Here is a 55,584-nt window from a genome sequence, read left to right on the forward strand (position 1 = left end):
CGCGCCGGTTCTGTCGTTGCTATTCGAATATCTCCACCATCCTTAATTTGGGGGAAGATAAAGCCAGGATCCCATGTAAGGAACCAATTCTTTTCTTCTTTTTCTCCTTGTTGCACTAGTGTGGCTTCGTAATCAAAGGAAATAGGACCAGCTAAGGAGTCCATCTTCACGGTAAATGGTAAAGTTGCGGTTCCTTCTTCTATCGCTGTTTCAAGTTGCTTTTCCGATAGCTTTTTATAAGAAACTTCTACATTTTCTATTTCTAAGTCTTCATAGACTTTTTGATAACGATCTATGTATTGATCGGTTGGATAAGCTTCTTTTGACTCGGGAGTTAGCATGTCATACATACTTTTAAAGTTGTTCTCACTCCAAAGTTTTGCATAATCATCAAATCGTTCATGTGGTGTTATTTCATCCTCTGAACATCCTGCAATGAACAAAAGAGAGGTAAAAATAATAATTAAAAGACGTTTCATTTCCATCCCCCTAGTTAATGAGTTTATTTATACACTTATTATACCACCTATGTAAAATGATAAAGAACAAAAAAGTCACCTGAAATTTCTAAAGCGTATAAAGGTGCAGCGATTTAAGCCATGGATTGTACTGATAAGAAAAAAGAAGAACGGTTATTGAATTTTCCGAATCTTATGCTAGAATAATTATAGAATTTGTGAATGTGCTTATTTATACGTATTTGGCAGCTTTGTAGAATAAGTTTGATGGGAAGATAAACTAAATTTTTATTTAAAGGCCAAGAGCACCCGTGACTTCAGTCATGGGATGAATTGGCTTTCTTTTTGTGAAAATCAGTATACAAACATATGTTCTGTTTGATAGAATATATTTACAGGAGGTGATTAAACTTGGAAGAGGAAAAAGAGACCAATAAACGATATAGAACCTATCAAATTCATATTAAGAAGGGACATAAGCTGTATGCCTACTTCAACGAACTTACGTTAACTAGTAATAATTTGTACAATACGACCAATTTTTACATCAGGCAAGTCTATACCGCTTTTAAACAAGGTAACGTTCTACAACCCCTACAAAAAGAAGTGATGGATTCCATCACACTTAACATTGGAAAAATGAATGGTAAGCAGCACAAGGCATATTTAAAAAGATTAAATAATGAAATGAAAAAACCAGAAAATGAAAGAAAAGAAGTAAAAGAAAATCTTTTCACACTCCCCACCAAAGAATCTTCCTTCATTGGTTTTAACTTCCTAGATTGTTTGTTTAAGACGATTAAACAAACGGATTATAATTCTCTACCAGGACAAATCAATCAACAAGTAATAAGAAATGTTGTTCAAAACTGGAAAAGCTTCTTTACTAGTTTGAAAGATTATAAAGCGCATCCAGAAAAGTACAAGGGCAGACCTTCCATTCCAGCATATTTACCAAAGGGTGGGCGAAAAGAAATTGTTTTGTCCAATCAAATTTGTAAGATAAAGGATGGTAAATACCTACAATTTCCAAAGACAAACATACAATTAAACATTGGTAAGCTAGCACAACTAGAAGGTACCTATCAACAGGTGAGAGTCGTTCCGAAATATAATGAATTCACAGTTGAAGTGATATTTTTAATGAAAGAAACAGAAGTAATTGTTGCAAAAAAAGAATCTTGTATGGGGATTGATTTAGGATTAAACAATCTAGCTACAGTTGTGTTTAATACAGGCATTTCTCCGATTATTTTTAAAGGTGGAAAAGTGAAGTCGATTAATCAATGGTACAACAAATTACGCAGTCATTATTATGCCGTTTTACGAAACGGGAAGTCTCCAAAAGAAGGTAAGTATGATTCGAAAAGACTAATGAACTTAGACAAAAAGAGGTACCGTAAAATAAAAGATTTCTTCCATAAAGTAAGTTATAATATTGTAAAAGTTGCAAGAGAAAACGGCATTGATACGATCGTCATTGGAAAAAATAGTGATTGGAAACAAGAAATAAATACCGGCAAACGAAACAATCAACATTTCGTTCAAATTCCACATACATTGTTGATTGAACTAATTACATACAAAGCGAATGACATAGGTATTGCTGTTATGACAACAGAGGAAAGCTACACGTCCAAAGCAAGTTTTTTAGATGAAGACGATATTCCGACCTATCAAGTGGGGAATAATGAAACATATACTTTCAGTGGGAAGAGAATCAAACGTGGCCTCTATCGTTCTAAACATAATAGGTTGATAAATGCGGATGTAAATGGTGCAGCAAATATTGTAAGAAAAGTAATTCCGAATGCCTTTGCAAACGGAATAGCGGCGATGTGTTCCTCGCCTCTTGTGGTCAATGTGCACTAGCACCAACCCAGAAACCCGTGACTTGAGTCATGGGAGGTTCATGAAGAACTCCATGCTTATAAGCAAGCAAGCATTTGCTTCAAACACGCATTTATCGCAAGTGAAAAAGTACGTCAGCGTATGAGTAGCTAAGGAAGCAGGGAAAACGTAGTAGAAATGAGGAATGTTATGAAGGACATTTGGAGCAGTTGGAAAAATCCAGCGATTTTATTATTATCCATCGGTTTTTCTAGTATCGGGGATTTTATTTATTTAGTAGCAATTAACATTATCGTATACCAATTAACAGGGTCGGCAGCTGCGGTTGCAGGACTTTGGATAGTTGGTCCACTGACAAACATTGTTACAAAGTTCTGGACTGGTAGTTTTATTGATTTTCGTAGCAAGAGAAAAGTAATGATTATTACATACATAGTAAGAGCGGTGTTCATCTGCATCATTCCATTTGCGCCAAATATGGCCTTTATTTATGGAATATTGGTTGTATTAAGTGTCGCAAAAGCATTTTTCAATCCATCTTCTATGACGTATGTTACTATTCTAGTTCCAAAGGGACAAAGAAAGCGTTTTAACTCAATTCGATCTTTTACAAGTTCTGGAGCATTTATTGTTGGTCCTGCAATCGGTGGGGCGCTAATATTAATAACCTCAGTTGATACTACATTATGGATAAATGCGCTTTTCTTTCTGTTTTCTGCAATTTTATTACTCTTTCTATCTGATAAAGAAAACATTGATAAAGAAACTATTCCAACATTGTCTTTTTCTCAAGTGATTCAAGATTTTACTATAGTTCAAAAATTCATATCTCAAAATAAATATGTCACGTTTATTTATCTTGGATTTATTATGGTTATGCTTTTTTCCTTTGCTATGGATGCTCAAGAAGTTGTCTTTACCCAACAAGTTATAGGGCTTTCCGAGATGGAGTATAGCTTATTGATTAGTATAACAGGAATCGGTTCTGTGATAGGTGCCATGTTATTGTCACTTTTCTCCAATTTTTTTTCACTCAGATATATGATTGTCATTGGTGTCACCATGATGACAATAGGTTATGTAATCTACGCATTTTCATGGTCATTTGCATCAATTGTAGTTGGATTTGTAATCTTAGGCTTTTTTAATGTATTCCTTAGTGCTGGTATTACGACTTTCTACCAAAACAATGTTCCAGTAGAAATAATGGGCAGAGTAACAAGTATCTATCAATTGATACAAAGTGCTATTCAAGTAGTATTCATACTAGTAATTGGATTTGCTGCAGATCTTGTTTCATTAAGAATTACAATCATTACGTTGGCACTTGTTATGTTTATTTCATCAATAGTCTTTTCAATTTCAGTATTGAAGCCAAAGAAAATAATGTATTACGGGGAAAATCAAAATGAAATCAAAAGAATAAAAGTTTAAATTTTTAAAATTCCCCCAATAAATAGAGGGTTTCTACTGAATGGAAAATAGCTTAAGTATGAAACAGTTTAAGAAAAATAGTAGATGAGTAGGAGGAAATAATGAATAAGAGATTAAAGAAAAAAATGGGAAGCAGGCATAATTTAGTAAAACGAGCTGAACGACAAAAACAAAAAAGAAAGGGATTGAAATATATAGATTTTGCGCTTATCCCAATGGGAGAAGCAGATAAATTTAGATTCGATAAAGAGGGGGATAAACTTGATTATCCATATGCTACACACTGGTTTATCGAAATTTCTCCTAGTATACATTATTATAAGGAGCGCTATATCATTTATGTTTATCCTTGTACAAGTAAGGGCAGAAGTGATACAAATCATTTTCTTGAAATAATATATGCAGGAAATCCTGATGAGATAATCTCGATTTTCAATAAAACAGTAGATGATATGAAAAATGATAAACATATAGCTAGTTTTTGGGATACTGATTCTCCATTATTTTAATCAACTAATAGGTAGCATTAGTGTGGTGAGGTAGTTTTATAATAAAAAGTTTAAAGGAGCCTAATGTATAAGCTCCTTTTCTAATGAATAATATTGTGATTTTAGTGTATTTCTGATTGTGAATTCACCTGTGATTTTAACTTTATTTTGCTTCCATATGGGTTTTGATTTCCGATGATATTCGAGTGAATTCTGATTCTGGAACAATGTAATACCAGGTTGACCCAATAATTTGACCACTTCCTGAGATTTCCATTGTATCAATATTTGCTCTCGTACCTAGGTAGTTTTTAAATAAATTTTGGATGTTCTTCATTTGAAGGTCCGTATTTACATTGTCACCTAGGATTTCAAGAATATCTCCAACTTTTGTTATACTGGTAAAACTTGCTGCTTCATTCATTGCTGCTGTAATAACTGCACGTTGTCTATCATTACGCCCCATGTCTCCTCGTGGGTCATTTTTACGCATTCGGACGTAGGATAGCGCTTCTTTACCATTTAATTCAATTTCACCAACTGGAAAATGGATACCATCTTGTGTGAATTCCATGTCATTTGTTACTGTAACGCCTCCAAGTACATCTACACCTTGCTGGAAACCTTCCATATTGACCTTCCCATAAAAATGAACGGGTAGATCGAATGCTTCTTCAACTGTTTGAACAGATAATTCTACATCACCAAATGCATAGGCATGGTTTATTTTATCCATTCCACGACCTGGGATATTGACGTACGTATCGCGTGGGATACTTAACATTTTCATCGAGTTCGTATTTGGATTTAAGGACATAAGAATCATCGTATCGGAACGTCCTTTATCCCCGGCACGTTGGTCAACCCCTAGTAATAGAACATTTAATGATTTCTTATCTTTAAATATGTCTGTAATTTCTTTCTGGCGTTCTGGGTCTTGGTCCCTTTCTAGTGGTTCATGCATGTCTCCAACTGTGTCATGAATTTTATCCCACACATACCATGCAAATCCTCCACCAACTAGTAAAAATGCTAGGATAATTCCCCCAACCCAATATGGCCATTTTCTTTTTTTCTTTTTCTTATTCTCAACTCTTGATTCAGCCATTTTACTTCTCCTTATTTTACTAACATTTGGAAATAATTATATCGAATCCTGTCGTTTTAGTCTATCTCAAACTTGGAGACATTACTCATTATTTTTAGAAACGGGATGGGCTGTAATAATATATCGATCTGGTGCATTACCAATAAAGTTAAAAGGATAGCAAGTAGTTAGTGTTAATACTTCATCAGGTGCAGTTGGTGCAATAACCGTTCGATCGTCCGCACTTACAATAAACGTATCGACTATCTCATAAGAAAAATCCCCATAAGGCAATTGTACTGTTAGGATGTCTCCAAGCTCTAATTCACCCATGCGACGAAAAACGGTCTCACGATGGCCGGATAAAACAATTTGGTCATTTTGAAGTGGATAGCCTGTTCCTTTATAATGCCCAACCCCCATTGCTAACTCATCTGGATCTGTTCCTTCTACTATAGCAAGATCAGCGTCTAGTTTAGGGATATGTAAAAGACCAACTGTTTCTCCTGTAGCAGGATCAAAGTCATCAGGAAAAGTTGCTTCTGTTTCTTTTTCATTTTGTTCTTTTAATGAGGATTCCTCCAGTAGTGATTTAGCCTCTGCTAATGCTTTATTTTGATTATGATTTGTTTGTATGTATTCATAGATGCCAATTCCAATAAAAATCAAACCGACTAATATGATAAGAAAGGCAATTTTTTTCATTTAGGACATACTCCCTATTATTTATTTTTTTCTTACTATTCATTGTACCACATTGGAAAGTGTTTTAAGACTTGTTACGACGCTATTTTAATACATATTTTGTTCTTTATAAAGAAATAAATGTTCTTTAAAAAGTATGAAATTTTAAGGAATTAAAAGGAAATCTAAGCAAAACAGAGCAAACAATTCAAAAAAGGTAAAATTCGGCTGAATTTGGAGTTTTTCTTTCTAAGTAAAATATCCTATACTTCAAATCAAGGTTGTTCTTAATAAGGAACAAAAAACGTCTTATTAAAGAACAATAGTGTTTAACTAGTTAGATACATAAGGGAAGATAAAAAAATTCAAAATTATCTTCTTCGTACGTTTGGATCAGCGCAATCTAAACGCACATCGTTCTTTATAACGAATAATAGGGAGGAATTTGAGAATGAGTATTAAAAAGAAATTAGGTATGGGTATTGCATCAGCTGCACTAGGAATCGCATTAGTTGGTGGAGGAACATTTGCATACTTTAGCGATACAGAAGTTTCTAATAATAGTTTTGCTGCAGGTACTTTGGATTTAGCTGTAAATCCATCGGTAGTTATTGATGTTGATAACTTGAAGCCTGGAGATGTAATGGTTCGTGAGTTTGCACTAGAGAATAATGGTTCTTTAGATATTTCTTCCATTGATTTAGCTACTGCATATAATGTTGTCGATGCAAATGGTGATAATGTTGATGACTTTGGTAAGCACATTAAAGTTTTATTCTTAGAGAATGCTGATAAGACTGGTGACGGTTGGGTTATTGGGGACTATAATGATGTAATCTCAGAGACTACATTATACGATCTGCAAAATATGACTCCAGATGCAACTGAAAACTTACAGTCTTGGATCACTTGGTTACTTGGACTAAATGGTGAAGATAGTGGGATGGCTGCTGGAACTAGTGACGAAATGTACGTAGGATTTGAATTCGTTGATAATGGTGAAGATCAAAACGAATTCCAAGGCGATGCTTTAGAGCTTGAGTGGACTTTCACTGCTCATCAAACTGAAGGCGAACTTAGATAATATTTTTAATAAAAGAGGAGAACTAACCCTTCTCCTCTTATCCTTTTTTTATAAATCATACATAAATTTACAAGTCATCGATTAACTATGAAATAGTAAAGGTCAAGACGAAAACATATTCCATGGTTCTTGTAGTGACTTTCGATTGAGTGTTGATGCGGGCAAAAGAATGGGATTGTATGGGAGAAAGGTGGAGGGCCTTTTTTCGACCATAGAAAAACATTATTTTGTTTTCTTAAGATTTTGCAAGGCTGCAATTTTTAATAAAGCAAAATAAAGTCGTCTTAAAAGGAGGGAAGGCCTTTGGAAATGAGTCGCCTTCAAAAACATAAGAGACAAAAGAAAAAGAAGTTAGTACTAATGAGTAAAGTTGTTGTTGCGTTTTATCTGTTAATCTTTTCCTTTAGTTATTTAACGGGGGGAACCATTGCCTATTTTAGTAATGCAAATCAAGCTACATTAAACTTTGGTGCTGGTACATGGTTTGATGGAAGTAAACTAAAATTTGTAGGCAATAGAGGAACTAATGTTGACCAATCTTGTCCTATCGTTGAGATCTCAGCAGATTTTAAAAATGTTGGGCATAAAATGCAAGGTCCAGCAGAATATGAGATTTACTACACAGGGGAAGAAAGTAAAGGGAAAGGTGCACCAGAAAAACATGGTACTTCAATTTTTAAAGGAGAATTTAATGCTCTTGATAAGGATGAAGTAATTACTCTCTCATTTGAAGCGAAACAAGAAGGATTTTATGTATTTAAAGTTTACCAACGTGAAGGTTTTGAAGCGAAAGGAAATGAGAAAGCAGAAATCTTTAGTGACAAATTTATCATTCAATGCAAAGACGGTAGTGAAAATAACGAGAAAAATACAGAGGGTACGGAACAGGATACTAACACTAGCAACGAAGACATAGGTGAAAATTCACAGGAAAAAGAACCTGTAAATGAAGAAAAAGAAGAAGTAGGAGAATCAACTGAAGAGCCAGTTAAGTCAGATACTCCACAGCAAGATCCACCTGGGGATGACAGTAATCAATCAAATGAACAAAATGACAATGCTGCAAATGATGTGCCAGAGAACCAAGATAATACAACAGAAGAATCACTAGAAGAAGAAACAACTAATACGAACAATCAACCTGTCGAGGAAGGTGAGACAAATGAATAAAACGATTAAGAAAAGAATATTAAATATCATTAATCATGTAACGACAGTTGTCCTGTTCTTACTATTAATTAGCATGACATTCTTCGTCATTTCATCAAAAGCATCTGGTGGAGAACCTGAGGTATTTGGCTACCAGTTAAAGACGGTTCTTTCTGGTTCCATGGAGCCAGGTATTAAAACCGGTTCCATCATAGCCGTCAAACCTGGTGGAGATATGACACGCTTTAAACCAGATGATGTAATCACGTTTATGGAGGAAGATGGTAAGCTAGTAACCCACAGGGTGACTGAAGTAGTTGCCAGTGGCGAAAGTGTTATGTATCGGACAAAAGGGGATAACAACAATGCAGTGGATATTAATCCAGTACTATCTGAAAATGTAGTTGCAGAGTATGAAGGGTTTACTATACCTTATGTAGGTTATTTTATTAACTTTTCGCAGTCTAAAAATGGTGCTTTACTTCTATTAATTCCTGGTTTCCTTTTACTCGGATATGCTGGAATTACCATCTGGAGAGCCATTCGAGAAATAGACTTGCCAAAAGAAAATGCTAAGGAAGAAAAAAGTGTAGTTTAACGTAAATAGGATGTTAAATCTTGCCTGTAGAGGGGGCAATCAAATGAAACGGATTTTGTTAATTATCATATTTGGTGTGTTGTTAAGTATTATGGTTAGCCCCATAATAAGTTTTGCTGACGATTCAACAAATACGGATGATAAATACGATATTGACTTAAGTCTTTCTCCTGGAGAGGTATTGTTCAATATTGACAATATGAAGCCAGGGGACTGGGCTCCAAGAGATATTGTTATTAAGAATAATGGAAAACTTGATTTTGAATATCAAATGAGTATTAAAAATGAAGGCGCTGAAAAGCTATATAATGAACTGTTATTAGAAATTAAGGATGCAAAAACTACATTATATAATGGAAAGCTATCGGATTTCGATAAGCTTCCACCAAGATTCCTTAAGGCAGACAATAGTGAGGAATTAGAGCTTACTATTCGTTTTCCAGAACATCTTGGCAATGAATTTCAGGGACTTGGCGTAAACTTCTTATTACAATTTGTGGCTGAGGGAAGTGAAACTCCTACCAATCCGGAAGATCCAGGCGAGGATAATGAACAACCAGGTGGATCAAAAGATGATTCTGATAAAGGTAAAGGTGGAACAGATAAGGACGTTGAAAACGTTAGTGGAGTTGTAAATAATAATAGTTCAGGAGGAGGAGAACTTCCTGATACAGCTGCAAACATGTTTAATTTAATGATAATTGGTGTCTATTTACTACTTGCTGGGGCACTAATATGGATGATTTCTAAAAGAAGAAAGACCAAGGTTAGGAGAATATAATAGCGTTTTGCATTTTTTTACAATATTTATAACTTCCTCCTACAAAACTAGTTGTATTGTGACAAAACAAGACACACAATTCGTACTAGTTCTTTAGTATAATAGTTATAGAATATATTCCATCTATACAAAGGCAAACCTGTTGAAAGATGGGGACGCAAAGTTACAGATCCAAAGCTTTAGGCTTTGGATGGCTGGACTACATAGATAGTATGTAATGGGGGATGGGGAATTGAATAAAGTGAAAAATGGGCTAAAACTTGATTATGAATGGATAAAATTAATCAAGGAGGCAAAGAACCTAGGTATGACCGTTGAAGAAATCCGTCTATTTCTTGCAGAAGCGAAATGAGTTCCATACTACTTTAGTTGTAATTTTTGTACTTTATATAGAACTGCTCACCCATTTGTGATATAATTTCGCTTGAAAGAGGTGAGTCGACTTGATCGGAGAAAAAATAAAACAACTACGTAAAGAAAAGAAAATGTCTATATCTGAACTTGCTGAAAAAGCTAATGTTGCAAAATCATATTTGAGTTCAATCGAACGAAACCTCCAGTCGAATCCATCCATCCAGTTTATCGAAAAAATTAGTACCGTTCTAGGTGTTTCCGTAAACGAACTAATAAATGAAGGTGAACCATTAGAACTAGAAGATTTAGACGGTGAGTGGCTAAAGATTGTTAAAGAAGCCATGCAGTCAGGTGTAACGAAAGAAGAATTTAAAGATTTCCTTGAATTTAATAAATGGAGAAAAAATCAAAACTAAACCGTAGAATACTACGGTTTTTTATTTTGTGCTTTTTTGGTATAGTAAATTAAAACATATAAAGTACGGTGGATACATGCAGAAGAACTATTTTTATTGGCTTTTGCCAACAACATGGATGGCAATTATATTCCTTTCGTCATCTACACCATATGAAAAACAGGATATCAAACCATTTCTTTCTAGTAAACTTGATTTTTCATTTTTAGAGCCTTATTTTAGCTGGATTTCTTTTCATTATCATCATTCTGAGGTAAGCATGGATGCTCTTGGAGTGAATGGGTTCATTGAATTTTTCATTCGGAAAGGTGCTCATTTTGGGACTTTCTTTGTTTTAATGTTTCTTTTTTGTATTGCTTTCCAGAAAACAGTAAAATGGCAAGTACAAAAAATTATAGTTATCTCATTTTTATGTACAATTGCATATGCTATCTTAGATGAAATCCATCAAGGATTTACTCCAAATAGAACCCCTTATGTTGGGGATGTATTAATCGATGGCATTGGTGCTTTCACAGCGTGCTTGATTCTAATGTTCTGGATAAAAAGAAAAAAATGAAAAATGTCATAATTTGTTAATGAATTTTATGAATTTTGTGGTATGATTAGTTCTGTAATCCTATAACACTTGGTCAAGGCGGTAATGGAATGGTTGAACGCGAATTTTTTAAAAATATGATGAAAAAAGTTATTGATGATACAGAAAAAAATAAAATCCGTTCTTCGGATGAATTAATCCAAACATTAATCAAAGAATTAAATGATCAAAGAATGATTACTGAGAGTAAACGAATGATAAATTAATCAAAAGGGGGCTATATCCATATTCATGGTATAGTCCTTTTTTAGTTGCGAAACTGGACATTAGGATAAGCCATATGCTAATTTGAAAAGGTACTTAAGAAGGGAAGGAACTAGACATTGATGGAAAACAAATCACTATTAATAAAAAATGTAAACATATACTTAGAAGATGAAAAAATAAATCGAGGTAAACTTTTAATCACACAGGGAAAAATTAGTGGTATTTTTACTGAAGAGGAACAACCTACAAGCTATCCTAGCCATTTTAAGATCCTGGATGCTGAAGGATTAAATGCTGTTCCTGGGTTTATTGATGGACATATCCACGGTGCAAATGGTTCTGATGTAATGGATGGTACGGAGGAAGCTCTTGATTCAATTGCTAAGGTTCTTCCGCTTGAAGGAACAACAAGTTTTCTTGCAACAACTATTACCCAATCCAAAGAAAATATTGAACATGCACTGGTGAATGTGGCAAACTATCAATCAAAAGCAGGCTATGCTGAAATAATTGGTATTCATCTAGAAGGTCCCTTCATTGAAGCAAATAAAAAGGGCGCACAACCGTTAGAACATATACTAAAACCTGATATTGAGTTATTTGATAAATGGCAAGCACTATCTAGGAATAATATTAGGACGATTACCATGGCACCTGAGCATGATGAAGATGGTTCATTTATTCGTTATTTAGCAGAAAATAACGTTAATATTTCTGCAGGGCATACAGATATTGACTTTGCAGGGATGAAGGAAGCTGTATCGCGTGGTGTTAATCAGGTTACCCATCTATGTAATGCAATGAATGGTATTCATCATCGTGATATTGGAGTTGTTGGAGCTGCCTTCTATTTAAAAGAACTACATGCGGAGTTAATTGCGGATGGAATTCATGTTGCACCAGAGATGTTGCAGTTGATTTATGATCATATGGGTAGTGAGAGATTACTTTTAATAACAGATGCCATGCGTGCAAAATGCTTAGCAGCTGGTGTTTCTGAACTTGGAGGACAAAAGGTGCTTGTAGATGGAGATCGAGCTGTTCTTGAAGATGGCACGTTAGCCGGTAGCATTTTAAAAATGAAACAAGCTGTGAAAAATATGTTGAAGCTTGAAGAAGTTGAATTTGAAGATGTAATCAAAATGGCAAGTAGTAATCCAGCTAAACAATTAAACGTTTTTGATCGTAAAGGTAGTATTGCGGTAGGAAAAGATGCTGACATTTTATTAGTAGATAATACATTTGCAATAAAGCATACATTTTGCCGCGGTATGATGGCAGATTCCTTGAGCTAAACAGTTCTTATTTCCATGCAGGTTAATTGGTTTGTAAGACCACATGGACTGAAGTTTTACTCTATACTTTGATGATAAACATGGCGTTCCGATTAAAGGAGCACCATGTTTTATTGTATAAAGTATTGTTTTCCGGTACCAGTTTGCTAAATTATTCCTTTGTACTCTCCACTTCAATCTCCACATACTTCACTTCAATAGGTTCGATTTCAGCCTGTCCGCTTGTCAAATCAATTATCCAATCCTGAAAGGCCGTTTCCTGTCCATCTTCCACAAAAACAATACACTCTACATTCTCTAAATAATTAATGGTTTCTAGTATATGTTCAGAATTCCGTAGTTCATTTTCTAATTTTCCAAGTAATGTATATTCTATTGTGACCTTGAAACCTTTCATTAATTGTCTTTTCATGATGCCGACTGCATTTATTGCTTCAGAGGTAGAACTACCGTAGGCACGGATTAGTCCACCTGCTCCAAGTTTTATTCCACCAAAATATCGTGTTACAACAACAGCGGTATCTTTAAGATTTTGTTTTTTAAGAACTTCTAGCATCGGTACCCCAGCTGTACCACTAGGTTCACCATCATCGTTTGCTTTTTGAATTTGGTCATGCTCCCCAATAATATAAGCAGAACAGTTATGTGTAGCATCATGATATTTCTTCTTCATTTGTTGTATAAAAGCTTGTGCTTCTTCTTCTGATTCAACTCGTTTAACGGTACCAATGAACCGTGACTTTTGAATGATAATTTCATGTTCTCCACCATCTTTTTTAATGGTAAAATATTTAGATAACACTGGAATAATCCTCCTATATATCCGATTTTAGTAATATTCTAATAAAAACATGTTTAATAATAGAAAAGTTTGGGTATTAACTACTAGAGTTTAATAAATATTTATACACTTTTATAAAAATTTTCTATTAAACCCTATAAAAAAAACGTAATAGCACGTATAATTATACCATAGGTTGGTGAGTGCTGATGGCAGTGAAAACTAGGGATAAAGATTTAGACTATATCCTTGATGAAATGGTTGATGTCGTTGAAAATAGTAAGGGCGAGATTTTTCATATAAGTGAAGAGGCTCGTTCGGAGCATGAGCGTTTGCTTATGGAATTAGAGTATACAAAGCAAAAAGTTCTTGACTACATAGAGGACGGAGATAAGCTTGAGCAAAATGTTCGCTATTCTAGAAGACGTTTATCGGAAGTAAGCAAGTATTTCGACCGTTATTCTGAAGAAGAAATCCGTGAAGTTTATGAATCTACACATGAGCTTCAAACCAAGCTAGCAATGCTTCGTCAAGAGGAACGGGCATTACGCATGAAACGTGATGACTTAGAAAGAAGATTACTAAACTTAGATAATACCATTAAGCGTGCTGAGAACCTTGCAAACAAAATATCGGTAATACTCAACTACTTAACTGACGACTTTAGGCAAGTAAATGAAATGATTGCAGAAGCAAAAGAGAAACAAGAATTTGGTTTGAAAATTATTGAAGCACAAGAAGAAGAACGTAAGCGTATATCAAGAGAAATTCATGATGGACCTGCTCAAATGCTAGCGAATATTTTGCTTCGTTCAGAACTGGTGGATCGTACATTTAGAGAAGGTAGTACAGAGGATGCGTTAGCTGAGATAAAGAGTATGCGTAAAATGGTTCGCACATCACTTTACGAGGTTCGCCGCATTATTTATGATTTAAGACCAATGGCACTTGATGACTTAGGGTTAATTCCTACTATTAAAAAATATATAAATACCACATCTGAATATAGCAATATAAAAATAGAATTTACTTCTATTGGGGAAGTAAAGCGAATTAATCAAAAATATGAAATTGCCTTTTTTAGATTAGCACAAGAGGCAATCCAAAATGCTGTTAAACACGCAGAAGCTACTTTAATTACTGTTAAAATGGAAATTTGCAAGAGAAACATAAATCTAGTAATTTCCGATAATGGTAAAGGCTTCGATCCTACCATTAAAAAAGATAAATCATTTGGCTTAATGGGAATGAAAGAGCGTGTAGAGATGTTTGATGGTATAATGGAAATTAAGTCAACTATTGGATTGGGCACAAAGATAGCAATACGAGTTCCTTATGAAAGAGCTCTTCTATAATAAAACAAATAGAGATAAATGATTGTTGTCTATCATAGAGCGTAATAGGTAAATTTAAATATTGCGTATTGGGGAGGAAAAGACAATGAGTTTCGAAAAAACAGTTAGTATCGTATTAATTGATGATCACAAGTTGTTCCGTGAAGGGGTAAAACGTATTTTAGAGTTTGAACCATCGTTTGATGTTGTGGCAGAGGGTGATGATGGTAGCATGGCTGCTAAGCTTGTGAAAGATTACAACCCAGATGTTATTTTAATGGACATTAATATGCCAAACATGAATGGTGTACAAGCTACTGCTGAGTTGGTTCGTAATCATCCAAATTCAAAAGTAATCATTCTTTCTATCCATGATGATGAAAGTTATGTAACCCATGCCCTGAAAACAGGTGCACAAGGATACTTATTGAAAGAAATGGATTCGAATTCATTAATCGAAGCAATTAAAGTGGTAAGTGAAGGTGGGTCATACTTACATCCAAAAGTAACCCATAATTTAGTGCAAGAATACCGTCGATTAGCAAAAGAAACGGTAGCTGTTGGTGTCGGTTCTAGTAGAATAGAGTACCACCGCCCACTACATCTTTTAACAAAACGGGAATGCGAAGTTCTACAGCTTTTAGCAGACGGTAAGAGTAATCGTGCGGTTGCTGAATCACTGTACATCAGTGAAAAGACCGTTAAAAACCATGTTAGTAATATTCTACAAAAAATGAATGTAAACGACCGTACCCAAGCAGTTGTATCTGCAATCCGTAAAGGTTGGGTAGAAGTTTTATAATAAATAAACTAAAATGAGAATCCTCTTGTAAGTTAGGATTCTCATTTTAATATTTCTGTTTGATATTTATATTGAAGTTTTTTTGGAAGTTTATAAAAGATATGTAGGGGAATTCCGACACTTTCTTTAATAACAATCTCTTTTCCAGAACGATAATGGTTTAAGAATTCCCAGTATACTAAGAAAATATTTTGGCTACTTTCATGTATATATTCCATCCAGCCCTCAGCAATATACTCATCTTTCTGGTTAAAAATTTTAATACCAGAGAAGTTTTCTACCACCCCATCTAAGTACTCGGTATCATGTCCTTCAATACAACTTTCTGACCAATCAAATCGATATTGACTTTCAATTATTCCATAATGTGTTAAATCCTCGACTAGTTGTTTTTCTACTAAGCTTTTTATTTTCGGTCCCATACTATTAGAAGAACCATTTTCTTTATAATTTGGCTTCATATTTTCACTCCTCATATAGTTCACAAACCATTTCTGTTCTTGATAGGGAAAGCACAAGTAAAGGCATGACCTTTGTATTGTTTCAATGTTAAATAGCGGTTTTTAGAGAGAGTGTTGCTAATGGCATAATTTGTATAGACTGCGCGGTAACAATCTTCCTTGATTCTTACTTAGTGAAAGTTTGTGCGATGACATCGCTCCGGCAGAATACTTCGCTTTCCGCGGGCACGGCCTCAGCCTCCTCGCGAAAAAAACGCCGCTGCGGGGTCTTCGGACACGTGCTGTTCCCGCAGGAGTCTACGTATTCTGCCTGCGCTAGTTAGAGTTTTCTAAGTATTTATTGTTTTATCACATATTTTCAGTATAAGTGCTTTCAATCTTTTTCAATATACATCAGCGGGGGAAATACACGTAGACTCCTGTGGGAGGACAGGCCTAGGTGAGACCCCGCAACGACGAAGGAGTGAGGAGGCTCTCCAGCCGCCCACGGAAAGCGAAGTGTATTTCCCCCGCGGGTGCGTTGCTCAACCAAGGATAATTAGTTACCGCACAGTTTCCTTCAACTGTAAAAGTAACAAACATAATGAAAGCCCCAATAAAAAAACGGTAGCAGACAGGTGATCTGATACCGTCATACAAAAGATAATGGGAATAGATACTTGGAAACCTTACCCCTTTTATTTCAAAATACTGTCCGCTATGTCCATCATCTTTATAGCTTGTTTTAACGTACTAAATGTTGGAACCTCTTTAAAGTTATTTTGATTGTGATTTAAGGAATGGGCAACTTCAACTTGTACACCAGAAATTGCTGTAGTTATTCCTAATACTTTTAGTAACGAAATGACTTGCCAAAGTTCATTGGCTACAAAAATATCCATTATGGGAATACCGGATAAGTCAATAAATAAATATTCAACCTGCGAATCCACGACTTTTTCAGGTAATGTCTCATAAATTTGCTTCATTCTAGTAGTATCTACATTTCCTTGTAAAGGTAATATTGCAACTTTATCAGAAATAGGTATAATTGGTGTACTTAGTTCATCAATTAATTCCTGTTGACTTGATAGGCGTTGATTCATTAAAGTATAGTGCATTTCTGAAAATCTTGTCGTTATTGTGTTAAAAACTTTGCTGAATTTGGTATGCCAGCGAATGATATTGGCTTTAGAAATATGTGCATCGTTTTCCATAATAAAGGATACAACACGTTTAAAGAAAATATCTTTGGCATTGTTAAGAGCATGAATGACTTCAAAAGTGGGTGTATCTGACTTCACCCTACTTTCTGATACAATATGTACCCACTCTTCAACATATTGCTCTAGAGTATGTTTCTTATTAAGTAAAGCACTGATCACGGTTTTGTTGGTTAGTGTATTTTGTGCTCGAAGCATTTGTTCCACTTTCTGTTTCGTATCCGCAGAGTATATTGAACCTGCCTCTATTGTTCTAGTTTCTAGCCATTCCTCGGTAATGGAGGATATTTTCCCCATTAAGTAATCATGAAGTTGCTTGTCTAATGTATTCATCTGATAACCTCGATTACTATAAAAATATTAATTTTTGTGTTAATTTATCCTATAATAACACAATAGAAGAGAAAGAGTGGAGAAATATTATATAAAATTTATACCTATTCATATCATGGTGCATTTTCTAGCACATTCATGTAAAATATAAGAAGCAAACAAGGATTTACATTGATAAAAAATAATTAAGGGGAGGAAGCTTGGCATGAAGGTTGCTGTAATGAGTGACAGCACAGCGTATATCCCAGAAGATATGCGAAAGGCATATGGGATACATATGATTCCGTTAAGCGTAAACTTTGGGGATGAGACGTATCAAGAAGATGTTGATATTACAACAGAGGAGTTCTATCAGAAGATTAAAGAAATGAAAGAACTACCTACTACATCACAGCCAGCAATTGGACTTTTTACTGAAAAGTTAGAAGAGCTAAGTAAGGAATATGATGCAGTAATTTCCATTCACCTATCAAGTGGTATTAGCGGAACATACCAAGCAGCAGTAAGTGCTGGTGATATGGTAGAAGGCATAGAAATGTATGCTTTTGATTCAGAAATCAGTTGTATGGCTCAAGGGTTTTACGCACTTGAAGCTGCAGAAATGGCTAAAGAAAATAAAACAGCTGAAGAAATCATAGATAGACTTAATGAAATGAAAGAGACGATGAATGGATACTTTGTAGTGGATGACCTAACAAACCTCCAACGTGGTGGTAGATTAAGTAGTGCACAAGCACTTATGGGTAGCTTGCTACAAGTAAAACCGATTCTACATTTTGTTGATAGAGTAATTGTTCCATTTGAAAAAATTCGTACCCGTAAAAAAGCAATTAACCGTGTGATGGGAATGGTTGAGGAAGATGCCAAAGCAGGTAAAGTTGCTAGGGTTGTATTTATTCATGCTAACCATGAGGAACATGCACTAAGTTTACGAGATGAGTTTAATGAAAAATACCCTAACGTAGAAACAATGATTAGTTATTTTGGTCCGGTTATCGGAACCCATGTTGGGGAAGGCGCAGTAGGATTTTGTTGGTATTATAAATAAGCATAAATAAGCAATCATTTTATTTTTTTATAGTAGGACTGCCAGGGACAACTGGCAGTCAAAATTACAGAAGAAGGAAAGTTTATAAACTTTCCACATATATAGAAAGTGAGTGAGTAAATGACCTCCTTATTAAAAACCCCTCAAGAGTCTCCCTCTCAAGAGCATCGTCCATACATTGGAAAAATACTACTCCAAAAAGAACTACCCTTAGAGTTATCTACACATTTTACGAAAATCCCTTCTATCAAAAGAAAGCTTTTATATAATGAATGTCAACGATGTGGAAATCAAAAACGATTCTTATTTGGGATAATTCCATGTGCAAAATGTCATCAGACACATTTATATTGTAGAAACTGTATTGAGATGGGACGAGTCTTGGAATGTGAATCCTTATTTTGTTGGACTGGTGAAGCTCCCAAGTGGACATGTTATGATGCACCATTAAGTTGGCGAGGAACTCTAACTAGTGCTCAGCAAACTGCCTCTAATAAACTAGTTGAAGTAATAAATGAAGGAAAAAAGGAATTTTTAATTTGGGCTGTTTGACTAGCCAACCATGAAAACGGAAAAGAGGACATTAAAATGCCCATACAATTTCAATGTCCTCTCCGTTAATCATTATTTGATTGATAAGTTTTTGAACGGCTGCTTGTTTTGTGTTAAAGTCTGCATCCTTTAGATTAATAACTAGATCATGTATCTCTTCCGCTGATATTCCTTTTTCAGCGGTTTCTTCTTTTTGACGTTGAATTAAACTTTCTTTCTCTGCATTAAGGATGTCTACCTGTTTGTCAAGGGTTTCTATTTCAAACTTACCTGAAGCATATAAACCTAAAATACGTTCAATCTTTTCATTAATTTTGTTTAGTTGAGCTTTATAATTTATTTTTGGCTTTGCATCTTCTTCATTTACTTTACCAACGGTCAAAAATTGCAGTTCTTCTATAATTATCTTCTCTAACTTTTTTCCATTCCAAGTTTTATTCATGCATTTTTCCGGATACTCCGATGGAAATCTTCTAGCTCTACAGATGTAGTAACGATATTTGCCATGTTTCTTGCTATTAGTAGTATAAGTCATATAGGGTTCGCCACAACAAGAGCATGTGATTAATCCAGACAATAAGCTCTCTTTTGCTTTATGTGCATTGTGTCCCTTATGTCTTTCCAGTAATGTCTGGACTCGATTAAACTGTTCCTCGGTTATGATTGGTTCATGAACTCCTTTATAATTTTCTCCTGCAAAGCTCACGTAACCGATATACAGTTTATTGGACAATATGTCTCGGTACCTTCTAAAACGCCACACAGGGTATCCTAGGAGCTTTAATTCGTTTTGAACTTTTGTAATGGAGTGGTATTGCTCGTAGAGGGCAAAAGTTTTCTGTATGTGGTCTTTTTCATCTGATTTAATAATAAGTTTTCCTTCTTCTCGTTTATATCCAGCGGGGTCATAATCTCCTCCCATTGCTGCATAACCTTCCTGGGCTCTCTTAATATGGCCATTCCGCATTCTTTCAGCAATGTTTTCTCTTTCTAATTGGGCAAATACGGAAAGGATCCCTATCATTGCTCTTCCAAAAGGGGATGAAGTATCAAGTGTTTCGGTGATAGAAACAAACTCCACTTCATTTTTCAAGAAATTATCTTCAATCAATTCCATTGTGTCTCGCTGAGACCTTGATAAACGATCCAACTTATATACGATTACAACATCAAAGTTTCTTATCTCTCTTAGCATTCGTTGCAATTCTGGTCTGTCCATATTAGATCCACTATACCCGCCATCTATGTAAAAATCGTGTATATCCCAACCTTTTGACTTACAATAGGCTTCTAAACGCTCCTTCTGAGTTGGGATACTGTAGTTCTCTATTTGTTCTTTAGTAGATACACGAATATATAGCGCTGCTTTCAATTAGTATCCCTCCCTTAATATTGTTTAAAAGCTCCGATAACTTTTCCGATAATATTTACTTCTGTATTTTCTAAGTTTATTGCTTCTGGATAAAAGGATTCATCATTACTCATAGGTATAAGTGTAAGTATGTTATCTTTTCTATTTATTTTCTTTACAGTAGCCTCATCACCGTTTACAAGGACGGCTGCTATTTCTCCGTTTTCTACCTGTACTCCTCTTTCAACAAGTACGAAACTACCGTTTGTGAATTCCCTATTCATGCTTTCGCCCTTAATTTCAAGATAGAAAACATTTCTATTTTGTAGTTTCATCATAGGTGGAGCTGGAGCGTAACCTAAAATATTTTGTTGGGCCAGTATTGGTTCTCCAGCTGCAATTGTTCCGAGTATAGGAATCTGCAAAAGATGATTAGCTTTAAATTCTACTTCATAAGTTTTGCCGTTCTCCCGTACAATCATGTCCGGCTCATTACCAAAAACCCTATCAATATCAACTTGGTATACTTCAGATAGTTTCTGAATCATATCCAAGCCTGGTTTCCTTTTTTCATTCTCATAATTGCTATAAGTTTGTTTCGTCACCCCAAGCTTTTTTGCAACATCTTCTTGAGTCCATCCCTCTAAATCTCTTAACTCTTTTAATTTTTTACCATACATTATTCTCGTCCTCCCCTTTGACATCTATAATAAGGATACTTTTGACTATTGTCAACAGAAAGGCGACAAAATAGGACAAATTAATCATAAATTAGTTGTTTTAAATGTAAATTTATAGTTGACATCAGCACAGCGTTGATTTATATTTAAGTCAACGGATAGGCGACAACCTATTATAATAAGAATATTTGATAGAAAGTTGAGGTGTTCATGATTGAATGAATCTTTAGTGTCTCAAAGGAAAGAAAAAGGATTAACGCAACAAGAAATGGCTGATGAAGTCGGTGTATCCCGCCAGTACTATAATGATATTGAAAATGGTAAGCGACAGCCTTCCGTTACTATTGCAAAGAAGATTGGTGAAGTCCTAGAAGTTGAGTGGACCATTTTTTTTACAAACTAAGTCAACGATACGTTGACTATAGTCAAAAAATAGGGGTGAAGCGGATGACTAAACAAGAGAAGAAGGAACAGCTTTTTAAAGAAATGGTTGCAGATCTGCTGAAAGAGAAGAAAGATGACTCTAAAAATAACAAGCATTGAATTAGACGGGCATCAGATTCCAGTTCCTTCGGGATTAAGCGAGATATTATCCAACGGAAATGGTTGGGAAAAAAAGCAAAAAGAATTACACGTTGGTTATTCCCGGGAAGTGGTGAAACGGGATGGGAAACTAATTACAGTTTTGAGGAAGAGGTGAAACAAATTGAATGGCTCATTGAAAATTTTTAAGGCTCGTTACGAAAGAATTATGAAAATGGATCCTGCCAAAAGAATAGCTCCAGCTGAAAGACTTATGAAGGATATGGAAGAAGTATTCGAGATTCCTTTTAGTGTTAATCCGAAATGGGAAAAGGAAAATCCAGAGGTGATTGCTCTGTATGAAAAAGTAAATTTAGAGGCGATTTAGGTGATTGATTTGGAAATTAATTAAAGTGAGGTGAATAAAATGAATCCAATTACAAAGGTATTTGAGGGGCATCAATTAAGAATTATTGAAAGAAATAACGAACCTTGGTTTGTTGCTAAGGATGTTTGCAATATTCTCGGGATATTAAATCCAACTGATACCTTAAAAAGATTAGAAGAAAATGAACGGGCTAGATTCAATCTAGGTCGTCAAGGTGCAGCAAATATCGTAAATGAATCCGGGTTATATGAACTTATTTTTGCCAGTAGAAAAGCAGAAGCAAAGGAATTCAAAAATTGGATCAAACGTGATGTTCTTCCTTCAATAAGAAAACACAGTGCATACATAACACCTGAGAAGATTGAAGAAGTGCTTTTAAATCCTGATACATTGATTCAACTTGCAACCCGTCTTAAAGAAGAACAGCAAAAGAGGAGACGAGCTGAGCAACTCATCGAACATCAAAAACCAAAAGTGTTATTTGCTGAAGCTGTTGAAACTTCAAGTTCTTCTGTATTGATTGGTGAACTATCGAAGATACTTAGACAAAATGGTGTAGATATTGGTCAAAATAGGCTTTTTGAATGGCTTAGAAAAAATGGTTACCTAATTCGCCAACATGGTGAATCTTATAATCTACCAACTCAACGAAGTATGGACCAAGGATTATTCGAAATTAAAAAGCGCACCATTAACAATCCTAATGGTTCAATACGCACAACTAGAACTCCAAAGGTTACTGGAAAAGGGCAAATATATTTTGTGCAAAAGTTTCTTGAGGAAAGTGAGGTAGTTTCATGAAGCAACTATTCTTACCAGAACACCAAGATAAAGCAGATAAAGAATTAGATTGTTACGGTTACTTGTTAATAAACTCAATCGGATTATTTTCACATGCGGATTTTGAAAAGGCAGCTGCATATCACGAAAACATTGCTAGATCATTAAAAGAATTAGGGCGCATGAAGGAAGTTAAAGAAAAGCACGATAGGGATTGGCTTAAATACAAGCAAATCGAAGGAGAGCAGCAACAAAAGAAACTTCTCTTTCATATGCAGGTGAATATTTATGAGTAAGAAGTTTGTTGAATTTTATAGGGAAGCAACTAATCCGAATGGCTTTGTTTTTCCAGTAGCGTGGTTAATTGTAGCGATAGTAGTAATTTTTAATATTTGAAAAGGAGTGAATTTTAGTTGTATAAATCAATAACGCTTACTAAGTTTGAAAAACGGGATTATTGTCAGTTGGGAGAATACCAAATAGAACCAATAAAAAAGGAAGTTGAACATATCGTAAATAAACTAAATGAAGGGATGAAAAAAGGAAAAGATTTTTTCGGAATATATATGCAAAGCTATGACAATAGATTAGATGGAATTAGAAGTATATGTTCAATGATTGGGATTCGTTTAGTGATTGATTATGAAGAAGAACAGCAAAAAAGGGCAAAAAAATAACTCACGCGGCAACGTGAGCAATAAAACATCTAACTATAGTTTACTTTAATTTCCTCGATATAACAAGTAAAACAGGGAGGAAAACCATGAATCAAACTATGATTTATGACTACCTGGGATTTGAAACTGATCCAATGTATTTAAAGCTTAAACAACTCAAAAAAGGGCAAAGAACTAGCCTAGGTAGTCTTACCATTTTATTAAATAATTCAGGCCTATACGAGGTCGTTACAGATGATTTACATGATGCATTCATCAACATTAAGGAATGCTATAAGTTTTTAAAAAATGTATTTGGAGATAACCAATGCTAGTACCATATAAAGTTTTGCTTCCTAAACGCATATTCAAGAAAGCAAAAAGCGAACAAGAGGTACAAGCTCTTACTAAAGAGTATATGCAGCGTTATCCCCATTATTCCTTAATTGACATAGAAAATGGTTTTGCGATTTGTGAAAGAAACAATTCATTACAGGAGGGTAATCATGGCAAAGTATAGAATGGTTCACACGGAGTTTTGGGACGATCCTAAGGTAGTAGAGGAAATGACACCAGAGGACAAGTTGTTTTTCCTTTATCTCCTTACAAATGCTAATACTACTCAAATTGGTATTTATCAGATTACAAAAAAGCAAATGGCATTTGATACAGGATATTCGATTGAGAGCATCAATTCACTTCTAGACCGATTTATTAATCATCACAGCATTATTCGGTATAACCCAGACACTAGAGAAATTGCCATAAAAAATTGGGGTAAATACAACCTTAATCGAGGTGGAAAACCCGTTATTGATTGCGTTCGTTCTGAGTTGAAAGACGTGAAAGATGAATCGTTTATCCAATTTGTCGGAAGCCACATTGAACGAAATGAAATTAAAGAAATTTACGATACGTACCACGACTCGCCCACGACAAGGGGACAAAAAGAAAAAGAAAAAGAAAAAGAAAAAGAAAAAAAAGACTATACGGCAAAAATCAAAGATTTATTGCCGGTCTTTTCCCAAATCAATAATTTTAATCAATTAAGCAAAAAATATTGGGATGTTATCAGAGAAACTAGAAAAACAGGTAAGGTATCTGAAAGTGTTATTTACAGCACCATGGTTAAATGGCAAAAATACAATCCCTTTGTTATCGAATATGCTCTAAAAGCACATATCGATTTACATCGTGGCAAAAAAGAAGAGTACACAATCGGAATAATGCGCAATACGAGCAAGGATGAAGCAAAAGAAAGGTTAAATCTAAATAACATGATACCTTTCAGACCAAAGAAAGCTTCTGGAGATGTTGATTGGGAAAACCTGTAAGGAGGGAGTTATGAATGGATCGCAAACAAGTAATTGAATTATTCAAGTTGCTTAAAAGTGTATACCCTTCATTCGAAGTTTCAACTCCTAAGGTCGATAGTTGGACAAGACTTATGAGAAAGATGGATTTTGTGCGAGTGATGGAAAAAGCTGAACAACATTCACTAGAAAACAAGTTCCCACCAACTATTGCCGAGATTGCTGCATATGCACCCGAAAAGAATGAACATCTTGAAAAAATGCGCCAATGGGAAATTGAAGCAGCACAAGTACCCGAATCTACTAAACTACAATTTCGGGAACAAATGATAAAACTCATTCAGGAGAAAAGCAAATGATTCATCATTTGGAGGCAGAGCAGGCAGTTATAGGAACGGTATTACTAGAAGGGGCACTTTTTCAAAATCTAACACTTGAAGCAAAACACTTTTACAGTATCAAACACCAAAAGATATTCGACTCTATGAGAATTGTATCAGAAAAACAACAGGAAATTAACGTAGTTACTGTTGTAACGGTGTTAGAAAAAGATGTAGATGAAATCGGCGGAGTTTCTTACTTATCACAATTAGCTGGATCAGTTCCAAGCACAGAAGGATTAAAGGATTATGAAAGTGCAGTATTTGAGGCATATCGAAATAGAGAAACTAGTAAACTAGCAATTCAATATTCAGAGAACCCTAGTGATGAATCATTGCACAAGTTACTCACTCAACTAGAAAAAGTGAAGGACATTGGAATTTTTAATCAAGAAAAGACAACAAAAGATATCTTGTTAGACATCGCAGAAAAGATGGCATTGCCTCCGGAAGAGTCTAAAAGAGGATTTCAAACAGGTTATACCGACTTCGACAATATGACTGGTGGATTACAACCAACGGACTTGATTATCATCGCAGCTAGACCATCGGTGGGAAAAACAGCATTCGCATTAAATATTGCTTCTGGTCATTGTGAAAATGGCGGAACATCGCACATATTTAGCTTAGAAATGGGTGCTGAACAACTACTCCAACGCATCATATCAGCAGAAGCAAATGTTGATGGTCAAAAGTGGCGAACTATGAATTTTTCAAATGAGGATTATTCTAATTCCATGAATGCAATTGGAATTATCTCTAATTGGAATTTACACACCTATGAAGAAGAAAGGTCCATTAACCAAATTAAGGCATCTATTCGAAAAGCTGTTCAAAATGCTCCAGATGAACGCCACCTTGTGATTATCGATTACTTGCAGCTAATCACATCTACGGGACGTTATGAGCGCAGAGACTTAGAGGTTGGATCCATGACAAGGGATTTAAAACTTCTAGCAAAAGAACTAAACACACCAATTGTTTTACTTTCCCAATTATCCAGAGGGGTAGAACAACGCCAAGATAAACGCCCAATGATGTCTGACCTAAGAGAATCTGGAAACATTGAACAAGATGCAGATGTAGTTGGGTTTTTATATCGAGATGATTACTACAACAAAGAATCAGAAAAGCAAAACATTATTGAAATTATTCTTTCCAAACAACGTAATGGTCCTACCGGAACTGTAGAATTAGCGTTTCTGAAAGAATACGGGAAGTTTGTAAATCTAGCTAGATGGTATGACGGAGATGGCACGAAGGGATAGTAAGAACATTTGCTTATAGGAGGGGTAAAGGTGGAAAAAGTACCAGTAATGGTTTTTCAAAACAAAGAAAATAAAGACCGTTATCTAGCAAACGGACCAGATAACGGAGATTGGTCAGACGAAAATCTTGATGTGCTGTCAGAAGATATTGAATGCGCAATGATGTTTTGGAGAAATGACCGTCAAAAGCCTACAGATGAGGATTTAGAAGAGTTAAAACAAGAGAGTATTAATCACAAGAAAAATATGATTGCAAGATTTGGTGATAGCGCTGTAATAAGCTTCGATGTTGAAGAATGGCTGAAACACTATACTCCAGTGAATATTGAAATCACGAAAGAACAGTTTAATAAAGCTAGGGAACTAGATTGAAAACAATCCGCCTAAAACGCAAAATAGAGCGATTTTATACAGACGGAATTACGTTAGTATTTGCTTTGTATGAAGATGTTGATGGTTTTATTCATTTTAAAAATTGCTTTGCAGATACAGAAAAAGAGCAATTAGTAGAATCACAATTTCATAAAGAATATCGGGAAGTGGAGGGGTAAAGGTGACTGAACAGGAGAGGTTGGAAGATATTAGACACCAAACAATGATTGATAATCATGGAGTACACCCAGGGGCGCATTTATCTAAGGTGGATTGGGATTATTTAATCCAACAAGCAGAAGAAAAGGTTATTTTAGAACAAAAAGTGAAGGATTTGGAAGAACAATTTTCATTCTCGGAAAAGTTTGTAGATAAGAAATACCAAAGACTAGAAGAAGAAAAGATACAGATGGAAGAACGTATCGAAAAATTGGAAGAAGAGTTGTATGAATTGAATGAATCAGCAATCGAAATACAAAATGACTTTTTAGATACGAATGGTGAGAAAAATAGTTTGTTGGAAGAAAATCAACGCTACAAACAGGCTTTGGAATCTATTAAAAAACCTACTTCGGAAAATGATTCGACTTATGCTCTTAGCCGAATTGCACTGAGAGCCCTAAAAGGTGATTCCAATGCCTAGAACATTCACCAAAAATGAGCGGTACCGTCCAGTGGTCACGATTAAGAAATTAAAAGGAAAGCTTCCAACCGTGCTTGAAGTTAGCGGAAGAAGGTATGTGTTAGAGCCAGAAGGAAAACGTAGGTGATACCAGTGGCAAATCACTTACCTAAAATGCAAAAAGAGTGGGCGGTATATGCCGGGGACGAGTTCTTGTTTATCGGCACTACTAAAGAATGCGCTGAACGTCTAGGGGTTTCGATTAATACCGTTCGATTTTACGGAACCCCGGCGCATCTTAGAAGAGTGGAGAAACAGAAGAAGACGGATGCTATTGTTCTGGTGGATTTGGGGATTGAGGGTGAGTGAATGAATCGTGAGGAAATGAAAGAAATAATGCTTAATACGTTTTACGAATCATCTTATCAACACTACATCGAAAAGGGTTGGTTAGTGCCTGGAGACTTCGATTCTTTTAAAAACTCAGTCTACCGAATGCACAAAGACTCAGCTAGATCCTTTAGCTATAACAATAAATTATTATCGGTTGACTTTGCTGCTGGAAGTGGTTGCAAGGTTGGTTGTCCAACTGATGAAAAACAAATAACTGTCTATTTTGAAAGCGATGGTAAGTATGCGTTTGAAAAGTTTACTTTTGCTGATTTTGTTAAATCAATGTGGAAACGATTGAACGGAAAAGAAGAACAGTTAAGTCTTTTTTGAACCAAAATGCGACACAAAGAAGGTGGAATTTTTGAATAATCAATGTAATGAATGTGGGTATCAGTATAACAAAGATTACGAGGTTAAATGCCCATTATGCAAGAACCAAAATGCGACATAAAAAGGTAGGTGAAGTAATTGAATATTTTAGAACAAAAAATTGTCACCACAAGGAAAGACCATCATTGTTTTGGTTGTGCAAGAAAAGTATTTAAAGGCTCTAAAATGCAAGCCATAACAACTGTTGATGGTGGAGATATATCAAGAAATTATTGGTGTGCTACTTGCCAAGAATACTGGAGTAGATATATGCAAGATGGTGACTTAATAGGTTACGGAGAACTTAAAAGCGAAGATAGTGAACGTTGGGAAGCATTAAGAAACGAATTAGAAATTGATTTTAGCTAATGTCGCATTCCGGAGAAACAATTGAGACAAAATGCGAAGTAAGGGAGAGAAACAAATGTATTCAATTTATACAAACTATGAAACCAAGGATTTACATGATTTTATGAAAAATGGTGAAGTAGCAAATACGACATATCTTGGAGAGTTAAATAAACGCCCAGATATTTACGACAAATTGAATTTTAATGGAAAAACTTACGTTGCAAGTGTGATTAATGATGAAAAGAAAATAGCTTTTGTTGAGGAAACAAAGGTATTAGAAGAAGGAACAAAGTTTGAATATGAGACAGATGCAATTTGTCCGTATTGTGGCTCTGAACAATCGGATAGTTGGGAACTATCTGGTGATGATGGAGAGGAAAAAGAAACAGAATGTGGTAGTTGTGGTGAGGAATTTAAGTATATTAGAAGCATCGAGGTAACTTACTCAACTTATCAAAAGTAACGCGCAGTTCGGAGATAATCTGTTTTGAGAAAAACTATGCAGTAGGAGGGTGGTAATAATGGTTTCTCATAAGTGTGTCATGTGTAAAAAGGAAATTAACGTTGATTACTTTAAAGATTATGAATTTGATGATGATGGGGAAATGTGGTGTGCTTCTTGTTTTGAACAAGAATCAGACACTGGAGAAGTTTATTGAGAGAAAATGCGTAGTAAGGAAAGGAGAACGAAAATGAATCTAGAGTTAGTGAAAAGTTTTATGAAAATTGTTCAAACTCATTCGCCAAATTGTTTTATCAACCACAATTTTGAAATAATTATCGAACCTAGAAACAACATTTATTTCAGACTGGAAGATGTGGAAACTGAAACGGAACTAAAATGCAAAGTACTTGCGTGGCTATCAAGACCAAGTTGCAAAGGGGTTAGTAACTATTGGCAAAAGCGAATTAGAGCCATTGTAAATGACTTTCTAGAAAAAGATTTTAGTTGGGAAGAAATGATGGAGATATACACTTACTTAGGAAATGATTGCAACAGACAAAAGACTATTAAGTTCATTGAATCTAATTATGATTTTAATGTTCTTACCGCATAGTTCGGATAAAAAGCGAAGGAGGGAATGAAAATGAAAGTATTTCGATTAAACGAATACGATTGGATTTACGCAGAAAGCGAAGAACAAGCTCTTGAGTGGTACTTGGAGCAAACAGGCTTAGACAAAGAAGAAGCATATGATGACCATTACTTTGAAGAAATTGACCCTAACGTTGGAACGACATTAGTTCATATTGACGATCTAACACTTAAAGAGCTGCAAATGACTCAAGAAATGATTAGGCAAGGAAATAATCTGTTGGCTAGAAAAACATATGCCCAGGTAATCGAAAGTGAAAATCTTACAGCACCTTGCATTATTGCTTCAACAGAATATTAGGGGGGTAAATCTATGAATCTACAATATTTATTTGAAATACAAGCTGGATTAGATGCACATATCGAAGAAGAACATCCTAGACAAGAGGGTGAGGATAGACTCGCTAAGAAAATTCTTGCTTTACAAGTGGAATTAGGCGAGTTAGCGAATGAGTGGCGAGGGTTTAAGTTTTGGAAGGTTAATCAACAACCGGTTACATTTAGGCAATGTGACCGTTGTAATGGATTAGGGTGGTATTACATTCCGGTGAAAAACACTAATCAACATTTAGGTGATAAAGCCACTTGTGATTGTGTAGAAAACCCAAGTAACCCACTCCTTGAAGAATACGTGGATTGCTTACACTTTATATTGAGTATTGGGTTGGAATTGGGTATAAGAGAAATTCCGTTTAGAAAAATCTCTCGAACAGATTTGGTTTTTGTATTTAGTGAGTTATTCGAGATAGCTAGCAAATTAAGAAATGTCCACACAAGAAGAAGTGAATATCAGTGGTTGATTAGTGAGTTCGTTAAATTAGGCGAAATGTTAGACTTCACATGGGAACAAATCGAACAAGCATATCTTGAGAAAAATAAGGTGAATCATGAACGGCAGGTGAATGGATATTGAAAACACTCGAATCTATAGACCAGAGCTTACGCGAAACAGAAGTAGAAGCAAGGAAAAACTATTTGATTCGACAACTTAGATTTCTCGGTTTAGAACTTTCCATAGATGGTAGAATGCTAGAAGATTTGTCCTTGTATACGTTGGAATGGATGCATGTGGAAGAAAAGAATAAGGCTGCAAAAGCATTTGGAGATGTACATAATGAATAAAAAACACTTAGAAGACTCCATACATGTATTTCAAGTTATTGCCAAAGAACAAGAGGAAAAGGGTATTGTCAAATACGGCAAGCCATTGGATCCACTAGATGATTATGACTGGTTAGATATGGCTGCAGAAGAATTAGTGGATGGCTTTAAATATTTAGTCGCTGAGAAAAAGAATCGTCAACACATTGTGAATCGTATTCGTGAATTAATCATGTTACAAGAATCTGGATGGATTAAAGAAGAGATTAATAGTCTCTTAGATATGTTAGAGGGAGGGACCAAGAAATGAAACAATGCAAATTATGCAAAACAAAGCCACAGAACTACAGAAGTTGCTTATGTGATTCTTGTTTAAAACAAGCAATAAAAGAAGACTAGGGGGTTGGCATATGGCAAATACAACAGAAATCAATCTTGAAGAAGAAGCTCTTTACCGGGTGAAAAATGGCAAACTAGAAAAACTAGACAAGCCAATAACAGGGTTTGGGGAAGTAATTCAGAAGTGGCAAGAAGGAAAGCTAGGAAGGTATGAGGTGAAGTATACCAAATGAGTCAGAGCAAAATGATTATACAAACCTATAAAACAACGTGTGAGGATTGTGGTAATGAAATAGAAAGTAAGGCGGGGGATATGACTGGAAATAATGAAATCATCGTTGATTTCATAGATGCCATGGAGTTTTACTGTGATAATTGCGATGTCACAACCTATATTGAAATAAATAAATATACAGGACAATGAATAACAAATAAATAAGCTACTGGAACAACCAGGGCACTGATGAAGACTAATGCCGGTCTTTGTTGGTGTCTTTTTCTTTTAATCTACCAAAAGGGGTGTCGGAAGTTATGCAGATGTCATTTAGATTACCAACTATTGATAAGGATGCAACAAGAGATGCAGTAGATAGAGAACTAGAAAAATATAGAATGTACCTATTAATGGATCCAGAGGAAAATGAGCCAAAGATAACATCACAATTCAAATTGATTGCAACTGCACCAGGTAATGCATTTCACTCCACCACAGAAGAAACTGCAATTAAGAAAATAGACCAAGAGAACAAGCGCCAGGAGTTCATTAACAAGATTCAAAGGGCGGTCAATCGTTTAGCTTTCCAGGAGCGATCTATTATCATTAAACGCTACCTTACTGATGATGAGGTATATGATTACGAAGTATACAATGATTTAGGTTTTAGTGAACGGAAGTATTATCGAATCAAATCAAGAGCATTTTATAAGCTTGCTCTTATCTTACGTATTGAGGTTTATCTTGAAGAAAGCCAAACAGAAGGAGGTGAGGCAAGTTGAACGTTGTACAACCTATTAGGGATTACGAAAAGCTGGAAGAAATCAAAAGGATATTGAAGGCTAACAACGAGCGGGATTACATTATGGTGATGGTTGGGCTGTACACGGCATTAAGAATCTCTGACATTCTAAGAATAAGGGTAGAGGACATAAAAAAGGATTACATGAATATTCGCGAAAAGAAAACGGGTAAGGCTAGGCGAATCTATTTAAATAATGAACTAAAGAAAGCATTAAAGGATTATATTCAAGACAAAGAGCCTCATGAGTACTTAATCAGGAGTAGGGAAGGGATTAATAACCCTATAACCAGAGCAAGAGCCTATGGAGTGTTAAAGGACGTTGCAGAAGAGGTTGGACTCGATTCTATCGGAACGCATTCACTAAGAAAAACCTTCGGTTATTGGGCTTACAAGGATACTAAAGATGTAGCTGCACTCCAAAAACTATTCAATCATAGTTATCCGGAAGAAACTCTAAGGTATATCGGTATTGAACAGGATGGAGTGGACCAATTATTGAAGAACGCCTATCGGAATGCAAGAGGTTAATTTTTTTTAAACCTTTTAATTGTACTTAAAAAAGACATGTCAAACTCATTCTAGCAAAGTAGTGTTATTCATTGATATAATAGGCTTAAGGGCAACTCTTCGAGTTTGACAAACCCACTATTATATTAAACTCAAATAAGGGGGATAAATGGTGAGAATTGATAAGGCCAAGGAACTGATCATAACGCTGCAAGAGTATGTTTCTGTCTACGAAGGTTATAAACCAACGAATATAAAACAAGAAGCTATTAAACTATATGCAGAATTAGAGAATGTTGGAAAAGTGGCAAAAGAGTTGAATGAAAAGGGTTATCGGAAGGATGGTAGACCTGTAGCCGGTAAAGTTCGAAAAGTAAAATTGGAAAGTAATGATGTTACAGAAATAATTGATAGCAATATTGATGATGGTGATACGCTGCATGAAATAGTTAAAAAAGCTCTCAAGAGGAATAGAAGGAAAATAAGTTAGATAAAAAAGTGGCAGACAAATGGCAGAAAAAGAGCAGTTCATTAACAAATAAATAAGATATGATTGTAATGTAGGAAAGTTTATAAAAAGGCGCTCACGAATAAAAGTGGGTGCCTTTTTCCGTGGGTAGCGTTTGTGGGATATCGGAGTCGTTGGTGGGGGCGACTCAATAATAGAGGTGATGGTTATGAAACTTGCAGATCATCTTAGAAAAGAACAACATGATAAGTTAAAGAAAATGAAATACAAGAATAAACCAAAGCATAAAAAGCGCAAGCCAGAACATATTGACTGGCATGATCTAATGGGTATGAATCGAGATACTTATAAGCGTGGTCGTGGTGGAGCAATTAGGAGAAAGTAATTAAAGGTAATACCTTCCTTTTGTCGAATTAATAAGTTAGGAGGGAGGGTTAAATGTGCCAAATGATGACGGACATATTAAAATAGATGTGATTAATGCTGATTTACCAATGAAGTGCTTAGCCATAGTAGCTAGAGTTTATAATCATCCTAATTCAAACAAACACACTAAAAATTTTATTCGATTCGAGTTACAAAAACTATTTGGAAGAGATTATGACATTATTGGGTTTCTTAACGACCCAGAATATAAGATTGATTGAGACATCTCAAACGAGGTGTCTTTTTTATATACAAAAAAATAAAAGGAGTGTTGATCATGGCTGACAATAAGTCGAGCGAAGGTAAACTAATCGGTGGTAAAAGATATTGTGGTAAAACAACTAGATTAATACAAAGAGCTAGTGAAGAACAACTTTACATTTTATGTTCTAACGAGACAATGGCAAGGATGATTTTCAGACAAGCGCAAGATATGGGACTAGAAATTCCATTTCCAGTAACAGTTAATGATTTGCCTTTAAAAGGTTATATGAAAGAAGTATTAGTTGATGAAGTTGAAATGGTGCTTAGTCAATTAGTTGGGAAAAGGGTTATTGGTATGAGTTCTAGTATGGAATTTGAAGAACTTGAATCATTAAATCAAAGCAATCAACCAAGAAAAAATAATGACTTGAAACTTAATATAGAATGTTCCGAAGCCATCAAAGGATTAAAAGCAATCCAACGTGAAGCAAAGAAAGCGACAGCTGCATTAAAAGAAGTTGAATCTTATCCTGGTACGATACGAAGGTCAACATTAAAAGCTGATAATGAAGTGGTCGATGAACATTTTGATTACAGTTTGTTAACAATTGACTTATTTACAATCGACAGTGTACCAAGGGTTTTCTATAAAGGTGAGGAAATTACAGGTAAAATTCATGTGGGTTTTGATTGGTCTACACAGACGGATAAGACAGTAGCAAGCCCAATGATTGATATTGAGTATGCAGATACAACTTCTAGTAGACCAAGCATAAAAAGGATAACTCATAATCCATTGAGTGGTGATTCTAATGTCTAAACCATTACTAGGAACATGTGACAAATGTAAGAAAGTCACACCAATCAAATTCGAGATAAAACATCATCCTAGATCCATTCAGGAAACGTACTTCAAATGTAAACAGTGTGGTGAACATTACACGTGCTTTGTAACGGATGATTGGGTTAGGAAGAGACAAAAGAAGATGGTACACATGCGACAGAACTTTAAAGGACGTAAGATATTGGAGGACATGCAACAAGAGATTAATGAGCGAATGGACAAGCTTAAAAGCGAGTTGTTATCTAATGCATAAACCGAAACGTCCATGTAAAGAGATAGGCTGCAATAAACTGACCCGCGAATCCTGGTGTGATGTTCATAAGAAAAACGTCCAGGAAATCCACCAGGAATATAACCGGTATAAACGTGACGGTAAAGCAAATGCATTCTATCAATCGAGGGAATGGAAGCACATACGTAAGCTAGCATTGGAGCGAGATAACTTCTTGTGTCAAATGTGTTTGCGAGATGGTAATTTAGTCAAAGGCGTAATCGTTCACCATTTGGAAGAGATAAAAGACAACTGGAATAGACGTTTAGATTTGTCGAATCTTGAAGTAGTTTGTCGAAATTGTCACAATCGCATCCATAAAGCGACACCCCCCGGGGTCAAAAATACAATTTTCTGACTATTTACAAGCGACGCATCCTCTTCTGCGTAAAAAAATCCGTTTTTGAAAAATTTTCCGATATTTTATAAGGAGGTGTAATAGATGGCTGGAAGAAATAGACAACCTTTATCAGTAATTCAAGGAAAAGGACGGTCGAATCACTTAACCAAACAGGTGATTAAAGAACGTCAAGAACAAGAAGAAGCAGTAAGAGGTTATACAGACAATATTGTTGCTCCGACTTATTTGACTAAGAAGCAGAAAGAAGAATTTGACAAGGTTGCTGCTGAATTAATTCGGTTAAATATATTTTCTAATCTTGATGTGGATAGCTTAGCGCGTTATATCGATTCTAAAACACAATATATCCAATTGTTGAAGGACTTAAAGAAAATAAAATCGACTTTAACTATGGTAGATTCGATTACTGGAAAGAAAATGACAATAGCCAACGAAGACTATCCTAAATTGATGCGAGTGAAGAATACTCTTTTCAATGAGTGTCGGGCAGCTGCAAGTGATTTAGGCCTATCCATTACATCTCGTCTGAAATTGGTAATACCTAAAACGGGTGATGGCGATAAACCTAAGTCGGAATTTGAACAGAAGTTCGGTGATGTTTAATGTACAATGTCACTGCAGAACCGGGCTTGCGATTTAAGTTAGTTAAATATAGTGAAAAAGTAATTAACGGAGATATCGTTGCTTGTGAAAAACACAAGTGGGCGTGTCTCCGTTTTTTAAATGATTTGGAAAGAGAAGACACAGAAGAATTTCCTTATATTTTTGATGAAGAATTAGGGCAAAGGTTTCTTGATTGGTTGAGTTCTTTTAAACATAGGAAAGGTATTCTAGCTGGGCAATATATTGAACCAGATATCATTCAGGAATTTATTTTTGGGAATATATACGGATGGATTCATCGAGATACAGGATTGAGAAGATTCAACAAAGGTTATTGGCAGGTTGGACGTAAAAATGCAAAATCCCAATCGCTTGGCGGAGTTGGTAGTTATGAAGGTTCTGCATTTGGTGAGTTATCTGCTGAAGTGTATTGTGCTGCTACTAAAAAAGACCAGGCTAAAATTGTTTGGGATGAAATTGACGGCATGATTAAAGGTAATGAGTATCTGCGTGATCGGTTTAATGTCGCCTATGGTACGATTACTCATTTGAAAAGTGGTTCCATTATTAGACCTTTATCGAAAGAAGACCGTAAATCGGGTGATGGATATAATCCACAATGCGGGATAATTGATGAATATCATGCTCATGAAACGGATGAAATGTATGAAATTATTGAATCTGGTATGGGTGCCCGTCCACAACCGTTAATGATGATTATTACTACCGCTGGATTTAATTTAAATAATCCATGCTACCGAGTGGAATATAAATACGTTGCACAGATACTCGATCCAAATAATCCAGTTGAAAATGATAACTATTTTGTCATGATCAATGAATTGGATAAAGGTGATGACATCAAAGATGAATCGGTCTGGCCAAAAGCTAACCCAATTCTTTGCTCGTATGAAAATGGTCGTGAATATTTGCGTAAAAGACTGAAAGCAGCACTTGATGTTCCTGAAAAGATGAGAAACTATCTCACTAAAAATATGAATATTTGGGTAGATGCTAAAGAAGATGGCTATATGGATATGTCCAAATGGGCTAAGTGTAAATCTGAAGTTGCTGAGGAAGATATAGATTTAAGGCAGTATCCAGTTTGGGTTGGGGTTGACCTTTCAACAACTACAGACTTAACGAGTGTTGGTCTTGTGTTCAAACTTCCTGAAGGGAAATATGTAGTTAAACAACATTCCTTTATGCCTGGAGATAAACTTTATGAGCGTATGAATTCAGATAACGTTCCGTTTAGCTTGTGGGAAGACCAAAAACACTTAACTACAACTCCTGGGGCGGTCGTTGATTATAGCTACATTGAACAATTTTTAATAGATTTAGCAGATGACTTAGTAAATGGCAGGGGTTATGACGTTCAAGAAATCTGTTATGACAAGTGGAATGCTACTCACTTTGCTCAAATCATGGAACAACATGGATTTGAAATGGTAGAGATACCTCAAATGTTAAGACATTTATCAGGTCCTACTAAAGAGTTTAGAGCATCAGTTTATAATAAAAAAGTTATACACTTTGATGATCCTTTACTTAACTGGGCAATTGGTAATGCTATTCAAAAGATGGATGCCCAAGAAAATATAATGTTGGATAAATCCAAATCTACGGAACGAATTGACCCTATTGCTGCTATTATCAACGCATTTAGTAGGGCAATGAGTAATGAAACAAATGATTTAAGTAGTCACTTTTTAAATAATTGGGGATTTTAGGAGGACCATATGGCGAAAACAATTAAGGATTTTTTAATAGTATTTTTTACAGCATTCTTCACCAAGTGGTTGGAGGATTTTTTTATTTTATCGGCCATTGTATTAGTAGTAGTGAATACCTATCTTATTTCAGTAATTAGTTTGAATATTTTAATTGGTAACTATGTATTGGCGATATTTTTAGTAATTATTGGTCTTGTATTAGCTAGGAGGTGAAGGAGGTGATAGACATTGATATTTAGAAATGCTTTAGCTCCCAAAGCAGAAGTAACAGATACAACCGATTTAAAAAATCCTGCGCCATGGTTTTTAAGAATATTTGGCCACGATTCATCCAGTGGAGAGACAGTGACGGTGAATTCTGCTCTTGGTATTCCAACCGTTTATCGTTGCGTCAACATTAAAGCTAATGCAATTGCTATGCTTCCTTTTCAAGTCTTTAAGCGAACAGAAAAAGGCAGAGAACGGGAAAAAAAGCATATTGTTTCTTATTTATTGGAAACAAGACCGAACCCGTTTCAGGGGCCTTTTAAATTTAAACACTTAATCGAAACCCACCGGAATACCTGGGGGAATGCTTACATTAACATTGATTGGGGATGGGACGGAAGACCAAAAGCGTTATGGCTTTTAAACCCTGCTGTTACTGACCCTTATGTAGATGTAAAAACAAATACACTTTGGTACCTTACTACATTGCCTAATGGACAGTTTGTGAAAATTGGAGCGGGTGACATTATCCATCTTACTGCTTTATCAACTGATGGCATTAAGGGTAAACCTCCTATTCAAGTTGCTAGGGAAGCAATAGGTAGTTCTCAGGCAGCACAAAAATTTAAAGGGAAATTTTATAAACAAGGTGTTGTAAATAGTGGGTTTCTAAAGATACCTGGAATGTTGAATAAAGATGCCAAGGATGTTGTTCGCGAAGAATGGGAAAAGGCAAACACCGGAATTAGCAATGCACAGCGTGTGGCAATTTTAGATGCTGGTTTGGAATTCCAAAGCGTGAGTATGCCTTTAAAGGATGCTCAGTTTATCGAGGGTATGCAATTTGATAAGTTGGAAATCGCCACAATGTTCGATGTACCACCGCATATGGTGGGAATCTTAGATAAAGCCACTCTCAACAATATCGAACAAGAAAACTTATCTTTTATTCAAAACACGTTAAGCCCAAATCTTGTTCAGTATCAAGAGGAATTTGCTTATAATTTGCTATCTGAAAAGGAACAAGAGCGACTCTACTTAAAATTTAACCTTGAATTCCTACTACGAGCAGACAAAAAAACACAAGCGGAATTTTATAAAACAATGCTTGATGTTGGTGCGTACTCCATTAACGAAGTTCGCGAATTAGAGGATAGAAACGCAATCGAGGGTGGGGATATTCATAGGGTAGACCTTAACCATGTTTCTATAGCTATTGCTGACGAATATCAGCTTAGTAAGGCAGGATCATCGAAAGGGGGTGAGGAAAAATGAAGACTATGCATCCGGCTTATATGAGTTTAAATAGGCCTAAAGAAAAGAGTCCAACTGGACCACTGATGACTGTAAAAAACCTCACCAATAAGTCAGCAGACCTTTATATTTACGGTGAAATTGTAGATAACACGGACTGGAAATGGGATGAAACCGATGTAATGCCAGATGATGTCCTTGACGTACTAAAGCAAGTTGATGACTTGGACAATCTGAACATTTACATTAATAGTCCTGGTGGTTCTGTTTTTGCGGGTTTGGCGATTTACAATATGCTTAAACGGAACAAAGCACACAAAAAAGCCTACATTGATGGTTTAGGCGCTTCTATGGGTTCAGTAATACCATTTGCTGCAGATGAGGTATTTATCCCTTCTAATGCTTTTCTAATGATTCATAAGCCATGGATTTTTGCCATGGGCAATGCAATTGATATTAGAAAGGTTGCAGATGACCTTGATGATATCGAAACCGGACTCGTTAAAATCTATGAGGACAATCTGAAAGATGGTGTAGACATTGAAACCATTAAACAGATGATGGCAGAAGAAACATGGCTAAATGGAGATGAAGCAGCAAAGTATTTTAATGTCACTGTTATTGAAGCTAAAAATGTTGCTGCATGTTCTAGTGATTTACTCGAACGGTACAATAAGACACCTAAGAAGCTTGTGGAACAATCATTCAATAGAGTAGAGCCACCAGCAGAACCACACAACAGTGATGATGAATTTGATAAAGTGAAATTTCAAAATGAACTAGACCTATTAGAATTGTAAGGTCTATTTTTTATGCCCAAAAAAAGAGAGGAATGATTATATGAAAATCAAAATGTTTATTACACATCTATTTGCTTTAATTATTGGTTTATTCATCAAAAAGGAGGAAGAGGATTTGGATTTTAAATTAAATACTGCATTGAAGTCTCTTCGACTAAACAAAAATGTACTAGCTGTAAGAATGGATGGCGGAGCTGGTATGACTAAGCGTGAACAAGCATTGCGCCAAAACGTAGCAGACTTGAAAGCTGCGGCTCAAACACATCAAGACGAAGGTGAATACGAAGAGGCGAAAGCGAAATTAGAAGAAGCAAAGGCTGCTAAAAAAGATTTAGATAATTTCTTAGCTTTGCAGGATGACTTTAAAGGTTTAACTATTCCAGAACCTCAAAATAGAGGTGCACAGATGCCTGGTGAGCCTGAAGATGATGAAGTCAAGGCATATAAAAGTGTTTTCTTAAAGGCGCTTCGAGGACAAAATTTAAATCCTGAAGAAGCAGAAATGCTTGAAGGTTTTAAAGTAGAGGCTAGACTGTCAGAACAAACAGGAGAAGATGGCGGCTATATCGTTCCTGAAGACATCACAACTGCTATTAATGAGTTAAAACAAACGGTTGATAATTTGGAACAATACGTTACAGTTGAACCGGTTAAAACTAATAAAGGTGCACGTACTCTAGAAAAACGTGCTGATTCTACACCTTTCAAGCCATTATCAGAGTATGGGGATCCTAATGCAATGTCTGAAATTGAATCACCGCAATTCAGTCGTCTTCCTTACGAAATTGAAGATTATGCTGGTTTCTTGCCAGTATCCAACGATTTACTAGCGGATACCGACCAAGCCCTAGAAGCATATTTAAGGAGATGGATTTCTAAAAAATCAAAGGCTACACGTAATAGTTTAATTCTTGCTGTTCTAAATTCTTTAACTAAGAAAACTATTACAGGTAATGTTGTGGATGGAATTAAAAAAGTGCTTAATGTAGAGTTAGATCCAGCATTTTCTGCGGTAGCTAGTATCTTCACAAATCAAGATGGATTCAACTATTTAGATACTTTAAAGGATAATGACGGAAAGTACCTTCTACAAGATGATGTTACTAGTCCTACTGGTAAATCTATCAAAGGTCGTCCGGTTGTTACATTATCCAATAAGACGATTGCAACAACAGCTGAAGGTTTAGCACCATTTATCGTTGGGGACTTGAAGGAAGCGATTGTGCTTTGGGATCGTCAACAACTTTCAATCGATATGACAAAAGTGGGCGGGAATGCCTGGAGAACAAATTCCACTGAGTTCCGTGCGATTGAACGTGAAGATGTTACTAAGTGGGATGAAGAGGCTGTTGTATTTGCACAGTTTGATATCGATCCTGTTCCAGAAGTTTAAAAAAATAGATCTTTAGAGGAGGAAAATTGAAATGAAAGCTAATGTAATTAAAAAGTTCCGTGATAAAAACGATAAGCAAAAAGATGGTAAAGGAAAACTTTATAAAGCTAATTCAGTTTTTGAAGCTAGTGAAGAAAGAGTAAATGAACTTTCTAAGCTTGGGTATGTTGATAAAATTGTTGAAGATGGTCTGGAACTAGAAGATTTATTAAAAGGTGCAAAGTCACATGCTGATTTAGACAACATTGTGGAAGAAATTAAACTTGAAGGAGTACCAACTAAAGATGATGGTGCTACTTTGGATGAAAGAAAACAAGCTATATTAGTTGCTGCGGAAAAACTTGCAGAACAATCAAACGAGGGCGAGTAATCGCTCTCTTTCTCTTTTTGAGAGGGTGATAATATGACGCCTGAAGAATTAAGTAAGTTAATTCGTTTTTTGAAAATTGATGAAGTGGATCCAGAGGTTGAAGAGGACCTTAAAACATTTTACAAACGTGCAAAAATAAGTGTTAAGAACCAAGTTGGTCCAATTGATGAAAACAATCCAGATATGAAAGAGCAATATGAACAGGCTTGTGCATTATTGGTGCAACATTGGTTTGACAACAGGGAAGCGTTTCGTATTGGGAATGCTTCTTATGAAATTCCACATTCTTTGGACAGTATTCTAAGAGAATTAAGGTACTGTTATCCAGTTGGTGATTCCAATGAAACCAATTAAACCTGGCGATTTAAAGCAAAGATTAATCTTTCAACAACCAGCCGGATCTACAGATGATGATGGATTCGTAATAAATAAGCCTGTTGAATACACAAAAGCCTGGGCAAAATTAAAAACTCTAAAGGGGAGTACCTTTTATGCTGCTGCTTCAAACAATATGGAACATAATCGGGAATTTACCATTCGATATCAAAAAAAGTTAGCAGATGGTGTAAGACCTACTAATTTAGAGGTTGTTTGGAAAGGTATTACCCATTCGATTGAATCTATCGAAAATGATGATGGCCTTAATATATCCATGACTGTGGTTGCTAAGGCGGTAGATTGATGAACTTCGATTTTGAAGGAATAGACGAACTTATCAAAGAAGTTGAACTCTTAGAGCAAGTTTCTACTCGAACCAAAAATAGGGCTTTAAGACGTGCGGGTGATTTTTTACAAGAAAAATACAAAGAACACGTTTACGCACATGGCCTTACTGAACGTTCTGGGGATGCTCAGGATTCAATCATTCGTACTGAACCAAAGAATAGTGAATTGTTCGTTGGCACAAGAGGTGGTGCTAAGGTAGCGGGATTCTACCTATATATGCATGAGTTTGGTTATTATAATGTTCGTGCAAAAAGATTTATAGCTCCTAAACCATTTGCCTCCATTGCCTATGAATTATCTAAGGGTGAAATATTAGACATTTATGTTGAAGAATTAAGAAAGGAGATGGGGATGTAATGAATATAAATAGGCTAATTATGGACACTTTGGTGCCTTTAAATGTTCCTGTCTCTTTTTTGAATTACAATCTGTCAGATGACACCTATATTGTTTTTAACGAATATAACCAAATGCCATGGTTGAATGCTAATGATACTGAAATGTGGACCAAACATTTTATCCAAGTTGATGTGTTTTCAAAAGGCAACTATATAAATCTGGTAAAGGAAGTTAAAAACGCTATGAAACAAGCAGGGTTCGGACGCATGTTCGAGTCTGAAACCTATGATAATGATATGAATATGTACCGAAAGATTTTGAGATTTAGTTATATATCGAAGGAGGAAAACTAAATGGCTATTAAAGGATTAAAAGATTTAGTATATGCCAAAATTACACAAGAAGATACAACGATGACCACTTATAGCGAAGTGAAATCTTTAGGACCTGCTATGGCTCTAAATTTACAGCCATCTATAAACCGTGGTAATTTGCGGGCAAATGATCAAGTGTTATTTTCTGATGCTGCTAAGGGTCCTATTGCGGTCACTCTTAATACTGCATATTTGGATGAAGAAGTAGAAGCTGACATTCTCGGAAAAGAGTTGGATGAGAATGGCGGTCTAACAGATGCAGCTAATGACGATCCACCTTATATTGCAATTGGTGGTCGGGCGGAAAGCGCACGAGGCGGATATGAGTATTTTTGGGTCTATCGTGTTAAGTTAGCACCTGCAGAAGAGAATAAAGAGACCAAACAAGAGACACCAACCTATCAAACTCCTAATCTAACTGGTGAAGCATTACCACGCTTACATGATGGAGCGGAGAAGTATAAGCTTTGGGATAAAAGTCCAAAGGTTACAGATCCTACAATCTTTGATGAGTGGCTTACATCTGTCATTGATAAAAACTGGGCACCGGAGGTTTAATCTATGAAAATAGAACTCTACATCGATGGAGAGAAAAAAATCTTCACTACACCTATCGTTCCTATGCTTGCTAAACGGAAGTACTTTGAAGTTATGGCAAAGGCAGATGAACGAACAAAAGATGATGAGAATTATGTTCCGACCTTTGAGGAGCAACTTGAAGAAGAAGCTGAACTTGTCGGTATTTTAGCAAATATTATTTTCCCTGGACAATTTACAGTTGAACAAGTATTTGCTGGTGCAAGTGATGAATATGTTTACGATAAATTGCGTGAAGCAGTATTCGGAAAGTCAAAAAAGAAAAATGAGAATGATGAGGGAAACAATCAGGGGGAGTGACGTTTGAACAAGCGTACACTTCCCTTAAACAACTCTATAAAAATATGATGTTTCCAAAAATAGAAACTCTTCCTGATGGAAGAATAATTAAAAAACGAGAGTGGACAATGGCTGAAATAGATCAGTTAGATGTTCACTTTTTTTCTGAGTTAATGGACACAGAAGAGCCAGTACCACAAGAGCAAGAGGTCTACCTAAGCGATATATGGTAGGCCTTTTTCTTTTTATAAGGTAGGTGAGAAATTTGGCCACAAAAGATGTTGGAAATCTGAGAACAAGATTATCTTGGGAGGATGATGGTACTACTAGATCCCTTACTCGTTTTCGTGAGGATTTAAAGGGTTTGCGCTCTGAAATGCGTACCGTTACTTCTCAGGGAAAAGAATATAAGAATGGGCTCAAGGGATTACGTGAGCAATCGGATATTCTTTCAAGACAACTCAGAACGCAGAAAGAAAGAGTAGAAGAGTTGCGTAGAAGGTATCAAGAATCCGCAAGTGTAAAAGGCGAAGACGCTAAGCAAACTCGTGATTTAGCTGCCCAATATAATAATGCAGTCTCTGAGATGAACAAAACGGAAAATCAGCTTAATAAAGTCACACAGGCGATTAATAATCAAATAAATCCATTAAAACGCCTTAGTGACAATTTGAATGCTGCAGGACAGAAAATGCAATCAGTCGGTAAAGGAATGACTGACTTTGGTAAGAATTATTCCATGAAAGTAACTGCTCCAATAGTTGCTGGTGGAACAGCAGTGTTTAAAGCTTCTATGGATTTTGAAAGTGCCTTTGCTGGTGTAGCTAAAACATTTTCAGGTACTGAGCAACAACTTGCTGATTTACGTGTTGGTATTCGAGATATGGCAAAAGAAATTCCAGCAAGTACTACTGAGATATCAGCAGTTGCTGAAGCCGCGGGACAATTAGGTATTCAAACAGAGTCTATAGAAGAATTTACTCGTACCATGATAGACCTTGGTGAAGCTACTAACATGACGGCTGACCAAGCTGCAACAGAATTTGCAAGATTTGCTAACATTGTAGGAATGTCACAACAAGATTTTGACAATATGGGTTCAAGTGTTGTTGCTCTTGGTAACTCCATGGCTACTACGGAAGCAGAAATATCTAGTATGGCTATGAGATTAGCTGCGCAAGGATCTCAAATTGGTATGACAGAATCGCAAATACTAGCATTATCAGCAACTATGAGTTCCTTAGGAATCGAAGCTGAAGCTGGCGGTACAGCAATGACCACAGTTCTCAAAAAAATTGACTATGCGGTAGGTGAAAGTGGTAAAGAACTTAAAGGCTTCGCTAAAGCTGCAGGTGTGTCTTCCGGTGATTTCGCAAAAGCTTGGAATAAGGATCCTGTTAAAGCGCTAGATTTGTTTATAAAAGGGTTGGCTCAATCGAGTAGTGAAGGTGCTAACTTAACTAGTATTCTAGAAGATTTAGGTATAAAAGGTATTCGTGAATCGGATACAATTCTACGTCTTGCTGGGGCAAGTGATCTATTAACAGATGCGGTAAATACCTCAACTAAAGCATGGGAAGAAAATACTGCTTTATCTGATGAGGCAGCACAACGTTATGCTACAACAGAATCCCAATTAAAGATTATGTGGAACCGTGTAAAAGATGTTGCTATTACTTTAGGTGACTCTTTAGCGCCAGCGGTGATGGATGCCATTGATGCAGCTGAACCATGGATTAAACAAATTGAAAGTGGAGCCAAGGCGTTCTCCGAATTAGATGAAGAACAACAACGTAACATTCTTAAGTTAATAGCTTGGGCTGCTGCCATTGGTCCTGTTTCTATTGGATTAGGTGGGCTAACTTCTACTATTGGTGGAGTCGTCAAAATTGGTGGTTCATTAACAGGCATGCTAGGTAAAGTAGGCGGAGCAGGCTTACTGGGTCGTATTGGTGCAATGTCTGCCACTGCCGGACCTGTAGGATTAGCGATTGGTGGAGTAGCTTTATTAGGTACAACAATATGGGCGTTATCGGATGCTGCTAATCAAAGCATTGAGGATACGTACAATTCCATTCAAGCACGCAAAGATGAAATTGACCAATTAGATGAGTTAATCTCTCAATACGAAACGCTTCAAAATAAAAACATGTTATCAACTGATGAAATATTACGTTACATGGATATTATGGATGAACTCAAAAGTGCAAAATCTGAGGAAGCCATCAAAGCGCTAAAAGACGAACAAGAAAAACTACTCGAAAAATCAACGCTTACTAATGAAGAAATGGAACAATTCCTTGAGTTAAACGATAAAGTAATTAAGAAATCACCTAGCACCGTATCAGCTATTAGCGAACACGGAAATGCTTATGCCGGAGTGTTGGATGAGTTAAAGCAACTTAATGAATATGAACGTCAACGACTTACCCAAGACACATACAGAGAAATTACGAACGAAATGCGTAATCAAGAGGAAAATCTCAAAAAGCAAAAAGACCTCCAAGGTGAGATTAAACAATTAGAATCCGATAGAGAAGAAGCTTTTCGAAATCTTGTCACACACAATGAACGATTAGGCGAATTAGATGCCGAAATAGCTAAGTTGAGGAATGACGAGTTAAATCCTGCTAGTGAGGAACTGCTAGAATTAACTAGACAAACACTAAAGGAACGTGAATCTGAAAAAGCTATTTTAGAGGGTATCATTGAAGGTGAAAATATCACCATCGGTAAGTTAGAAAAAAAGATTGCTAAAAAACAAGATTCTCTAACAAAAACTGAAAAAGAATTAGAACTATATAACGATCTATTAGATGATTATGCGCAGATGGTTTTATTTGAACAAGGAATTACGTCCGAAAAAGGTAAACACCTTGAAGCTTTGAAATTGGAACAAAAAAATATAGACGAAAATAGATTGAAACTTGAGGAAATGAAAACTTCAGGTAAACTAGTTGGTTCTGCTTACGAAGTACAAAACCAAAGGCTTAACGAGCAACAGAGTAAGCTAGATGAGGCAATTTTGAAGTTAGAACAAATGAATATTACTGCAGGTCAAACGGTGTATCAAACAATTAGACAAACAGTAGAAACTTTTTATTCTAAACCATCAGGTTATCAACCTGCTTTGAATCGTGACCCTGTAGCAATAAGTGCTTATGCAGTGGGTACGGATTTTCATCCAGGAGGACCAGCTTTAGTTGGCGAAGAAGGATATGAGCTTGCTAAGTTGGGGAATCGATGGTCCATGCTTCGATTTGGTATTACTGATTTACCTAGAGGAACACAGGTGTTTACTCATGACGAATCCAAACGTATTCTTGCTGCTATGAATCGTATTCCGGCATATGCGGATGGAATTAACCCTTATGGTGAAGGTAACCGAATTGTGAATCAGTTAAATGGGAGTATAAAATCTGGTCAAACCATAAATCAAACGGTCAATATTTACAGCCCGACTCCCTTAACACCTTCTGAAACTGCCCGATTACAAAAACAAGCTAGTCGTCAATTAGCAATGGAATGGAGTTGATAGATAATGAGGCGATTAAAATATTTGAATAGTAAGGGAGAGAGCATCGAATTCTATCAAACTCCGTTCCTAATTGAATCATTAATTGGAGTAGGAGAAGTTGATGCTGATGTACAAGGGCATAGAGCTCCCTATCAGGATGGAGATACTTATATCGATACAATTTTACAACCTCGCTATCCGACATTGGAGGGGGCAATTACATCAACAGATTTATTAACTATAAAGGAATATCGTAAGCAGATACTTCGCGTGTGTAATCCTAAACTAGGGATAGGCAAGATAATTTTAGAAATGGATGGAGATATTAAAGAGATATTAGGTACATTAGATGGGGTACCTACTTTTCCTGAAAAAGGGTCAAACGTTTATCAAAAGTTTATGATTACGTGGAAATGTCCTAATCCTTACTGGAAATCACTTGAAACCATCACAGAGCCATTATCGGCATTTGTGCCAAAGTTTAAGCTCCCGTTTCGTTTCCCGGTAAAATTTGGTGAACGTGGTTCTGAAGCGAGGTTGATGAATGATGGTGATGTACCTACTCCTATTGAAATTGTGTTTAACGGTCCTGCAACGAGACCTACAATTATTAATCGAACAACTGGGGAATTTATTCGTATTGACAAAGAATTGTTAGTTGGAGAAAGGTTGATTATTAATACTGCCTTTGGACGTGAAAGACGTGTTGCGATAGATAAAGGAAATGGAGTATTAGAGAATGCTTGGGGTTATATAGACATTTGGGAATCAACGTTATTTCAGTTAGATGTAGGGGAAAACATTATTGAATATGATGCTGTTGCAAGCGGTGGTCAGGCGATAGTGACGATTAGTTATAGAACACAGTATGTAGGTGTATAGAAAGGAGCGTTACAATGGCTCAGTTAGGAAGATTTTTTGATGGTCCTGAGTATGGGGCACAAGATTTTGCGGAATTTTTTACGAATTTCTTAAGAACAGGTTATTTTGAGGGCTTACGAATCGAAACGAATAACTCAATGGAGGTAATATTAAAACCGGGAAGTGCGTTTGTTGAGGGATATGAATATAGAAATACTTCCGATTTATCATTAACAGTTTTAAGTGCTGACCCATTAATAAATAGAATTGATAGATTAGTAATTCGGTTAGACAGGACTCCAGATGCACCTGAGAAACTAACTGCATTAATCAGACGTGGAAATTCAGAACCTGCTGAATTGATACGAAACGAATCTATTTATGAAATTAGTATTGCGCAAATCCAAGTAGAGTCTGGAAAAAGTTACATTGAACAGTACCAGATTACAGACGAAAGAAACCGAATGGAAGTTTGTGGTCCAGCTATTCCAAACGGACAAATGTTGCCAGATAATTATCTCGATAGTAATGCTTTAATGGACGAGTATCCGCATGGTTTCTCAACAATGAGAGTAAGTGATAACTTTGGTGGTTTCCCTACTATTGCAGGGCAAGTGCAAACTAATAGAGCATCAGAAGAAGTAGCGGCCCAGTTTTATTTTAGTTCTCTTGCTGATAGACCGTTTTTATATGTTAGGACAACCTTTTGGGGTGAGTGGACTCCATGGAGACGTATAGACGGAGCAGCGTTTATTAGTGGAAATGGAGATAGGTTACAAAGCGGTTCTGATTCAGTAAGTGCTTCTGCGAGCGGCGTCACGTCTAAAAACGTTGCCTTTCCTGTACCCTTTTCAACGCCACCGCATATTGTTGTATCAATTGTTACATCTAACCCACAGACATCTTCTGCTAGTGCTGGGAACATTACAACAACTGGGTTTACGTTATATGTTCATAACTCTTTAACATCCTCTAGGAGTATTATCTGTAATTGGCATGCTAAAGGAGGGGATTAATATGATTTTTCATAAAATAAAAGGGACAAAAGCAACCACTTATTTTGATTTTCAGTATGATTTTACTGATGGAATATTTACGATAAGTAAGGGTTCTTATTATATCAACAATGAATTGCGTTATGAATCCAATGAATCTTTTACCTGTGAAATACAGAAAGGCAAGTATTACAATTTTGTATTAGTTGAAAGTGGGATTATTGTCATACATGAATGGTCTGATGAACCCATAATTGGATTGATTGATATCTTGGCGTGGGGTGACTCCACTCAAATGGAAGCGAAGTTGATGGTCTGATGCAAACTATAAAGCTATTATCCAAAGACTTGGAACAATTGGGAGAATTAACTGAATATGTAAGCTTAATGTTCACCCGCTCCTGGCACGAAGTGGGTGATTTTCAATTGGTTATACACCGTGAAGCGAATCTGGCAAATGAAATTCAAAAGGATTGTTTAATAGCCCTTAATAAAAATAAAGTGGCAATAGTAAAGCACCGTGAAATTCAACTAGACCAGAATGGTAAAGCAACAGAGAACTGGTTATTTAGAGGTTGGACACTAAAAGGATTAATGGATCAACGAATCACAGTACCACCTACAAATTTAGCTTATGATAATAAATCCGGAAATGCCGAAACAGTGATGAAGCACTATATTGATAAACATTTTGTTAATCCTGTTGACCCAAAAAGGAAAATGCCAAACTTAGTTATTGCGCCAAATCAAAACAGGGGTAGATATGTTAACTGGCAGAGTCGTTTCAAAATTGTTGCGGAAGAATTGACTGAGATTAGCCTCGCTAGTGATATTGGCTGGGATATAACACTTGATACAAAAAATAACCAATTTGTGTTTGAAGTATTTGAGGGAATGGACCGTAGTGTTAATCAGAACGAACGAAGCAACGTTTACTTTTCCCCAGAGTTTGGCAATGTAAAAACACAGTCATTTACTGATTCGGATATCAATAAGAGAAATGTTGGCTATGTAGGTGGGCAAGGTGAAGGTGTAGAGCGTGAGATCATTGAACTGGGTGATGCAGAAGGTTTTGAGCGGTATGAAACATTTATCGATGCCAGAGATATTGAAGATTCTAGTCAATTACCTGAACGTGGTCAACAAAAACTGAATGAAATGAAAAACGAAATGTTTTTCGAATCTCAAATTATGTCGCCCAATGGTGTTGAACCATTTGTGTATGAGAAAGATTATTTTCTGGGAGATATTGTAACCATCATGAATCGTGAGTGGGGTTTTATTGTAGATAGGCGGATAGCTGAAATAACAGAAATATATGAAGCTGGCGGTTTTAGGTTAGATGCGGTGTTTGGTCAAAGTAGACCAACTTTAATAGAAAAATTAAAACGAAAATTTAATGAACTGGATAACGTACTTAAGCAATAATAATCAACAATGCCCCTGTTATGATTCATGTACAGAGGCATTAATATAATCTAGAGATTGTATTCATCAGAACTAAAGAGCATATTCAGTATCATTAACTGCTCAGGAACTGAATTCCGTGAGACTTCTGGATGCGCTGTTATCATGTCATCAACCATGTCAATCATTTTAGTTTTATCTATATTTATTTTTAGAGCTTGTTCGTAATTAAACTTAACATGTCTGGAACAGATTATGTATTTTTGATCATTACTGCAATTGTTAAGGTTTTCATTTATGTCGTTGGTTAAATCTTCTTTTCGTAGATTTTTTAAAAAGTGAAAATCACTCTGGCTGTTATAGTAACCTAGATGAAGAATAGGATCTACCGCTAACGATTTTAAATCTAAAACACTACTGTGGTATAACGATCCTGTACCACCTTTAGATGCACCATATAGAACAACATTTTCTTTGCGAATAGCCAAATCAGAAATAACTTTTAATATCGCATTTTGAATATCCTTCTCATAGGATTGATAATTAGTAGTATTGACATAATGAGAGCCATGAGAGCAATTTAAATCCATAATTCTCATTGTGTATACATTTTTCACTAAATTTTTTTCAATGCCATCAAAGAATTTAGGGAACATTCTATTGGGCATTAAGTAAGAATCGAATTTTTTGTTATCAGGCATACAAGTAAACAATACTAGTAATCGTTTAGGAGCTGATTGATTTACTTTTCGACCAACTGGCTTATCTAAGGTATAAAACACGCCGTTTTCTTTTATTAAGTCTTTTCTTTGAAATAATTCATGAACATATTCTCGTTTATACAACTTTGATATATGTTTTTCGTGGAAGTAATGAATATAATCGTTTTCTAGCAAAGACTTATAAACCTTGTAAACTTTCTCGTCTTTTCTAGCCATTTGGATAATATTTAATCCACTTCCGGTATCAAATAAAATTCGTTTTTGGTTGTTAAATTTTATATTTTCGCTAAATAAATTGTAAATTTTAGTATCTTCCAATCTAGTATCCCCCCGTAAGAATGAGTTCATTTATTATTATATACTTACGGGCAATATAAATGAAATTAATGAATTTAAAATTTGATAGGATTGATAAATTAGTTAAAGGATTTTCTCCTTTTCTGTCGAATTAAGTAGATTAAAGGAGGGGAGATAGATGAATTTAAAGTTATTAAAAGAAGAAGAAATTCCACATTCAGGATGGGGAGCAGGGAACGGAAGTGTAATTACTGAAGAGTATGAGTGCCCTTGTGGAAAGGGTATTGTTACTTACGAAAAAGATGACATTCCTGGTTTTAGATCAAAAAGCCTCTATTGTAACTGCGAAGAGTGTAGAAAAAAATATACTTTTTCTAGAGGAACTGCGACAGAATAATAAACAGGCTAGTCTATTTAAAGCATCTCAATCGAGGTGCTATTTTTTATGTCTTAATTAGGGGGTTAGAAATGGATGCGAGTTTAGCACAATATTTTCTCACACAAGGACCATTTGCAGTTCTCTTTGTTTGGCTTTTTTGGTCATCGAGAAAAGAAGCAAGTGAAAGAGAAAAACAGCTATATCAAACTATAGATGATCAGAACGAAATACTTAAAGGGTTTAGCAGCAAATACGATATAGTCATTACAAAATTAGATGACATTGAGGACCGTTTACCTCCAAGGTAAGTGGTCTTTTTATTTTCCTTGAGAGGAGGTGAGAACGTGGAAATGTTAACTGAATACGTAGTTTTAGTTGTTGTAGCCATTTGTTTAGCTATTGGTTTTGTTGTCAAGAACAGCCTAGACATTATCCAGAATAAGTATATTCCGTTAATTATGGCAGTGCTTGGGGTTTTATTAAATGTCTGGCTTAACACAGGAGCATTTACTCCGGAAATTTTATTAGGTGGGTTAGCTTCCGGATTAGCAAGTACTGGGGCATTTGAGTTAATTAAAAATACGAGAAAGGATGTTGAATAATGAAATTATACTTAGACCCAGGTCATGGAGGAACAGATCCAGGAGCACAAGGTAATGGATTAGTGGAAAAAGTTCTAACTCTGGCAATTGCACTCAAAATTCGTGACCTATTAAAAGATTACAATCTAGATGTTCGCATGAGTCGCACCACTGATAAAACAGTAACTTTACCACAACGTACAGATGATGCGAATAAGTGGGGAGCTGACTACTTTCTTTCCATTCATATTAATGCATTTAATGGTAAGGCAAATGGATATGAGGATTTTATTCACGATAAGCTATCAAATACCTCTGAAACTGCAAAGATTCGAAACGTCATGCACGCAGAGATTATTAAGCTAGTAGACTTTAATAATCGTGGGAAGAAAAAAGCAAACTTCCATGTTATTCGCGAATCTAAAATGCCTGCTATGTTAACGGAAAACGGATTTATCGACAACAAAGAAGATGCAGCTAAGCTTAAACAAGATTCTTATTTAAATAAGATTGCCCAGGGGCATGCTAACGGAATTGTGAAGGCTTTTAACTTAAAGAAAAAATCAACACCTGTAAAAGATACCCCTAAATCATCTGGGAATGTTCACACGGTTGTAAAAGGAGATACACTTTGGAGCATATCTCAAAAGTATAATACAACTGTTTCGAAACTTAAGCAGTTGAACGGATTGAAGGATGATTTAATTCATCCAGGGGATAAAATTAAACTGCCTGGTGCATCTAAACCAGTGTATTACACGATTGAAAAGGGTGATACATTCTGGGGAATTGAGAAAAAAAAGAAAATCAAGCATGGGACTCTTCAAGAATTAAACCCAAACGTGAATCCCAAGTGGTTGAAAATTGGACAAAAAATAAGAATAAAGTAAGAATTTAATAAAACTAAAATAAGCATAGACAACTTATTCTAGTAATCGAATTTCATTATGAAAGCCCAGCTGCGGAAACAGTTGGGCTTTAAAAACAATACGGACTTTATTACTATATACAGAAATATTTCTATATGATAAAATAAGAACAAACGTTCCAATTGGAAGCGTTTTTACAAAAAAGCAGGAAAATAGTCATCTTTTGTAGAATATGTAATTTATCTACAAAAGGGGGAATATTGATTTGTCTACAGTACTTAGTCCAATTAACAAATTATTTAAAGAAAATGATAAAGAAAATACTAAATTTTGGAGATACATGGGAGTAGCGATCGATCGTATTAATGAGTATTCCGAAATAAGTTGTGATATTAAGTATAAAAGCACACTAAAAAGTCTTTCAATTGATGAAATTGAAGACTTCGAAGGAATATTAGGGATTGAAGAAAACGACCTGAGCAAAGATGATAAAATTAAGGGTCTTTGCGAAGAGTCTTATGAAACAAAAAAACAAATTTTAATACTAAAAGATTTTTTGAGCAGAAAGAAAAAAAGTGTTGTAAGTTATTATAATTCTGTTTCAGAGAAATATGATGTGATTTACTTAAACTCTCCAATTATTCAATTGAAACAGTTACTAGAAGATTCAATTTTACATATTATATCATTATATACTTTACACAACTGGTTAAATAAGGGTACCGGTAATATCTTTTCCCTGAGTAAAAGTATAGGTTATACAAAGGCTTTAGATTTACCTTCGAAAGAAAGTAAACATTTTGTAGACGAACTACATAAAAAATCTAAACAAAGTAATAATTATAGAGTGTTTGCATACACATCAAAGGAAAATAGTAAAGTTTTTGTAATCCTCTATAGGCAAGTAAATGATTCCTCAATACCAGATTTTGATGAACCCTTTAGAAATAAAGAGGTTGTGCCAATAATGTTTAAAATTAATACCGAAGAAGGTATTTTGGAAGTTAAATCAAAATTTATAAGTGAAATAAATTGGATCAAAGAATATATTGAGGAAAATTTTAATACCACTTTAACTGAAATTAAACCTGATTTATTTAAAGAATATGACTCTGATGTTGTAAGGAGTGCATTTTTAGAGGGGGTGTCTCCAAGTGGAAATGAAATCGATGATTTCACTATTAATAAAATTTCATTCAGAAGTAGTCCCTTGATTAATTCGCCTCGAGTTTCATTTGCATTAGAAAATGGAGATGTCTTCCCTTCAGTGAAAGATGCTTGGAGTAAGGACTGTTTAGATTTGGAAAGCATAAAGGATATTGAAAGTATATCTTTTAAATCACACAGTGTAAGAAGAACAATAAAATCCACAATATTTGATGATGGAAATATTCTTTTCTCAGTAGACGATAGTGGAATGGATATAGAAACTAAACGACAACTTGAAGATAAATTCATACAGAAATTCGGAATACCTTTAAACAAATTAATTACTAACACTAAGTTTATGGTTGGTAAGGCAGACGTTACTGATTATCTATTGACTTTGTCTAGTAAAAAAGAATTAACCGAAATAGAGGCAGATATCTTCGACAAATTGAAGAAGGACAATATTATTCAAGAGAGTGTTGAAGAAAATATATATTGTAAGAATGCTGAGTGTGAATATACGGAAACTTATCAAGGGGATATAGCGCAATGCCCTAGCTGTGGTTACTCTTTATTAGGTAGAGAAAAATATGAATTATTAGCACCATTAAATTTAAACATCCGGTCTTATATAAAAAGATTAATATCAACATTTTGTGATTTAAGTAATTGGGAATTAAGAGGTGAGCCAGAAAAGAGTTTTTATAGTAAAAATAATAAATATAAATTCTTTAATTTGGTTAATAATAGTTCAGGCGAGTCGTTCCAAATTCTAATTCATCAAGGTTCTATACAAAATAAAATTCTTGAGAAAATAAACCGTTCTCTAACACCAACCGTAATTATTTTTGTCGGTGTATCGGAAAAACACTTATCAAAATATAATAACCACTGTATTTTTCCAGTGAATTTTGGCAGGATTTATAATATGAGTAATCCAGCAGATATATTTAAGCAAATTTATGAGTCGATTGAACATAGATCGAAATCATATTTATCTAGTGTAGCTAATAAATCTTTCGAAATACTTAAGAACTTGCCTGTTCCGCA

82 protein-coding genes and 1 riboswitch (2 of these 83 only partly in view) are annotated in these 55,584 nt (G+C 35.5%); of the genes, 73 read left to right on the forward strand and 9 right to left on the reverse strand.

Annotated elements, in window-relative coordinates:
• On the reverse strand, nt 1-479 hold the start of the coding sequence (locus K332_RS0118990) for a penicillin-binding transpeptidase domain-containing protein (protein WP_026908899.1). 1,537 nt of this gene lie to the left of the window's left edge; the window shows 479 of its 2,016 coding nt (coding positions 1-479); the start codon lies at nt 477-479; its stop codon lies beyond the left edge, outside the window.
• Between the two features lie 390 nt (nt 480-869).
• Here K332_RS0118990 and K332_RS22910 point away from each other — a divergent pair, with 390 nt between their 5' ends.
• From K332_RS22910 to K332_RS0119005, 3 genes are all read left to right on the forward strand, one after another.
• The gene (locus tag K332_RS22910; protein ID WP_051359537.1) at nt 870-2,330 is read left to right on the forward strand and encodes an RNA-guided endonuclease InsQ/TnpB family protein; all 1,461 of its coding nucleotides are present in this window, start codon (nt 870-872) and stop codon (nt 2,328-2,330) included.
• Between the two features lie 168 nt (nt 2,331-2,498).
• Nucleotides 2,499-3,743: an MFS transporter gene (locus K332_RS0119000; protein WP_026908900.1), complete on the forward strand. Its 1,245-nt coding sequence runs from the start codon at nt 2,499-2,501 to the stop codon at nt 3,741-3,743.
• 101 nt (nt 3,744-3,844) lie between these two features.
• Nucleotides 3,845-4,252, forward strand: a complete 408-nt coding sequence (locus tag K332_RS0119005) for a hypothetical protein (RefSeq protein ID WP_026908901.1) — start codon at nt 3,845-3,847, stop codon at nt 4,250-4,252.
• Nucleotides 4,253-4,394: 142 nt separating this feature from the next.
• Here K332_RS0119005 and K332_RS0119010 read toward each other — a convergent pair whose 3' ends face one another.
• Together K332_RS0119010 and K332_RS0119015 are read right to left on the reverse strand one after the other, a co-directional pair.
• A complete protein-coding gene (locus tag K332_RS0119010) occupies nt 4,395-5,339 on the reverse strand; it encodes an LCP family glycopolymer transferase (protein WP_026908902.1) in 945 nt (314 codons plus the stop codon).
• Between the two features lie 81 nt (nt 5,340-5,420).
• The gene (locus K332_RS0119015) at nt 5,421-6,023 is read right to left on the reverse strand and encodes a class D sortase (RefSeq protein ID WP_026908903.1); all 603 of its coding nucleotides are present in this window, start codon (nt 6,021-6,023) and stop codon (nt 5,421-5,423) included.
• Between the two features lie 430 nt (nt 6,024-6,453).
• Between K332_RS0119015 and K332_RS0119020 the strand changes: the two genes are divergently transcribed.
• From K332_RS0119020 to nagA, 9 genes are all read left to right on the forward strand, one after another.
• Nucleotides 6,454-7,086 carry a CalY family protein gene (locus K332_RS0119020; protein WP_026908904.1) on the forward strand — a complete coding sequence of 211 codons (633 nt, stop codon included), beginning with the start codon at nt 6,454-6,456 and terminating at the stop codon, nt 7,084-7,086.
• 309 nt (nt 7,087-7,395) lie between these two features.
• Nucleotides 7,396-8,256 (forward strand): amyloid fiber anchoring/assembly protein TapA, encoded by an 861-nt coding sequence (gene tapA / locus K332_RS0119025; RefSeq protein ID WP_245604779.1) that lies wholly within the window; start codon nt 7,396-7,398, stop codon nt 8,254-8,256.
• Nucleotides 8,249-8,833: a signal peptidase I SipW gene (gene sipW, locus K332_RS0119030; protein ID WP_026908906.1), complete on the forward strand. Its 585-nt coding sequence runs from the start codon at nt 8,249-8,251 to the stop codon at nt 8,831-8,833. Before tapA ends, sipW begins: the two co-directional genes overlap by 8 nt.
• A gap of 43 nt (nt 8,834-8,876) precedes the next feature.
• Nucleotides 8,877-9,614 (forward strand): TasA family protein, encoded by a 738-nt coding sequence (locus K332_RS22915; RefSeq protein WP_051359538.1) that lies wholly within the window; start codon nt 8,877-8,879, stop codon nt 9,612-9,614.
• Between the two features lie 122 nt (nt 9,615-9,736).
• Nucleotides 9,737-9,821: riboswitch (cyclic di-GMP riboswitch) on the forward strand.
• A gap of 34 nt (nt 9,822-9,855) precedes the next feature.
• A complete protein-coding gene (locus K332_RS23775) occupies nt 9,856-9,966 on the forward strand; it encodes an anti-repressor SinI family protein (RefSeq protein WP_342665481.1) in 111 nt (36 codons plus the stop codon).
• A gap of 91 nt (nt 9,967-10,057) precedes the next feature.
• On the forward strand, nt 10,058-10,384 hold the full coding sequence (locus tag K332_RS0119045; RefSeq protein WP_026908907.1) for a helix-turn-helix domain-containing protein: 327 nt from the start codon (nt 10,058-10,060) through the stop codon (nt 10,382-10,384).
• A gap of 76 nt (nt 10,385-10,460) precedes the next feature.
• Entirely contained in the window at nt 10,461-10,943 is a 483-nt protein-coding gene (locus tag K332_RS0119050; RefSeq protein ID WP_026908908.1) for a VanZ family protein, read from the forward strand.
• A gap of 89 nt (nt 10,944-11,032) precedes the next feature.
• Nucleotides 11,033-11,188 carry a hypothetical protein gene (locus K332_RS24255; RefSeq protein ID WP_169727376.1) on the forward strand — a complete coding sequence of 52 codons (156 nt, stop codon included), beginning with the start codon at nt 11,033-11,035 and terminating at the stop codon, nt 11,186-11,188.
• A gap of 120 nt (nt 11,189-11,308) precedes the next feature.
• On the forward strand, nt 11,309-12,484 hold the full coding sequence (gene nagA / locus K332_RS0119060; protein WP_026908909.1) for an N-acetylglucosamine-6-phosphate deacetylase: 1,176 nt from the start codon (nt 11,309-11,311) through the stop codon (nt 12,482-12,484).
• 151 nt (nt 12,485-12,635) lie between these two features.
• Here the strand turns inward: nagA and K332_RS0119065 are convergent, their stop codons facing one another.
• Nucleotides 12,636-13,286 (reverse strand): YigZ family protein, encoded by a 651-nt coding sequence (locus K332_RS0119065; RefSeq protein ID WP_026908910.1) that lies wholly within the window; start codon nt 13,284-13,286, stop codon nt 12,636-12,638.
• A gap of 188 nt (nt 13,287-13,474) precedes the next feature.
• On the opposite strand from K332_RS0119065, the gene K332_RS0119070 reads away from it, so the two are divergent.
• Both K332_RS0119070 and K332_RS0119075 read left to right on the forward strand, forming a co-directional pair.
• Entirely contained in the window at nt 13,475-14,620 is a 1,146-nt protein-coding gene (locus K332_RS0119070; RefSeq protein ID WP_026908911.1) for a sensor histidine kinase, read from the forward strand.
• Between the two features lie 85 nt (nt 14,621-14,705).
• Complete coding sequence (locus tag K332_RS0119075; protein ID WP_026908912.1) at nt 14,706-15,401, forward strand: response regulator; 696 nt, start codon at nt 14,706-14,708, stop codon at nt 15,399-15,401.
• Nucleotides 15,402-15,442: 41 nt separating this feature from the next.
• Here K332_RS0119075 and K332_RS0119080 read toward each other — a convergent pair whose 3' ends face one another.
• Together K332_RS0119080 and K332_RS0119085 are read right to left on the reverse strand one after the other, a co-directional pair.
• Complete coding sequence (locus K332_RS0119080; RefSeq protein WP_026908913.1) at nt 15,443-15,862, reverse strand: hypothetical protein; 420 nt, start codon at nt 15,860-15,862, stop codon at nt 15,443-15,445.
• Nucleotides 15,863-16,539: 677 nt separating this feature from the next.
• The gene (locus K332_RS0119085) at nt 16,540-17,397 is read right to left on the reverse strand and encodes an STAS domain-containing protein (RefSeq protein ID WP_026908914.1); all 858 of its coding nucleotides are present in this window, start codon (nt 17,395-17,397) and stop codon (nt 16,540-16,542) included.
• Between the two features lie 205 nt (nt 17,398-17,602).
• Here K332_RS0119085 and K332_RS0119090 point away from each other — a divergent pair, with 205 nt between their 5' ends.
• A complete protein-coding gene (locus K332_RS0119090) occupies nt 17,603-18,445 on the forward strand; it encodes a DegV family protein (protein ID WP_026908915.1) in 843 nt (280 codons plus the stop codon).
• 583 nt (nt 18,446-19,028) lie between these two features.
• Here the strand turns inward: K332_RS0119090 and K332_RS0119100 are convergent.
• A complete protein-coding gene (locus K332_RS0119100; protein ID WP_026908917.1) occupies nt 19,029-20,369 on the reverse strand; it encodes a recombinase family protein in 1,341 nt (446 codons plus the stop codon).
• A gap of 14 nt (nt 20,370-20,383) precedes the next feature.
• Nucleotides 20,384-21,028, reverse strand: coding sequence for a LexA family protein (locus tag K332_RS22920; protein WP_036689378.1), 645 nt, complete (start codon nt 21,026-21,028; stop codon nt 20,384-20,386).
• A gap of 214 nt (nt 21,029-21,242) precedes the next feature.
• Here K332_RS22920 and K332_RS0119110 point away from each other — a divergent pair, with 214 nt between their 5' ends.
• From K332_RS0119110 to K332_RS0119385, 53 genes are all read left to right on the forward strand, one after another.
• On the forward strand, nt 21,243-21,431 hold the full coding sequence (locus K332_RS0119110; RefSeq protein WP_026908918.1) for a helix-turn-helix transcriptional regulator: 189 nt from the start codon (nt 21,243-21,245) through the stop codon (nt 21,429-21,431).
• A 303-nt stretch (nt 21,432-21,734) separates the two neighbouring features.
• Nucleotides 21,735-21,938 carry a hypothetical protein gene (locus K332_RS0119125; RefSeq protein ID WP_026908920.1) on the forward strand — a complete coding sequence of 68 codons (204 nt, stop codon included), beginning with the start codon at nt 21,735-21,737 and terminating at the stop codon, nt 21,936-21,938.
• Nucleotides 21,939-21,977: 39 nt separating this feature from the next.
• Nucleotides 21,978-22,739 (forward strand): phage antirepressor, encoded by a 762-nt coding sequence (locus K332_RS0119130; protein ID WP_026908921.1) that lies wholly within the window; start codon nt 21,978-21,980, stop codon nt 22,737-22,739.
• The gene (locus K332_RS0119135; RefSeq protein ID WP_026908922.1) at nt 22,736-23,014 is read left to right on the forward strand and encodes a hypothetical protein; all 279 of its coding nucleotides are present in this window, start codon (nt 22,736-22,738) and stop codon (nt 23,012-23,014) included. The genes K332_RS0119130 and K332_RS0119135 overlap by 4 nt, the downstream gene beginning before the upstream one ends.
• A gap of 117 nt (nt 23,015-23,131) precedes the next feature.
• The gene (locus tag K332_RS0119145) at nt 23,132-23,395 is read left to right on the forward strand and encodes a hypothetical protein (protein ID WP_026908923.1); all 264 of its coding nucleotides are present in this window, start codon (nt 23,132-23,134) and stop codon (nt 23,393-23,395) included.
• 86 nt (nt 23,396-23,481) lie between these two features.
• Nucleotides 23,482-23,709, forward strand: coding sequence for a hypothetical protein (locus K332_RS0119150; protein WP_026908924.1), 228 nt, complete (start codon nt 23,482-23,484; stop codon nt 23,707-23,709).
• Entirely contained in the window at nt 23,703-23,894 is a 192-nt protein-coding gene (locus K332_RS0119155) for a hypothetical protein (protein ID WP_026908925.1), read from the forward strand. The genes K332_RS0119150 and K332_RS0119155 overlap by 7 nt, the downstream gene beginning before the upstream one ends.
• Nucleotides 23,881-24,708, forward strand: coding sequence for a hypothetical protein (locus K332_RS24310; protein WP_051359539.1), 828 nt, complete (start codon nt 23,881-23,883; stop codon nt 24,706-24,708). The genes K332_RS0119155 and K332_RS24310 overlap by 14 nt, the downstream gene beginning before the upstream one ends.
• A 14-nt stretch (nt 24,709-24,722) precedes the next feature.
• Entirely contained in the window at nt 24,723-25,046 is a 324-nt protein-coding gene (locus K332_RS23395) for a replicative helicase loader/inhibitor (protein ID WP_051359540.1), read from the forward strand.
• Nucleotides 25,043-26,335, forward strand: coding sequence for a replicative DNA helicase (gene dnaB / locus K332_RS0119170; protein WP_026908926.1), 1,293 nt, complete (start codon nt 25,043-25,045; stop codon nt 26,333-26,335). The genes K332_RS23395 and dnaB overlap by 4 nt, the downstream gene beginning before the upstream one ends.
• Nucleotides 26,336-26,365: 30 nt before the next feature.
• Nucleotides 26,366-26,707, forward strand: coding sequence for a hypothetical protein (locus K332_RS0119175; RefSeq protein ID WP_051359541.1), 342 nt, complete (start codon nt 26,366-26,368; stop codon nt 26,705-26,707).
• Nucleotides 26,704-26,886, forward strand: coding sequence for a hypothetical protein (locus K332_RS0119180; protein ID WP_026908928.1), 183 nt, complete (start codon nt 26,704-26,706; stop codon nt 26,884-26,886). Before K332_RS0119175 ends, K332_RS0119180 begins: the two co-directional genes overlap by 4 nt.
• Nucleotides 26,887-26,888: 2 nt before the next feature.
• Nucleotides 26,889-27,350 (forward strand): hypothetical protein, encoded by a 462-nt coding sequence (locus K332_RS0119185; protein ID WP_026908929.1) that lies wholly within the window; start codon nt 26,889-26,891, stop codon nt 27,348-27,350.
• Entirely contained in the window at nt 27,343-27,477 is a 135-nt protein-coding gene (locus tag K332_RS24740; RefSeq protein WP_281170935.1) for a hypothetical protein, read from the forward strand. Before K332_RS0119185 ends, K332_RS24740 begins: the two co-directional genes overlap by 8 nt.
• Nucleotides 27,478-27,482: 5 nt before the next feature.
• Nucleotides 27,483-27,698: a helix-turn-helix transcriptional regulator gene (locus K332_RS0119195; RefSeq protein ID WP_342665476.1), complete on the forward strand. Its 216-nt coding sequence runs from the start codon at nt 27,483-27,485 to the stop codon at nt 27,696-27,698.
• Nucleotides 27,699-28,052: a hypothetical protein gene (locus K332_RS0119200; RefSeq protein ID WP_026908931.1), complete on the forward strand. Its 354-nt coding sequence runs from the start codon at nt 27,699-27,701 to the stop codon at nt 28,050-28,052.
• A gap of 138 nt (nt 28,053-28,190) precedes the next feature.
• The gene (locus tag K332_RS0119205) at nt 28,191-28,460 is read left to right on the forward strand and encodes a hypothetical protein (RefSeq protein WP_026908932.1); all 270 of its coding nucleotides are present in this window, start codon (nt 28,191-28,193) and stop codon (nt 28,458-28,460) included.
• Nucleotides 28,461-28,515: 55 nt separating this feature from the next.
• Nucleotides 28,516-28,905, forward strand: coding sequence for a hypothetical protein (locus K332_RS22935; protein WP_036689382.1), 390 nt, complete (start codon nt 28,516-28,518; stop codon nt 28,903-28,905).
• A 58-nt stretch (nt 28,906-28,963) separates the two neighbouring features.
• Nucleotides 28,964-29,101, forward strand: coding sequence for a hypothetical protein (locus K332_RS24065; protein WP_156914237.1), 138 nt, complete (start codon nt 28,964-28,966; stop codon nt 29,099-29,101).
• 33 nt (nt 29,102-29,134) lie between these two features.
• Nucleotides 29,135-29,500 carry a hypothetical protein gene (locus K332_RS0119220; protein WP_026908933.1) on the forward strand — a complete coding sequence of 122 codons (366 nt, stop codon included), beginning with the start codon at nt 29,135-29,137 and terminating at the stop codon, nt 29,498-29,500.
• A 30-nt stretch (nt 29,501-29,530) separates the two neighbouring features.
• On the forward strand, nt 29,531-29,839 hold the full coding sequence (locus tag K332_RS0119225) for a hypothetical protein (RefSeq protein ID WP_051359542.1): 309 nt from the start codon (nt 29,531-29,533) through the stop codon (nt 29,837-29,839).
• A gap of 12 nt (nt 29,840-29,851) precedes the next feature.
• Nucleotides 29,852-30,451: a dUTP diphosphatase gene (locus K332_RS0119230; RefSeq protein WP_026908935.1), complete on the forward strand. Its 600-nt coding sequence runs from the start codon at nt 29,852-29,854 to the stop codon at nt 30,449-30,451.
• Nucleotides 30,448-30,660, forward strand: coding sequence for a hypothetical protein (locus tag K332_RS0119235; protein ID WP_245604767.1), 213 nt, complete (start codon nt 30,448-30,450; stop codon nt 30,658-30,660). The genes K332_RS0119230 and K332_RS0119235 overlap by 4 nt, the downstream gene beginning before the upstream one ends.
• A complete protein-coding gene (locus K332_RS23400) occupies nt 30,653-30,949 on the forward strand; it encodes a hypothetical protein (RefSeq protein ID WP_051359543.1) in 297 nt (98 codons plus the stop codon). The genes K332_RS0119235 and K332_RS23400 overlap by 8 nt, the downstream gene beginning before the upstream one ends.
• A gap of 100 nt (nt 30,950-31,049) precedes the next feature.
• On the forward strand, nt 31,050-31,211 hold the full coding sequence (locus K332_RS23785) for a DUF3954 domain-containing protein (protein WP_084288141.1): 162 nt from the start codon (nt 31,050-31,052) through the stop codon (nt 31,209-31,211).
• A complete protein-coding gene (locus tag K332_RS0119250; RefSeq protein WP_026908937.1) occupies nt 31,208-31,402 on the forward strand; it encodes a hypothetical protein in 195 nt (64 codons plus the stop codon). Before K332_RS23785 ends, K332_RS0119250 begins: the two co-directional genes overlap by 4 nt.
• 107 nt (nt 31,403-31,509) lie before the next feature.
• Entirely contained in the window at nt 31,510-31,974 is a 465-nt protein-coding gene (locus tag K332_RS0119255; RefSeq protein WP_342665477.1) for an ArpU family phage packaging/lysis transcriptional regulator, read from the forward strand.
• Nucleotides 31,971-32,525 carry a site-specific integrase gene (locus K332_RS0119260; protein ID WP_026908939.1) on the forward strand — a complete coding sequence of 185 codons (555 nt, stop codon included), beginning with the start codon at nt 31,971-31,973 and terminating at the stop codon, nt 32,523-32,525. The genes K332_RS0119255 and K332_RS0119260 overlap by 4 nt, the downstream gene beginning before the upstream one ends.
• 151 nt (nt 32,526-32,676) lie before the next feature.
• The gene (locus tag K332_RS22945; RefSeq protein ID WP_036689385.1) at nt 32,677-32,994 is read left to right on the forward strand and encodes a hypothetical protein; all 318 of its coding nucleotides are present in this window, start codon (nt 32,677-32,679) and stop codon (nt 32,992-32,994) included.
• A gap of 187 nt (nt 32,995-33,181) precedes the next feature.
• A complete protein-coding gene (locus tag K332_RS23790) occupies nt 33,182-33,358 on the forward strand; it encodes a hypothetical protein (protein ID WP_156914238.1) in 177 nt (58 codons plus the stop codon).
• 55 nt (nt 33,359-33,413) lie between these two features.
• A complete protein-coding gene (locus tag K332_RS0119275) occupies nt 33,414-33,620 on the forward strand; it encodes a hypothetical protein (RefSeq protein ID WP_026908940.1) in 207 nt (68 codons plus the stop codon).
• A gap of 56 nt (nt 33,621-33,676) precedes the next feature.
• Nucleotides 33,677-34,423: a hypothetical protein gene (locus K332_RS23405; protein ID WP_051359544.1), complete on the forward strand. Its 747-nt coding sequence runs from the start codon at nt 33,677-33,679 to the stop codon at nt 34,421-34,423.
• Nucleotides 34,416-34,700, forward strand: coding sequence for a hypothetical protein (locus K332_RS24260; protein ID WP_026908942.1), 285 nt, complete (start codon nt 34,416-34,418; stop codon nt 34,698-34,700). The genes K332_RS23405 and K332_RS24260 overlap by 8 nt, the downstream gene beginning before the upstream one ends.
• Before the next feature lie 202 nt (nt 34,701-34,902).
• Nucleotides 34,903-35,076: an HNH endonuclease gene (locus tag K332_RS24895; RefSeq protein WP_425414469.1), complete on the forward strand. Its 174-nt coding sequence runs from the start codon at nt 34,903-34,905 to the stop codon at nt 35,074-35,076.
• 84 nt (nt 35,077-35,160) lie between these two features.
• Complete coding sequence (locus K332_RS0119295) at nt 35,161-35,682, forward strand: phage terminase small subunit P27 family (protein WP_026908944.1); 522 nt, start codon at nt 35,161-35,163, stop codon at nt 35,680-35,682.
• Nucleotides 35,682-37,415 (forward strand): terminase large subunit, encoded by a 1,734-nt coding sequence (locus K332_RS0119300; protein ID WP_036689387.1) that lies wholly within the window; start codon nt 35,682-35,684, stop codon nt 37,413-37,415. Before K332_RS0119295 ends, K332_RS0119300 begins: the two co-directional genes overlap by 1 nt.
• A 9-nt stretch (nt 37,416-37,424) precedes the next feature.
• Nucleotides 37,425-37,631, forward strand: coding sequence for a hypothetical protein (locus tag K332_RS0119305; RefSeq protein ID WP_026908946.1), 207 nt, complete (start codon nt 37,425-37,427; stop codon nt 37,629-37,631).
• 15 nt (nt 37,632-37,646) lie between these two features.
• Nucleotides 37,647-38,900, forward strand: coding sequence for a phage portal protein (locus K332_RS0119310; protein ID WP_026908947.1), 1,254 nt, complete (start codon nt 37,647-37,649; stop codon nt 38,898-38,900).
• A gap of 5 nt (nt 38,901-38,905) precedes the next feature.
• Nucleotides 38,906-39,679, forward strand: coding sequence for a head maturation protease, ClpP-related (locus K332_RS0119315; protein ID WP_342665482.1), 774 nt, complete (start codon nt 38,906-38,908; stop codon nt 39,677-39,679).
• Between the two features lie 199 nt (nt 39,680-39,878).
• Entirely contained in the window at nt 39,879-41,072 is a 1,194-nt protein-coding gene (locus K332_RS0119320) for a phage major capsid protein (protein WP_026908949.1), read from the forward strand.
• A 31-nt stretch (nt 41,073-41,103) separates the two neighbouring features.
• Nucleotides 41,104-41,442, forward strand: coding sequence for a hypothetical protein (locus K332_RS0119325; protein ID WP_026908950.1), 339 nt, complete (start codon nt 41,104-41,106; stop codon nt 41,440-41,442).
• A gap of 33 nt (nt 41,443-41,475) precedes the next feature.
• On the forward strand, nt 41,476-41,796 hold the full coding sequence (locus K332_RS22950) for a head-tail connector protein (RefSeq protein WP_036689389.1): 321 nt from the start codon (nt 41,476-41,478) through the stop codon (nt 41,794-41,796).
• Nucleotides 41,783-42,124 carry a phage head closure protein gene (locus tag K332_RS0119335; RefSeq protein ID WP_036689391.1) on the forward strand — a complete coding sequence of 114 codons (342 nt, stop codon included), beginning with the start codon at nt 41,783-41,785 and terminating at the stop codon, nt 42,122-42,124. The genes K332_RS22950 and K332_RS0119335 overlap by 14 nt, the downstream gene beginning before the upstream one ends.
• On the forward strand, nt 42,124-42,525 hold the full coding sequence (locus K332_RS0119340) for an HK97-gp10 family putative phage morphogenesis protein (RefSeq protein ID WP_026908952.1): 402 nt from the start codon (nt 42,124-42,126) through the stop codon (nt 42,523-42,525). Before K332_RS0119335 ends, K332_RS0119340 begins: the two co-directional genes overlap by 1 nt.
• Nucleotides 42,525-42,860 (forward strand): hypothetical protein, encoded by a 336-nt coding sequence (locus tag K332_RS0119345; protein WP_026908953.1) that lies wholly within the window; start codon nt 42,525-42,527, stop codon nt 42,858-42,860. The genes K332_RS0119340 and K332_RS0119345 overlap by 1 nt, the downstream gene beginning before the upstream one ends.
• A complete protein-coding gene (locus K332_RS0119350; RefSeq protein ID WP_026908954.1) occupies nt 42,861-43,439 on the forward strand; it encodes a major tail protein in 579 nt (192 codons plus the stop codon).
• 3 nt (nt 43,440-43,442) lie between these two features.
• A complete protein-coding gene (gene gpG, locus K332_RS0119355) occupies nt 43,443-43,778 on the forward strand; it encodes a phage tail assembly chaperone G (protein ID WP_026908955.1) in 336 nt (111 codons plus the stop codon).
• Nucleotides 43,775-43,990: a hypothetical protein gene (locus K332_RS0119360; RefSeq protein ID WP_026908956.1), complete on the forward strand. Its 216-nt coding sequence runs from the start codon at nt 43,775-43,777 to the stop codon at nt 43,988-43,990. Before gpG ends, K332_RS0119360 begins: the two co-directional genes overlap by 4 nt.
• A 32-nt stretch (nt 43,991-44,022) precedes the next feature.
• Nucleotides 44,023-47,292 (forward strand): phage tail tape measure protein, encoded by a 3,270-nt coding sequence (locus K332_RS23410; RefSeq protein ID WP_026908957.1) that lies wholly within the window; start codon nt 44,023-44,025, stop codon nt 47,290-47,292.
• Nucleotides 47,293-47,298: 6 nt separating this feature from the next.
• Entirely contained in the window at nt 47,299-48,156 is an 858-nt protein-coding gene (locus tag K332_RS0119370; protein ID WP_026908958.1) for a phage tail family protein, read from the forward strand.
• 14 nt (nt 48,157-48,170) lie between these two features.
• Nucleotides 48,171-49,151, forward strand: coding sequence for an H-type lectin domain-containing protein (locus K332_RS23415; RefSeq protein WP_051359545.1), 981 nt, complete (start codon nt 48,171-48,173; stop codon nt 49,149-49,151).
• 1 nt (nt 49,152) lies between these two features.
• Nucleotides 49,153-49,449 (forward strand): hypothetical protein, encoded by a 297-nt coding sequence (locus tag K332_RS0119380; protein ID WP_026908959.1) that lies wholly within the window; start codon nt 49,153-49,155, stop codon nt 49,447-49,449.
• Complete coding sequence (locus K332_RS0119385; protein WP_026908960.1) at nt 49,449-50,558, forward strand: siphovirus ReqiPepy6 Gp37-like family protein; 1,110 nt, start codon at nt 49,449-49,451, stop codon at nt 50,556-50,558. The genes K332_RS0119380 and K332_RS0119385 overlap by 1 nt, the downstream gene beginning before the upstream one ends.
• 50 nt (nt 50,559-50,608) lie before the next feature.
• Here K332_RS0119385 and K332_RS0119390 read toward each other — a convergent pair whose 3' ends face one another.
• Nucleotides 50,609-51,577, reverse strand: coding sequence for an XcbB/CpsF family capsular polysaccharide biosynthesis protein (locus K332_RS0119390; RefSeq protein ID WP_026908961.1), 969 nt, complete (start codon nt 51,575-51,577; stop codon nt 50,609-50,611).
• A 157-nt stretch (nt 51,578-51,734) separates the two neighbouring features.
• Between K332_RS0119390 and K332_RS0119395 the strand changes: the two genes are divergently transcribed.
• From K332_RS0119395 to K332_RS0119415, 5 genes are all read left to right on the forward strand, one after another.
• The gene (locus K332_RS0119395) at nt 51,735-51,953 is read left to right on the forward strand and encodes a hypothetical protein (protein WP_026908962.1); all 219 of its coding nucleotides are present in this window, start codon (nt 51,735-51,737) and stop codon (nt 51,951-51,953) included.
• A gap of 71 nt (nt 51,954-52,024) precedes the next feature.
• On the forward strand, nt 52,025-52,243 hold the full coding sequence (locus tag K332_RS0119400) for a BhlA/UviB family holin-like peptide (protein WP_026908963.1): 219 nt from the start codon (nt 52,025-52,027) through the stop codon (nt 52,241-52,243).
• A gap of 42 nt (nt 52,244-52,285) precedes the next feature.
• Nucleotides 52,286-52,537, forward strand: a complete 252-nt coding sequence (locus tag K332_RS0119405; RefSeq protein WP_036689448.1) for a phage holin family protein — start codon at nt 52,286-52,288, stop codon at nt 52,535-52,537.
• A complete protein-coding gene (locus K332_RS0119410; RefSeq protein WP_026908965.1) occupies nt 52,534-53,406 on the forward strand; it encodes an N-acetylmuramoyl-L-alanine amidase in 873 nt (290 codons plus the stop codon). The genes K332_RS0119405 and K332_RS0119410 overlap by 4 nt, the downstream gene beginning before the upstream one ends.
• A 244-nt stretch (nt 53,407-53,650) precedes the next feature.
• A protein-coding gene (locus tag K332_RS0119415; RefSeq protein ID WP_245604773.1) for a hypothetical protein crosses the window boundary here: on the forward strand, nt 53,651-55,584 show its 5' portion. 676 nt of this gene lie beyond the right edge of the window; 1,934 of the gene's 2,610 nt are visible here — the first part of the coding sequence; it begins with the start codon at nt 53,651-53,653; its stop codon lies beyond the right edge, outside the window.

The sequence above is a fragment of the Paucisalibacillus globulus DSM 18846 genome (genome assembly GCF_000482485.1).
Lineage (GTDB): Bacteria > Bacillota > Bacilli > Bacillales > Amphibacillaceae > Ornithinibacillus > Ornithinibacillus globulus.

Coding starts and splice junctions, on each gene's coding strand:
- K332_RS0119000 (WP_026908900.1), top strand. CDS start 2,499: ATGAAGGACATTTGGAGCAGTTGGAAAAATCCAGCGATTTTATTATTA.
- K332_RS0119005 (WP_026908901.1), top strand. CDS start 3,845: ATGAATAAGAGATTAAAGAAAAAAATGGGAAGCAGGCATAATTTAGTA.
- K332_RS0119010 (WP_026908902.1), bottom strand. CDS start 5,339: ATGGCTGAATCAAGAGTTGAGAATAAGAAAAAGAAAAAAAGAAAATGG.
- K332_RS0119015 (WP_026908903.1), bottom strand. CDS start 6,023: ATGAAAAAAATTGCCTTTCTTATCATATTAGTCGGTTTGATTTTTATT.
- K332_RS0119020 (WP_026908904.1), top strand. CDS start 6,454: ATGAGTATTAAAAAGAAATTAGGTATGGGTATTGCATCAGCTGCACTA.
- tapA (WP_245604779.1), top strand. CDS start 7,396: ATGAGTCGCCTTCAAAAACATAAGAGACAAAAGAAAAAGAAGTTAGTA.
- sipW (WP_026908906.1), top strand. CDS start 8,249: ATGAATAAAACGATTAAGAAAAGAATATTAAATATCATTAATCATGTA.
- K332_RS22915 (WP_051359538.1), top strand. CDS start 8,877: ATGAAACGGATTTTGTTAATTATCATATTTGGTGTGTTGTTAAGTATT.
- K332_RS0119050 (WP_026908908.1), top strand. CDS start 10,461: ATGCAGAAGAACTATTTTTATTGGCTTTTGCCAACAACATGGATGGCA.
- K332_RS24255 (WP_169727376.1), top strand. CDS start 11,033: ATGGTTGAACGCGAATTTTTTAAAAATATGATGAAAAAAGTTATTGAT.
- nagA (WP_026908909.1), top strand. CDS start 11,309: ATGGAAAACAAATCACTATTAATAAAAAATGTAAACATATACTTAGAA.
- K332_RS0119070 (WP_026908911.1), top strand. CDS start 13,475: ATGGCAGTGAAAACTAGGGATAAAGATTTAGACTATATCCTTGATGAA.
- K332_RS0119075 (WP_026908912.1), top strand. CDS start 14,706: ATGAGTTTCGAAAAAACAGTTAGTATCGTATTAATTGATGATCACAAG.
- K332_RS0119080 (WP_026908913.1), bottom strand. CDS start 15,862: ATGAAGCCAAATTATAAAGAAAATGGTTCTTCTAATAGTATGGGACCG.
- K332_RS0119085 (WP_026908914.1), bottom strand. CDS start 17,397: ATGAATACATTAGACAAGCAACTTCATGATTACTTAATGGGGAAAATA.
- K332_RS0119090 (WP_026908915.1), top strand. CDS start 17,603: ATGAAGGTTGCTGTAATGAGTGACAGCACAGCGTATATCCCAGAAGAT.
- K332_RS22920 (WP_036689378.1), bottom strand. CDS start 21,028: ATGTATGGTAAAAAATTAAAAGAGTTAAGAGATTTAGAGGGATGGACT.
- K332_RS0119130 (WP_026908921.1), top strand. CDS start 21,978: ATGAATCCAATTACAAAGGTATTTGAGGGGCATCAATTAAGAATTATT.
- K332_RS0119135 (WP_026908922.1), top strand. CDS start 22,736: ATGAAGCAACTATTCTTACCAGAACACCAAGATAAAGCAGATAAAGAA.
- K332_RS0119150 (WP_026908924.1), top strand. CDS start 23,482: ATGAATCAAACTATGATTTATGACTACCTGGGATTTGAAACTGATCCA.
- K332_RS0119155 (WP_026908925.1), top strand. CDS start 23,703: ATGCTAGTACCATATAAAGTTTTGCTTCCTAAACGCATATTCAAGAAA.
- K332_RS24310 (WP_051359539.1), top strand. CDS start 23,881: ATGGCAAAGTATAGAATGGTTCACACGGAGTTTTGGGACGATCCTAAG.
- K332_RS23395 (WP_051359540.1), top strand. CDS start 24,723: ATGGATCGCAAACAAGTAATTGAATTATTCAAGTTGCTTAAAAGTGTA.
- dnaB (WP_026908926.1), top strand. CDS start 25,043: ATGATTCATCATTTGGAGGCAGAGCAGGCAGTTATAGGAACGGTATTA.
- K332_RS24740 (WP_281170935.1), top strand. CDS start 27,343: ATGCCTAGAACATTCACCAAAAATGAGCGGTACCGTCCAGTGGTCACG.
- K332_RS0119200 (WP_026908931.1), top strand. CDS start 27,699: ATGAATCGTGAGGAAATGAAAGAAATAATGCTTAATACGTTTTACGAA.
- K332_RS22935 (WP_036689382.1), top strand. CDS start 28,516: ATGTATTCAATTTATACAAACTATGAAACCAAGGATTTACATGATTTT.
- K332_RS24065 (WP_156914237.1), top strand. CDS start 28,964: ATGGTTTCTCATAAGTGTGTCATGTGTAAAAAGGAAATTAACGTTGAT.
- K332_RS0119220 (WP_026908933.1), top strand. CDS start 29,135: ATGAATCTAGAGTTAGTGAAAAGTTTTATGAAAATTGTTCAAACTCAT.
- K332_RS0119225 (WP_051359542.1), top strand. CDS start 29,531: ATGAAAGTATTTCGATTAAACGAATACGATTGGATTTACGCAGAAAGC.
- K332_RS0119230 (WP_026908935.1), top strand. CDS start 29,852: ATGAATCTACAATATTTATTTGAAATACAAGCTGGATTAGATGCACAT.
- K332_RS23400 (WP_051359543.1), top strand. CDS start 30,653: ATGAATAAAAAACACTTAGAAGACTCCATACATGTATTTCAAGTTATT.
- K332_RS23785 (WP_084288141.1), top strand. CDS start 31,050: ATGGCAAATACAACAGAAATCAATCTTGAAGAAGAAGCTCTTTACCGG.
- K332_RS0119250 (WP_026908937.1), top strand. CDS start 31,208: ATGAGTCAGAGCAAAATGATTATACAAACCTATAAAACAACGTGTGAG.
- K332_RS0119255 (WP_342665477.1), top strand. CDS start 31,510: ATGCAGATGTCATTTAGATTACCAACTATTGATAAGGATGCAACAAGA.
- K332_RS23790 (WP_156914238.1), top strand. CDS start 33,182: ATGAAACTTGCAGATCATCTTAGAAAAGAACAACATGATAAGTTAAAG.
- K332_RS23405 (WP_051359544.1), top strand. CDS start 33,677: ATGGCTGACAATAAGTCGAGCGAAGGTAAACTAATCGGTGGTAAAAGA.
- K332_RS24260 (WP_026908942.1), top strand. CDS start 34,416: ATGTCTAAACCATTACTAGGAACATGTGACAAATGTAAGAAAGTCACA.
- K332_RS24895 (WP_425414469.1), top strand. CDS start 34,903: ATGTGTTTGCGAGATGGTAATTTAGTCAAAGGCGTAATCGTTCACCAT.
- K332_RS0119295 (WP_026908944.1), top strand. CDS start 35,161: ATGGCTGGAAGAAATAGACAACCTTTATCAGTAATTCAAGGAAAAGGA.
- K332_RS0119300 (WP_036689387.1), top strand. CDS start 35,682: ATGTACAATGTCACTGCAGAACCGGGCTTGCGATTTAAGTTAGTTAAA.
- K332_RS0119305 (WP_026908946.1), top strand. CDS start 37,425: ATGGCGAAAACAATTAAGGATTTTTTAATAGTATTTTTTACAGCATTC.
- K332_RS0119315 (WP_342665482.1), top strand. CDS start 38,906: ATGCATCCGGCTTATATGAGTTTAAATAGGCCTAAAGAAAAGAGTCCA.
- K332_RS0119320 (WP_026908949.1), top strand. CDS start 39,879: ATGACTAAGCGTGAACAAGCATTGCGCCAAAACGTAGCAGACTTGAAA.
- K332_RS0119325 (WP_026908950.1), top strand. CDS start 41,104: ATGAAAGCTAATGTAATTAAAAAGTTCCGTGATAAAAACGATAAGCAA.
- K332_RS22950 (WP_036689389.1), top strand. CDS start 41,476: ATGACGCCTGAAGAATTAAGTAAGTTAATTCGTTTTTTGAAAATTGAT.
- K332_RS0119335 (WP_036689391.1), top strand. CDS start 41,783: ATGAAACCAATTAAACCTGGCGATTTAAAGCAAAGATTAATCTTTCAA.
- K332_RS0119340 (WP_026908952.1), top strand. CDS start 42,124: ATGAACTTCGATTTTGAAGGAATAGACGAACTTATCAAAGAAGTTGAA.
- K332_RS0119345 (WP_026908953.1), top strand. CDS start 42,525: ATGAATATAAATAGGCTAATTATGGACACTTTGGTGCCTTTAAATGTT.
- K332_RS0119350 (WP_026908954.1), top strand. CDS start 42,861: ATGGCTATTAAAGGATTAAAAGATTTAGTATATGCCAAAATTACACAA.
- gpG (WP_026908955.1), top strand. CDS start 43,443: ATGAAAATAGAACTCTACATCGATGGAGAGAAAAAAATCTTCACTACA.
- K332_RS0119370 (WP_026908958.1), top strand. CDS start 47,299: ATGAGGCGATTAAAATATTTGAATAGTAAGGGAGAGAGCATCGAATTC.
- K332_RS23415 (WP_051359545.1), top strand. CDS start 48,171: ATGGCTCAGTTAGGAAGATTTTTTGATGGTCCTGAGTATGGGGCACAA.
- K332_RS0119380 (WP_026908959.1), top strand. CDS start 49,153: ATGATTTTTCATAAAATAAAAGGGACAAAAGCAACCACTTATTTTGAT.
- K332_RS0119385 (WP_026908960.1), top strand. CDS start 49,449: ATGCAAACTATAAAGCTATTATCCAAAGACTTGGAACAATTGGGAGAA.
- K332_RS0119395 (WP_026908962.1), top strand. CDS start 51,735: ATGAATTTAAAGTTATTAAAAGAAGAAGAAATTCCACATTCAGGATGG.
- K332_RS0119400 (WP_026908963.1), top strand. CDS start 52,025: ATGGATGCGAGTTTAGCACAATATTTTCTCACACAAGGACCATTTGCA.
- K332_RS0119405 (WP_036689448.1), top strand. CDS start 52,286: ATGTTAACTGAATACGTAGTTTTAGTTGTTGTAGCCATTTGTTTAGCT.